The 57671-nt window shown below is 42.6% G+C and carries 47 protein-coding genes, 2 tRNA genes and 1 pseudogene (1 of these 50 running past the window's edge); 20 read left to right on the top strand and 30 right to left on the bottom strand.

Features of this window, described 5'->3' with window-relative positions:
- On the bottom strand, positions 1-1057 hold the 5' portion of the coding sequence (locus AC55NX_RS14205; protein ID WP_496996341.1) for a pectate lyase family protein. The gene continues 476 nt to the left of window position 1, outside the view; 1057 of the gene's 1533 nt are visible here — the first part of the coding sequence; its start codon is at positions 1055-1057; its stop codon lies beyond the left edge, outside the window.
- 553 nt (positions 1058-1610) lie between these two features.
- Between AC55NX_RS14205 and AC55NX_RS14200 the strand changes: the two genes are divergently transcribed.
- The 6 genes and pseudogenes from AC55NX_RS14200 to AC55NX_RS14175 form a co-directional block, all read left to right on the top strand.
- Positions 1611-3284 carry a rhamnogalacturonan lyase B N-terminal domain-containing protein gene (locus tag AC55NX_RS14200; RefSeq protein WP_496996340.1) on the top strand — a complete coding sequence of 558 codons (1674 nt, stop codon included), beginning with the start codon at positions 1611-1613 and terminating at the stop codon, positions 3282-3284.
- 660 nt (positions 3285-3944) lie between these two features.
- Positions 3945-4985 (top strand): porin, encoded by a 1041-nt coding sequence (locus tag AC55NX_RS14195; RefSeq protein WP_496996339.1) that lies wholly within the window; start codon positions 3945-3947, stop codon positions 4983-4985.
- A 132-nt stretch (positions 4986-5117) separates the two neighbouring features.
- A complete protein-coding gene (locus tag AC55NX_RS14190; RefSeq protein WP_496996338.1) occupies positions 5118-5828 on the top strand; it encodes a DUF2057 family protein in 711 nt (236 codons plus the stop codon).
- 142 nt (positions 5829-5970) lie between these two features.
- Positions 5971-6420 (top strand): Zn(2+)-responsive transcriptional regulator, encoded by a 450-nt coding sequence (gene zntR / locus AC55NX_RS14185; RefSeq protein WP_496996337.1) that lies wholly within the window; start codon positions 5971-5973, stop codon positions 6418-6420.
- Positions 6398-7531 (top strand): SO_0444 family Cu/Zn efflux transporter, encoded by a 1134-nt coding sequence (locus tag AC55NX_RS14180; protein WP_496996336.1) that lies wholly within the window; start codon positions 6398-6400, stop codon positions 7529-7531. The genes zntR and AC55NX_RS14180 overlap by 23 nt, the downstream gene beginning before the upstream one ends.
- 204 nt (positions 7532-7735) lie before the next feature.
- Positions 7736-8923, top strand: a pseudogene (locus AC55NX_RS14175) (MFS transporter); the annotation flags it as partial.
- Between the two features lie 59 nt (positions 8924-8982).
- On the opposite strand, the gene AC55NX_RS14170 reads toward AC55NX_RS14175, so the two are convergent.
- Together AC55NX_RS14170 and sohB are read right to left on the bottom strand one after the other, a co-directional pair.
- Positions 8983-10041 (bottom strand): GlxA family transcriptional regulator, encoded by a 1059-nt coding sequence (locus tag AC55NX_RS14170; protein WP_496996335.1) that lies wholly within the window; start codon positions 10039-10041, stop codon positions 8983-8985.
- 79 nt (positions 10042-10120) lie between these two features.
- A complete protein-coding gene (sohB, locus tag AC55NX_RS14165; protein ID WP_496996350.1) occupies positions 10121-11182 on the bottom strand; it encodes a protease SohB in 1062 nt (353 codons plus the stop codon).
- A gap of 75 nt (positions 11183-11257) precedes the next feature.
- On the opposite strand from sohB, the gene AC55NX_RS14160 reads away from it, so the two are divergent.
- Positions 11258-12001 carry a YciK family oxidoreductase gene (locus tag AC55NX_RS14160; RefSeq protein WP_496996334.1) on the top strand — a complete coding sequence of 248 codons (744 nt, stop codon included), beginning with the start codon at positions 11258-11260 and terminating at the stop codon, positions 11999-12001.
- Between the two features lie 110 nt (positions 12002-12111).
- On the opposite strand, the gene AC55NX_RS14155 is transcribed toward AC55NX_RS14160, so the two are convergent.
- Complete coding sequence (locus AC55NX_RS14155) at positions 12112-13056, bottom strand: chemotaxis protein CheV (protein ID WP_496996333.1); 945 nt, start codon at positions 13054-13056, stop codon at positions 12112-12114.
- Positions 13057-13371: 315 nt separating this feature from the next.
- Positions 13372-14589, bottom strand: a complete 1218-nt coding sequence (gene mlc, locus AC55NX_RS14150; RefSeq protein ID WP_496996332.1) for a sugar metabolism global transcriptional regulator Mlc — start codon at positions 14587-14589, stop codon at positions 13372-13374.
- A gap of 263 nt (positions 14590-14852) precedes the next feature.
- Here mlc and pyk point away from each other — a divergent pair, with 263 nt between their 5' ends.
- Complete coding sequence (gene pyk / locus AC55NX_RS14145; protein WP_496996331.1) at positions 14853-16301, top strand: pyruvate kinase; 1449 nt, start codon at positions 14853-14855, stop codon at positions 16299-16301.
- Positions 16302-16357: 56 nt separating this feature from the next.
- Here the strand turns inward: pyk and AC55NX_RS14140 are convergent, their stop codons facing one another.
- Both AC55NX_RS14140 and cydH read right to left on the bottom strand, forming a co-directional pair.
- Positions 16358-17524, bottom strand: a complete 1167-nt coding sequence (locus AC55NX_RS14140) for a patatin-like phospholipase family protein (RefSeq protein ID WP_496996330.1) — start codon at positions 17522-17524, stop codon at positions 16358-16360.
- A gap of 16 nt (positions 17525-17540) precedes the next feature.
- Positions 17541-17630 (bottom strand): cytochrome bd-I oxidase subunit CydH, encoded by a 90-nt coding sequence (cydH, locus tag AC55NX_RS14135; protein WP_157371890.1) that lies wholly within the window; start codon positions 17628-17630, stop codon positions 17541-17543.
- 714 nt (positions 17631-18344) lie between these two features.
- Between cydH and AC55NX_RS14130 the strand changes: the two genes are divergently transcribed.
- Entirely contained in the window at positions 18345-19805 is a 1461-nt protein-coding gene (locus AC55NX_RS14130; protein WP_496996329.1) for a sodium-dependent transporter, read from the top strand.
- Between the two features lies 1 nt (position 19806).
- Positions 19807-19905 (top strand): MetS family NSS transporter small subunit, encoded by a 99-nt coding sequence (locus tag AC55NX_RS14125; RefSeq protein ID WP_021019547.1) that lies wholly within the window; start codon positions 19807-19809, stop codon positions 19903-19905.
- 138 nt (positions 19906-20043) lie between these two features.
- Here AC55NX_RS14125 and AC55NX_RS14120 read toward each other — a convergent pair whose 3' ends face one another.
- From AC55NX_RS14120 to yceD, 15 genes are all read right to left on the bottom strand, one after another.
- Positions 20044-20469, bottom strand: coding sequence for a hypothetical protein (locus AC55NX_RS14120; protein ID WP_496996328.1), 426 nt, complete (start codon positions 20467-20469; stop codon positions 20044-20046).
- Between the two features lie 314 nt (positions 20470-20783).
- Positions 20784-22217: a PTS glucose transporter subunit IIBC gene (gene ptsG / locus AC55NX_RS14115; RefSeq protein ID WP_496996327.1), complete on the bottom strand. Its 1434-nt coding sequence runs from the start codon at positions 22215-22217 to the stop codon at positions 20784-20786.
- A gap of 452 nt (positions 22218-22669) precedes the next feature.
- On the bottom strand, positions 22670-23437 hold the full coding sequence (locus tag AC55NX_RS14110) for a TatD family hydrolase (RefSeq protein ID WP_496996326.1): 768 nt from the start codon (positions 23435-23437) through the stop codon (positions 22670-22672).
- Positions 23410-24387, bottom strand: coding sequence for a DNA polymerase III subunit delta' (gene holB, locus AC55NX_RS14105; protein ID WP_496996325.1), 978 nt, complete (start codon positions 24385-24387; stop codon positions 23410-23412). Before holB ends, AC55NX_RS14110 begins: the two co-directional genes overlap by 28 nt.
- Before the next feature lie 12 nt (positions 24388-24399).
- Positions 24400-25029 (bottom strand): dTMP kinase, encoded by a 630-nt coding sequence (tmk, locus tag AC55NX_RS14100; protein WP_496996324.1) that lies wholly within the window; start codon positions 25027-25029, stop codon positions 24400-24402.
- Complete coding sequence (gene mltG / locus AC55NX_RS14095; protein WP_496996323.1) at positions 25026-26045, bottom strand: endolytic transglycosylase MltG; 1020 nt, start codon at positions 26043-26045, stop codon at positions 25026-25028. Before mltG ends, tmk begins: the two co-directional genes overlap by 4 nt.
- Positions 26039-26845, bottom strand: coding sequence for an aminodeoxychorismate lyase (gene pabC / locus AC55NX_RS14090; RefSeq protein WP_496996322.1), 807 nt, complete (start codon positions 26843-26845; stop codon positions 26039-26041). Before pabC ends, mltG begins: the two co-directional genes overlap by 7 nt.
- A gap of 76 nt (positions 26846-26921) precedes the next feature.
- Positions 26922-28166 carry a beta-ketoacyl-ACP synthase II gene (gene fabF / locus AC55NX_RS14085; protein ID WP_496996321.1) on the bottom strand — a complete coding sequence of 415 codons (1245 nt, stop codon included), beginning with the start codon at positions 28164-28166 and terminating at the stop codon, positions 26922-26924.
- 93 nt (positions 28167-28259) lie between these two features.
- The gene (gene acpP, locus AC55NX_RS14080) at positions 28260-28493 is read right to left on the bottom strand and encodes an acyl carrier protein (RefSeq protein WP_038180604.1); all 234 of its coding nucleotides are present in this window, start codon (positions 28491-28493) and stop codon (positions 28260-28262) included.
- A gap of 231 nt (positions 28494-28724) precedes the next feature.
- Positions 28725-29459 carry a 3-oxoacyl-ACP reductase FabG gene (gene fabG, locus AC55NX_RS14075; RefSeq protein ID WP_059121149.1) on the bottom strand — a complete coding sequence of 245 codons (735 nt, stop codon included), beginning with the start codon at positions 29457-29459 and terminating at the stop codon, positions 28725-28727.
- Positions 29460-29482: 23 nt separating this feature from the next.
- Positions 29483-30412 (bottom strand): ACP S-malonyltransferase, encoded by a 930-nt coding sequence (gene fabD, locus AC55NX_RS14070; protein ID WP_496996320.1) that lies wholly within the window; start codon positions 30410-30412, stop codon positions 29483-29485.
- 72 nt (positions 30413-30484) lie between these two features.
- Complete coding sequence (locus tag AC55NX_RS14065; RefSeq protein ID WP_496996319.1) at positions 30485-31435, bottom strand: beta-ketoacyl-ACP synthase III; 951 nt, start codon at positions 31433-31435, stop codon at positions 30485-30487.
- Positions 31436-31440: 5 nt separating this feature from the next.
- The gene (gene plsX, locus AC55NX_RS14060; RefSeq protein WP_059121152.1) at positions 31441-32466 is read right to left on the bottom strand and encodes a phosphate acyltransferase PlsX; all 1026 of its coding nucleotides are present in this window, start codon (positions 32464-32466) and stop codon (positions 31441-31443) included.
- Between the two features lie 9 nt (positions 32467-32475).
- A complete protein-coding gene (gene rpmF / locus AC55NX_RS14055; RefSeq protein WP_021019534.1) occupies positions 32476-32646 on the bottom strand; it encodes a 50S ribosomal protein L32 in 171 nt (56 codons plus the stop codon).
- A 40-nt stretch (positions 32647-32686) separates the two neighbouring features.
- Positions 32687-33208: a 23S rRNA accumulation protein YceD gene (gene yceD, locus AC55NX_RS14050; RefSeq protein ID WP_077334437.1), complete on the bottom strand. Its 522-nt coding sequence runs from the start codon at positions 33206-33208 to the stop codon at positions 32687-32689.
- A 151-nt stretch (positions 33209-33359) separates the two neighbouring features.
- Here yceD and AC55NX_RS14045 point away from each other — a divergent pair, with 151 nt between their 5' ends.
- Positions 33360-33941 carry a Maf family protein gene (locus AC55NX_RS14045; RefSeq protein ID WP_496996318.1) on the top strand — a complete coding sequence of 194 codons (582 nt, stop codon included), beginning with the start codon at positions 33360-33362 and terminating at the stop codon, positions 33939-33941.
- On the opposite strand, the gene rluC is transcribed toward AC55NX_RS14045, so the two are convergent.
- Positions 33936-34880 carry a 23S rRNA pseudouridine(955/2504/2580) synthase RluC gene (rluC, locus tag AC55NX_RS14040; protein WP_496996317.1) on the bottom strand — a complete coding sequence of 315 codons (945 nt, stop codon included), beginning with the start codon at positions 34878-34880 and terminating at the stop codon, positions 33936-33938. The genes AC55NX_RS14045 and rluC overlap by 6 nt on opposite strands.
- 665 nt (positions 34881-35545) lie before the next feature.
- Here rluC and rne point away from each other — a divergent pair.
- Both rne and AC55NX_RS14030 read left to right on the top strand, forming a co-directional pair.
- On the top strand, positions 35546-38686 hold the full coding sequence (rne, locus tag AC55NX_RS14035) for a ribonuclease E (RefSeq protein WP_496996316.1): 3141 nt from the start codon (positions 35546-35548) through the stop codon (positions 38684-38686).
- Positions 38687-39043: 357 nt separating this feature from the next.
- Positions 39044-40603 carry a SulP family inorganic anion transporter gene (locus tag AC55NX_RS14030; protein WP_496996315.1) on the top strand — a complete coding sequence of 520 codons (1560 nt, stop codon included), beginning with the start codon at positions 39044-39046 and terminating at the stop codon, positions 40601-40603.
- Positions 40604-40964: 361 nt separating this feature from the next.
- Here AC55NX_RS14030 and adhE read toward each other — a convergent pair whose 3' ends face one another.
- Complete coding sequence (gene adhE, locus AC55NX_RS14025) at positions 40965-43676, bottom strand: bifunctional acetaldehyde-CoA/alcohol dehydrogenase (protein WP_059121159.1); 2712 nt, start codon at positions 43674-43676, stop codon at positions 40965-40967.
- A 743-nt stretch (positions 43677-44419) separates the two neighbouring features.
- On the opposite strand from adhE, the gene AC55NX_RS14020 reads away from it, so the two are divergent.
- Complete coding sequence (locus AC55NX_RS14020; protein WP_496996314.1) at positions 44420-45265, top strand: ion transporter; 846 nt, start codon at positions 44420-44422, stop codon at positions 45263-45265.
- A 129-nt stretch (positions 45266-45394) separates the two neighbouring features.
- Here the strand turns inward: AC55NX_RS14020 and asd are convergent, their stop codons facing one another.
- Complete coding sequence (gene asd, locus AC55NX_RS14015; protein ID WP_496996313.1) at positions 45395-46507, bottom strand: aspartate-semialdehyde dehydrogenase; 1113 nt, start codon at positions 46505-46507, stop codon at positions 45395-45397.
- Positions 46508-46724: 217 nt separating this feature from the next.
- Positions 46725-47729, bottom strand: a complete 1005-nt coding sequence (gene yejK / locus AC55NX_RS14010) for a nucleoid-associated protein YejK (RefSeq protein ID WP_496996312.1) — start codon at positions 47727-47729, stop codon at positions 46725-46727.
- An 84-nt stretch (positions 47730-47813) separates the two neighbouring features.
- Here yejK and AC55NX_RS14005 point away from each other — a divergent pair, with 84 nt between their 5' ends.
- The 6 genes from AC55NX_RS14005 to AC55NX_RS13980 all read left to right on the top strand — a co-directional run bounded on the left by AC55NX_RS14005 (position 47814) and on the right by AC55NX_RS13980 (position 53878).
- Positions 47814-48038 carry a YejL family protein gene (locus AC55NX_RS14005; protein ID WP_021019522.1) on the top strand — a complete coding sequence of 75 codons (225 nt, stop codon included), beginning with the start codon at positions 47814-47816 and terminating at the stop codon, positions 48036-48038.
- A gap of 26 nt (positions 48039-48064) precedes the next feature.
- Complete coding sequence (locus AC55NX_RS14000; RefSeq protein WP_496996311.1) at positions 48065-49867, top strand: DUF3413 domain-containing protein; 1803 nt, start codon at positions 48065-48067, stop codon at positions 49865-49867.
- 51 nt (positions 49868-49918) lie between these two features.
- Positions 49919-49995 (top strand) — tRNA-Pro (locus AC55NX_RS13995).
- 169 nt (positions 49996-50164) lie between these two features.
- Positions 50165-50255, top strand: a tRNA-Ser gene (locus AC55NX_RS13990).
- A 316-nt stretch (positions 50256-50571) separates the two neighbouring features.
- On the top strand, positions 50572-52317 hold the full coding sequence (locus AC55NX_RS13985) for a DUF262 domain-containing protein (protein WP_496996310.1): 1746 nt from the start codon (positions 50572-50574) through the stop codon (positions 52315-52317).
- A gap of 310 nt (positions 52318-52627) precedes the next feature.
- The gene (locus AC55NX_RS13980) at positions 52628-53878 is read left to right on the top strand and encodes a hypothetical protein (RefSeq protein WP_496996309.1); all 1251 of its coding nucleotides are present in this window, start codon (positions 52628-52630) and stop codon (positions 53876-53878) included.
- 62 nt (positions 53879-53940) lie between these two features.
- On the opposite strand, the gene AC55NX_RS13975 is transcribed toward AC55NX_RS13980, so the two are convergent.
- The 4 genes from AC55NX_RS13975 to AC55NX_RS13960 all read right to left on the bottom strand — a co-directional run.
- On the bottom strand, positions 53941-54441 hold the full coding sequence (locus tag AC55NX_RS13975; protein ID WP_496996308.1) for a hypothetical protein: 501 nt from the start codon (positions 54439-54441) through the stop codon (positions 53941-53943).
- Positions 54442-54454: 13 nt separating this feature from the next.
- Positions 54455-54970: a hypothetical protein gene (locus AC55NX_RS13970; protein WP_496996307.1), complete on the bottom strand. Its 516-nt coding sequence runs from the start codon at positions 54968-54970 to the stop codon at positions 54455-54457.
- A 591-nt stretch (positions 54971-55561) separates the two neighbouring features.
- Positions 55562-56881 carry a tyrosine-type recombinase/integrase gene (locus AC55NX_RS13965; protein WP_496996306.1) on the bottom strand — a complete coding sequence of 440 codons (1320 nt, stop codon included), beginning with the start codon at positions 56879-56881 and terminating at the stop codon, positions 55562-55564.
- Between the two features lie 467 nt (positions 56882-57348).
- A partial coding sequence (locus AC55NX_RS13960; protein ID WP_496996305.1) for a DUF2956 family protein occupies positions 57349-57671 on the bottom strand: 323 nt, incomplete at its 5' end.

Raw genomic sequence — 57671 nt, 5'->3', positions numbered from 1 at the left:
ATACAGCCAGATCTTTATTGGCACCCGCGGTTGCCATTACAATCGCAGGGACACAGCTTGCCTGATCAAGCTGATACTGATAAGAGATGTTAATCGATGTGGTTGAAACCGGGTTCGGGCCGGCCGGATGAAGTTTGCTGCCATCATTGGACCAACTCACGTTATCCCAGATATTGCCACTTACATCCCAAAATCCCATATCATCGGTATAGAAAGTACCGAGCGGATCTTTAGAATCTTTTACATAATTATTTTCTGCTTTGATCTTGCCACCGATTCTTGGATTCATCCCTGAAGAAATTAAGCCATCATAGTAATTGTTATAAGAATGTGCCGTGGCATGACGTAACAATGGTGTCCGTGAATTAATGTTCTCATAATAGTTATGGTGGAAAGTCACTGGCCCGTTGTTGTTATCACTGTCACTCGAGCCCACCAGCCCGCCCCGACCCGAGTTTTTCAGGATACTATAAGAGACTGTGACGTACTTCGTATTATTTTTCATATCCACCAAAGCGTCATAGCCATCACTTTCACCACCACTCGCTTCTAATGTGACATGATCAACCCAGACGTTTGAGACATCTTTCTCCATACCGATAGCATCACCGCCATTCGACGTCGGAGAACCGGATTTTTTCACATTCCTGACATGTACATTCCGGATGATGATGTTGGATGAAGAGCGGATATGAATACCCAACTCATCGAAGAGCGCACCTTGACCGACCCCAATCAGAGTAACATTACTGATATCTTTCAGTTCAATTTTATCTGCTGCGGTATTACAACTATTACCGGAAACTTTTGAAGTATTACCATGATTGATGGTCCCCTCAACCTGAATAATAATCGGTGTATCGTTTGAGGCTCGGTTACATAACGCTTCATGAATTTGCGTACCGGTTGTTGCACGAACGACTTGTCCACCTTCGCCACCAGTTGTACCACCATTCTCGGTGTGAAACCCATTGGCAAATGAAGGTGAAGCGATCCATGCCAGCGAGGATATCAGTGAAGCGATTATGGTGTGTTTAAATTGTTTATCGGTCATCATGTCCTTCCTTATCTATGTCATTAAAATATTGATGATCTTTCTCGCCTGTCATTCACGGCAGAAACAGGCCTTATCGCAGATAGATTAATTATTTTTCAATTACTTTTATTTCTGAAAGCCTTCTTTTTTGGATGAATGTCATGCTTTATAAAAGCATGTCTCTATCAATATCTCTCTTGATATGATTCAGCCAAAACAAGCACCAATATATATCAAAACAATATTACTTTTAAAATGAAACATTGTTTCTTTTTTGATCTAGGTTGAAAAATAACCTTTATTTATTAGAAATTATTTTTGTTGAAGAGGTTCACACCACCTCATTTTTTCTCTGTTAAACTTACGAAAAACCCCGTTGTTAATCCTATATTTTTTAGTAATTGGCAATCAATAATAATATCAATGTAGTCATTTGATAAATCGGATAATTTCTATAATGATTCAGGGAATTAGTATCTCTATAGATTCGCTATAAACTGAAAGTAGAATAAAAACACCCAGAACAGGTTCAACCTGTTTATTGACCAACCTAACAACGTCACTAGGAAATAATATGAAAAAAATCAAAAAGATATATATAATAATGTGGGCATTAGCTACCTGCATTTCCAGCTTCAGTGCACAGGCTGCCTTCCAGTTATTAACCTCTCAGGATTTTTATACAGTCGATACCAATGCTGGTGTAGTATTCAGCATACGCAGAGTTGATCATGGTGTCAGTACGCAATCACCCGGTGATCTTGCTTCACTAAAAATTAATGGTGTCGAGTATCAAAATCAGCGTCGAGGATCTCAGATTAATTCTGGATTTGATTGGTTATATAACAATACATCCAATGTACAGGTTTATGCTCAAAATTATCAAAACCAATATATAAAAATTACGGTTCAGGCTGGTAATCTTACCCATTATTATATGGCCAGAAATGGTTATCCATATATCTACATGGCAACTTATTTTTCATCTGAACCTAATATTCATGGTCATGTACGTTATATTTTAAGACTACAACGTAACCAGCTCCCTTATGGACCGGAGCCTTCAGATATTTCTCAAACAGTATCCACTGTTGAGTCCAGTGATATTTTCGCACTCTCCAATGGGGAGACTCGTTCGAAACATTACTCTAACATGCGGCTGAAAGACTGGAATGCTATTGGCGCACGAGGATCAAACGTTGGTGTCTGGATTGTCAGAGATAATCAAGAAGGCGGCTCTGGAGGCCCGTTCTATCGCAGCCTGCTGAATCAGGGCACAGCAACCGATCAAGAAATTACTTATATCGTCAACTATGCCGAAGCCCAGACAGAAGCATTCCGTACCGGTGTGTTGAATCATTACACACTAGTTGTCAATAGCGGCCAACAGCCTCCTGCCGATGATGATATTAACCTCTCTTGGTTCTCGCAAATGGGATTGAAAGGCTATGTTGCTGCATCAGACAGAGGCCGGGTTGCAGGCGTTGGCATCACCGGACGAGACACCAACTATGAATATACCGTTGGTTTTGCCAACAATCGTGCGCAATATTGGGCAACGGCAAACCCGGCAAGTGGTTACTTCAGCCGGGACAATATGTTACCGGGCACCTACACGATGACCACTTATAAAAATGAGTTAGCCGTCGACACGCAGACGGTAACCGTTCATTCCGGCCAGACGACAGTTTTAAACTCCTATCAAATCACCGGTGATCCAAGTCATGACAGAGCCATCTGGCGTATCGGTGATTGGGATGGTAGCCCGCAAGAGTTTCTCAATGGCGATAAATTAACCATTATGCACCCTTCAGATGTCAGAATGGCAAATTGGGATCCATCTAACTTTATTGTCGGTAACACACCTGCCAGCGCTTTTCCTGCCTATATGTGGAAGGATATCAACAATGACCATATCATTTATTTCCGTCTCAACGACTCACAACGCGCGAAAGCCCACCGGATCCGGATTGGGATTACCGTGGCCTATGCAGGAGGTCGTCCCAAAATTTCGGTAAATAACTGGACATCTTCCAATCCGCCATCGCCGTCTCAACCTAAAACTCGTACTTTAACTGTCGGGACGTATCGGGGAAACAACACAACCTATACATTTGATATTCCCGCCAGCGCTTGGGCCAGTGGAAGTGACTGGAATCGCCTGATCGTTACAGCTATCAGTGGCTCAGGCCTGAGTGGTTATCTGTCTGCGGGTTATAGTATCGATAGTATTGATTTACTTGATTAATACAACCAATGAAGTCAGTGAACACTCAAGATTAACATTAAGCACTTAATAACGGTCCCCTACATTGCACAGGGGACTGATGTCAAGTCGCTTAGGCACCTGAACTCAGTCCCCTTTTTGATGTCTAAATCAAAATCTAAACTCACATTTCTCTCCTCATTAACCTTAGCTTTACGCCATGTCGATAACATCTCAGACGTGTTTATTTACATTTTGTTTAAATTTTACACATTCTATAACTTGATCTTGATCACATAAATGAATATTTGACATACATTTTCAGCAGAAGAAAACCGTTACAGATTATATGACTATATTGAATGTTAAATTCAATATAGATAACTATGTTAACTATAAAATAACAAATATATACCAATATATTTAAAATTAAATAACATAATTAATTCTGTCATCAGAACATCATTTATATGTAAAAATCCCTCAAGTTTACGTTCAATATAAAAATAAGATATTGTTTTTTAAAAACAAAAAAATAAGGATAGACAAAAAGTTATACTACTTGACACATATATTTACCTTTTGCAATCTGACGACTTCAATTATTGACTCGTGTCACTAATCGTAGATACACATAATAAGTGGATATACAGGGAGCTAGGAAAGGGCTCTTAATTTTAAATAAAAAGGTAATGGACTATTATGAAAAAAACGCTCATAGCGCTCGCAGTGCTTTCAGTTGCAAATGTGGTTAATGCCGCTGAAATTCTCAAGACAGACTCCGCATCGGTAGATTTTTATGGCCAACTCCGCGAAGAATTGAAACAGGTGGATTGGGCAGGAAAAAGTGAAGATGCAAACACCACACTCTCTTCAGGTTCATCCCGGGCCGGGGTCAATTCTATTTACACCATCAACGATGATCTTGACGTGCTGGCAACCGTTGAATTTGGTATCGGACAAAGCAACAGCGGCACCAGTCGTAAACACTACATCGGTTTTGCATCCAAGGAATGGGGCACAGTGACCGTTGGTAAACAGAGTATTCTGAGTGATGATGTCTGGGGCGTTGAAAACGACTGGATTGGTTTAGGTTATAGTATGCTTCCTGAGATGGATGGTTATGACATGAACTGGCTTCAGAATGCGATGATCAAGTATACGCTGGAAGGCTCTGCGGGTTGGTTCAAAGCGGCTTATTCATACAAAAACGGTAATGATGACCCGACTACAGCCGAAATCTTTGCCGGAACCACTTTCGGTAATATCGAATTATACGGTGGTGTCGGTTATCAGGAAGATAAAACCACATCAACAGATACCAAAGATATTACCATTACCAGCGACGGTACAACGCATACTGTTGAATCCAAAATCACCACAGTCAATAGCAAAGAGCTGAAGCATGGTATGCTTACCGTGAATTATAAAGGTGATGGCTGGAACTTAGGCACCACCTACTGGCATGCAGAAGTAGACGATAATGTGAAGAACACCAAACTCACTTCGGATTCTGTCGCCCTCGCCGGTTCTTATAGCTTCACTAAAACACTATCTCTCTACGGTGGTTATGAATACATCAAAGACCTTCAGGAAGAAGGAAATGACTTCAACGGGGTGTATTCCGGTCTGTTGTATAGTTATGCAAGTTGGACCAAACTCTATGCTGAAACCGGGGTTAACGACTCTGATAAAATCGGTAATGACAGCTACTGGGGTGTCGGTGTTCGCATCTACTGGTAATCCATAAAATAGCTGGTCACAGTCGTCTGCCTTCGGCTGTGACCAGATTGATTGACATCATCTTTTTGTATCAACTTCCCTTTATCCCTACAATCTATGTCTTTCGTGACCCGTTTGACTCAAGGAATAAAAATGAAAATCGCATTGCCTTTACTCTTCACACTTTCACTGGGGATGATTCCATACACTGTTACGGCTAAAACTGTCTTAAATATTCCAACCAATGTTGATGTACTTGCTATCAATGCACAACCGCCTGAAAAAGTAAGCGGCTTATTCCCTTCAGATCAGGAAGAATTAGACGATGGTATCAATCAAATTGTATTCAAATACTCCCCCGCATTTGAAATCGGCAAAGATATCAGACATGCCTATAGTCAGGTGATTATCGCTAAATTTAAAGCGTCAGATACTCAACTTCATTTTAAACTCCCGTCTTATCGCAGCTTGACGCAAGCCCGGCAAGAAATAGACCATCTACAATGGGCCCTCGTTGATGCACAGGGTAATAATGTTGTCATTGCAGAAGATACTTTACAGAAAAATGGCCTTCAGGTTGGTCGTGATTATGTGCAAGAAGCGCAACATTACAATACTGGTTCAGGGATTGCCGCTATTCATATCAGCGCAACATCCGATACTCAGAATATAACCGCAACATCGCCACAACCTGCCACTCCTGCCAAACAACATGCGATCTCAACAACGAAAGTACTGACCGCATCAACACCGGTGGTTACCCCAACAGACTCACCCAACCTTTCTCAGCTCAAACGCTGGTATCAAAAATCAAGTGAACAGGAACGAAAAGCGTTTCGTAAATGGATTATCGATCAGGAATAACCGTGCTGAGTCTCTGTCATGGCAAGATTAAAAAAGTACATGACCTGAGCTAAAAATATAAAATTGTAAAAAAATACTTGACCCTGTACTCAGCTACAGGGTTTAAACTCATACCATGTTATCCGAAGAAGAGAGCGTGGAGATGAGGACACTCAAACGGGGAGAGCTGGCAAAAGAAACCGGTGTCTCTCCGGAAACCATTCGCTATTACGAGCGGCAAGGTCTGTTACAAGCTAACAGAGATGACAACGGATATCGACGTTTTGATCCCATCTGTATTGACCGACTTAAATTTATTCAACGCGCCCAGCGTGTTGGTTTAAGCCTAAAAGAAATTGGCGAATTGTTAGCACTGGAAATTGCCCGGGGCGAGCACACGTGTGAAGAAGTCAAAGCCATTACTCAGGCAAAGCAGCAAGAAATCCAACAGAAAATCAGCGAATTACAACATATGTACAACGCCCTGACGGTACTCAATAATCGTTGTTGCGGTGGCTCTCATTCAGCAGAGCATTGCACTATTCTGACCGCATTAGCGGACACCGAATCATCCTCAGAGGAGCTCGCTCATGAACACCATAGCACGCATTAGTCAGGCTTTTGTCGATCTGTGGCTGGATGCTGCATTCTGGCTCCTGTTGGGCTTGGTGATCGCCGGACTGCTGCATACATTTATCAAAAGTGACAAGTTGGGTGATCACTTAAAAGGACACGGGTTTTGGCCGGTGATGAAAGCCGCCATTTTAGGCATTCCCCTCCCCTTATGTTCATGCGGGGTGATTCCCGCTGCAGTCGGTCTTCGTCGGGCCGGCGCGTCCAAAGGAGCCACGACGGCGTTTCTCATCTCCACACCGGAAACCGGCGTTGACTCAATTGCTATCTCTTATGCGCTACTTGGTCCATTTATGACCATTATCCGCCCGATCGCTGCCGTCTGTTCGTCGATTGTTGCCGCGCTGTTGGTTTTATCAGGAGAAAAATCTGCTTCCCGGTCAGAAACACGCACCGCACCGCAACCGGCCACCTGTAGGTCTTCTGGTATGCAAGGAAGTGATGGTGGCTGTTGCTGTCACAGCCAACCAAAACACACCGCAGACCGTCAAGCACATTCGAACTCAATATGGCGCAGAATCTGGCAAGGTCAGGTGTATGCGTTTACTGACTTGTTAGGTGATCTCTCCCTCTGGCTTTTAGCGGGCCTTATCATATCTGCCGGTGTCGTAGCACTAGTCCCTTACGATGCATTGGCCGAAGTCAGCCGGGGGGGCTGGGCGATGGTGATCATGGCTTTGATTGGCGTTCCCATGTACATCTGCGCATCCGCTTCTACTCCGTTAGCTGCCGGACTGTTAATGGCAGGAGTTTCACCCGGTGCAGTGCTGGTCTTTTTGCTGGCCGGTCCGGCGACAAACGTTGCTACGTTAGGTATTGTGCGTCGTGAAATGGGCTGGCATGCACTAGGAAGCTATTTAATTGGTGTGATTGGTGTGGCAATTGGCTTTGGCTATCTCACCAACGCGTTAGTCGATCTCTGGCATATTGATATTCAAAGTGAATTAGGGAGTAGTGACAGTCTCATGCCGTTTTGGCTAAGTGGACTATCAGCACTCTTTTTGATGCTGTTGGTCGGTAACGATCTCCTGATGCGAACCTACCAACGACTATTCAAAAAAGCGCCGGCTCATAGCCACAGTCACCACTAGCACGCTAACGAATCCGTTCTGAAACTGGGTCTGCCGACACAATGCAGATCCAGTTCACTCAAACCGAAAAATCATCAGTGATTGTCCGCGATATCACACCTGCAAAGCGATTGATATTTATCGTTCTCCATGCTCTGAATAACCCGCAACAAGACTCACTACAAAAACGATCCGAATCCCGTCTATATAACCTTTGCGATTCAGATGAGTGCACAAATGTGCCGGAGTTATGGCGTATTTTCAACGGATTCCATTGTTCAGATACCCGATAATGAGGGTATGACCGTCGTATTGGATGTATTTGGCAAAGGAGTTTGCATTTTGACTTTCACACGAACTCAACTTCAGCTAATGATTGTGGCTGGCATCTGTATTACCTTTCTGGCATCCACGATCAAAAGTAGCTATCAAATCTATTTTATACCACTGACAGAGTTCCTTTCGATCACCCGGGGTGAACTATCCGTCTCCGGTGCACTATTCGGGCTGTCTGTTGGCGTCATGTCACCGCTTGTCGGATGGGTCTGTGACCGATATGGCGCACTGCTCACTATATTGAGTGGCGCACTCATGGCATCGGCGATTTTTCTGCTGCTCACAATTACCGACAATTATGCTGCTTTTTTAGTGCTCTACGGCATCATGTCGGCCTATGCTCTAACCGCCATGACCTACATTCCATTGGGTATCTTTATTGATCAGATATTCAGCCAACAACACAAAGGAATGGCCTTTGCAGCGATTTCAAACGGTACAGCAATCGGGTTTATCTTACTCTCACCGGTTTTAGTCTGGTTGAGCGGATTTGTGTCATGGTCAATGCTCTGCACGGCAATCGGGTTGATTTTTCTCGGTTGCGTCGTACCCTTGATTATCCTGCTCCATCGTCAAATGACTCAATCCGCCGCCTTTCCACAGCAACAGTCCTTCGGTCAGGTGACACCACGGCAGGTACTCCAAAATATGTATACACCGACTTTCATCTGTCTGGCGGTCTCTTTTGCCGGCTGCGGTGCATCAATGGGATTTATCGATGTCCATCTCGTTCCATTGATTCAACAGCAGTTCACTGCGTTCTCGACTTATCAGGAAGTCACGGCCTCAACCCTGAGTTTACTTGGGATCGCCGAGTTATGCGGTGCAGTTATCGTCGGCTGGCGACTGAGGCGCTCATCACCAGTGAGCTTGTTAATCCAACTTTATCTGCTGCGTGGTGGTTCACTGTTACTCATCTATGATACACAATCGAAATTCACCTATCTGCTCTTCGCGCTGGTGTTTGGGCTAACCTATATGGGAACGGTTATCATTACCTCATTGATGTGTTTGAATTACTTCGGAGCACAACTGAAGGGACGTTTGTTTGGCTTATTGTTCACCGCCCACCAGCTCAGCGTATTTATCACCGTTTCAGCCGGGGGATTACTGTATGATGTCTTCCATCACTATCGCTATCTTATCTTGCTGTTAGTTTTGCTGTGTGGCCTCGCGGCCTTTGCTGCGACTTTCTTATCCCGGGAAGTCTTGTCCCGGGAAGGCTCACAAGATGCCGTCGACGATAAGCGGGAAGAAATTTGACTGGGTAATGAAGTAAACCGTTTTTTCCACACGGTACGTAACGAAACCGGATTGGGAAACCCAGACAAATAAGCGGCCTGTTCAACGCCCATACCATTATCGATCAATATTTTGGCTTCTTGCAGCCGGGCTTCGGCAATATAATCACGCAATGTTGCTTCCGTGTGGGTTTTAAACGTCCGTTGCAGATGACGAGGCGATACCCGGAAATGCTGACATAACTCGCTGATCGTCAAAGGCTGCCGATAGTTGTCCAGAATGTAATCCTGAACGGCATGGATCAGCGGGCTGATATGGTTACGATGTTTAAAGTGCACCGAAATTTGTGGATCATGTGCCATTCTGCGCCGATGAACAACCAGTTCCCTTGCGACATCCACCGCAGTTTTGACTGAAGTCAGCCGTTCAATCAGATACAAGGTGGTATCAATCCCTGCGGTCACGCCGGCACTGGTGATCAAGTTGTCGTGGTGAACAAAAATTCGATCCGCCAGTACCTGTGTCCCGGGGAACTGATTGGCCAGCACCTGCACCAGATCATGATGCGTGGTCACATTCTTGCCTTGAGTGAGTCCCGCTTTCGCGAGTAAGAAAGTGCCCGTGCAGATACCCACAACATAAGTATCTGGTTGAATCGCTTGTTTCAGCCAGCCGATACTTTGCTGCGCGATGGTATCGGTATAGATATCTTGCGAATATTTTGAACCACAGACAAAAATGACGGCACGTTCGGGAAGTTGCTCCGGTGGGGCAGCAATGTGAGTCAACGCAAGCCCCTGATGACTGACCATGTGTTCAGAAAAACCAATGAAGTGCGTCTCAAACTGAGCCGTTAGCTGGTCTGCTTGATTGATTGCCTGAACCGGGCCGGCAAGATCCAGTAAATGAATTTGCGAGTTGATCAAGAAATAAATTTGATACGGACTTACCATATTCACTTCAACCTCGTTGACCCTATCCACATGGTAATGCTATCGGTGCCCCATACAAATGATGGGGCATGATAGGTTCTCAAACGATCGGACGTTGTCCCCGACTAATCAATTTGAGTAACACACGATCAGCAGCTTCAGCCGCCATTCCCGGGAGTTTTTCAGTCAGTTTTTTCTTTTGCACATAATGGACAGATAAAACCTTCTTCTGCTGGCAAGCTTCAGTCACCAAATCATCCGATGTGCGAATATCATCAATCAAGCCTAAATCTTTCGCTTGCGTCCCAAACCAGTGCTCGCCCGTTGATACTTTATCGACATCAAGTGATGCACGATGCTCGCGGATGAAATGCTTGAACAGCCCATGCGTTTCTTCCAGTTCCTGTTTGAATTTATCGCGCGCTTTGTCGGTATTCTCACCAAACATCGTTAAGGTGCGTTTGAATTCACCGGCGGTCAACTGTTCAAACTCAATATGATTCTTTTTCAATAATTTATTGAAATTCGGCAACTGAGCAATAACACCGATTGATCCCACAATCGCGAAAGGTGCGGCAACCAGTTTATCCGCAATACATGCCATCATGTATCCACCGCTTGCAGCTACTTTATCGACAGCAATTGTGAGGGGCAATCCGGCGGACTTCAGACGATCAAGCTGTGAAGCAGCAAGACCATAGCCATGAACCATCCCACCACCGGATTCAAGTCGCAGCAGTACTTCATCTCCGGATTGCGCAACCGCCAGGATAGCTGAGATTTCTTCACGCAGAGAAGTCACTTCTTTAGCATCAATACTACCGTGAAAATCAAGCACAAACAGATGTGGTTCTCGCTGGGATTCCAGCGTCCCTTCTTTCGCTGCTTTTTTGATCTCTTTTTCAGCAGATTTATGCTTGGCTTTCTCTTTTTTCTTCTCTGCTTTATCACGCGCTTTCAGATAAGCGTTATCATGCAGGTAAGATTCTAAATGATGGGTGGTCTGTTTATATTTTTCTGTCAGGTCGATAATTTCCAACTCGCCTTTAGCACCGTGACTCTTTCCACTGACCGATTTGACAATCACAAGTATGACGATAAGCGCAACAACCAACGTCGCAATCTTGGCCAGAAACAGGCCATAATCCAATAAAAAATCCAATGTTCTCATCCTCTCCTTTACGAATTGGTGTATTGTAACCATCTTAAACAACAAAGCATAACAAAAGGAGGCTAGATGAATTATTCTGTTGCACCAAACACACTCAAAAACCGTGTGATTCTGGTTACAGGTGCCGGTGACGGCATTGGCAAGCAGGCAGCAATCAGTTTTGCTCAACATGGCGCAACGGTCGTTTTACTCGGCCGCACGGTCAAAAAACTGGAACAAACCTATGATGAGATTGTGGCACTCGAAGCACCGGAGCCGACCATCATATCGATAGATTTACAAGAGGCGACACAACAGGATTATCGTGAATTGATGCAGACAATTGAACATCAATTTGGTCGTTTGGACGGTGTCCTGCATAACGCCGGTTTACTGGGAACGCTTTGCCCGCTTGAGCAAATCGAACTCGCTACTTATGACGCTGTCATGCAAGTCAACGTCCGAGCTCAACTGATGATGACTCAGGCGCTATTACCGCTATTACGTCAGTCTGACGATGCGCGAATTGTCTTTACCAGCTCAACGGTCGGACATCAGGGACGCGCTCTGTGGGGAACCTATTCAATCTCCAAATTCGCCACAGAAGGGATGATGCAGATCCTGGCGGATGAACTCCGTGAGACCAATATTCGCGTCAATGCGATTAACCCGGGCGGTACACGAACAGGGATGCGTGCTGAAGCATTCCCTTCAGAAGATCCGAACACGTTAAAAACACCGCAAGATATTATGCCGCTATACCTTTATCTGATGGCCCCCGAAGGTCAGGCAGTTCACGGTGAGTGTATCGCAGCGCAGTCAAAAGACTAACGCAGTATTCAATCGGTCTGCCGATTGTACAACACAGGTATCTGTTTGATACGAAACCGGGTCATCAGCTTGATGACCCGGTTCTTTATCAACACTTTATTGTCCAATGATCAGGATAAGACTTCACGTAACCGGTCTTGTGCGACTTGGACTAACATATCCGGCTGAAACTTCGATATAAAACGGTCACAGCCAACTTTTTTCACCATTGCTTCGTTAAAACTACCGCTCAATGATGTGTTCAGGGTAATGTGCAAATCTTTCATCCGCTCATCATTACGAATTTCATAGGTGAGTTTATAACCGTCCATTTCTGGCATCTCAGCATCGGTGATCATAAATAAGATCTCTTGGCTGACATTTTTACCATCATCGCACCATCTACGGAGCAAATTATACGCTTCTAATCCATCCCGGCACTCGATGATTTCCAAGCCCAGCTGAGATAATGTACCTTTGATCTGATTTCTGGCGGTTGCCGAGTCATCGACAATCAATACTTTGCGCCCCATCATTTCCGGCATTAAATTCTCGTCCAAGACTTCGGCTGAAATTGAAACATCATAATGAACGATTTCTGCCAAGACCTTCTCGACATCGATGATTTCAACAATGTGCGCCTGATCCTGTTCTTTCACCTGAGTGATTGCCGTCAAGTAATTTGCTCTTCCCGCAGTCCGGGGCGGAGGCTGAATCTCTGTCCAAGCGGTATTGATGATATTGCGCACTTGTCCGACTAAAAAGCCCTGAACCGACCGATTATATTCCGTAATGATCAAGTTCTGTTCTTCCAACTCAGTTTGAGAAGCAGGAAAACCAATCGCTCTTCTCAAATCGATGACAGGAACCGGCTCTCCGCGCAAAGAAGCGACACCTGTGATATGCGGGTGTGCTCCGGGCATTTTGGTCAAAATCGGAACTTTGATCACTTCTTTGACTTTAAACACATTAATCGCAAAAATCTGTCGACTGTTCAATCTGAAAAGGAGCAGTTCAAGGCGATTCTCTCCGACGAGATTCGTGCGCTGGTCAACCGTATTTAAAACACCTGACATACGAGATTCCACCAATTAAAAACTGTTAATAGTATATACCTAAACGCTTTCGGGTGCTGTGTAATATACCCGCTTCAGCACCCTGTACTTCGTATTTATCGATACGAAACTTTCACTTTTCCGTCTCTGCATAAATGGTTTGGACTGATGCAAACCCAGGTCAAACAACAGAGAGGCCTGAGTGGGCTGGAAAGTCGTCAAAATGCCTGAATATAACTGTGAAACATATTAAGCGATAAAGCTAGGAGAATACATCAGAAAATAGACAATGGTAGGGAAACTCGTGGTGATCTTACCTCTGACCTGTCACCCGGCTTAACGATCAACAATGGTCATCAATAATGAACCATCATATAAAGCTTGTTTGATGAGTGCGGCTCCGGGCATCGTTGACTGTTTATAAAAACGGGATTCCACGATTTTGACCTGCTCCCGGTAAGCCGGATTACATTGGCTCTCGATATATTTGAGCATCGGTGGGTAAACAATTGCTTTAGCCTGATTAATCACCCCACCAATAAGCACCTTCTCCGGATTAAACATATTAATCACGATCGCAATGGCCTGACCGAGATGTCTGCCCAGTCGATCCATAATATCACACGATAATGGATCTCCTTGGGCCGCTGCGATACAAATATCCTCAATTGATATTTCCGTCAGACGACTCAACGATGATTGCTCACCATTGGCAATTCTTGACATAGCTTGCTCCCGCAAAGCCTTCGAACTCGTCACTGTTTCCAGACAACCACGATTGCCACAATGACAAGGCAGACCCAGAGGATCAATCTGAATGTGCCCCAGATCACCGATGTTGCCATGTTTGCCCTGTAATACACGCCCATTGACAATCACACCCGCATTCAAACCATTGTGAATAGAAATTAAGACCGAGTTGTCATCATCCTGAGAGTGACCGAATAGCTTTTCGGCCAGTGCCCAAGCCCGGGTATCGTTGGCAATAAAAACCGGTAACCCTGTTACCTGATAGATCTCAGCCCCTAACGCAAGATTATCGACATTGTAATGGGGCATTTGCAGGACAACCCCATTGTCTGCATCGACCAAGCCCGGTAGTGTCACGGCAATCGCGGTCACTCGCTCAAGTTGCTGGGTGTAGGTCAGAAAGAATTCTTCAATCTCGTGGAACAACCGGGCCAGTAAGTCATCCTGGTCAACTTCATGAATATCGATTTTCGTATCGATCAGCACATCACCACTTAATTCATGGAGTGCAATCGTCAGATATCCCCGTCCCAAACGAATCGAAAGGAATTGCCACCCCTCATTTCTGGTTTGAAGACCGACCGCAGGACGGCCGCGGCTAATAGCTTCTTGAACGGTTGTTTCATGGACAAGATGAGCATCGATGAGCTCACGCGTGATCTTGGTGATACTTGCCGGAGCAAGTTCACTCTCTTTAGACAGATCAATACGTGAAATAGGACCTTTTTGATCAATCAGTTTGTAAACACGACCAGCATTAATTTGCTTGATGTGATCAATATGGCCGGGCTGAGCCGTATACATGATGTGCTCCAGAAATCAACAACCTGCTAATTTTTTTACTTTGCAAAGTAATTGTGAAGCAATTTGATATGTGAGCGTGACAGGCATCACGCACGATCAGTCAAGTTTGTGTTGGGAGTCAAATGTTCACTCATCCGAAGCAGGCTGAACTCACGATACTTTTTTTACAAAAATGTTAAATTTTTAACCATTCACCCAGCGCTTTGAGCGTTCTCAAGTATACTTACACTGCTCACTCTATGATTTTCAGTCAGGAGTAAATCATGCCAAGAAAAATACAACGAAGAACTAAAATTGTAACAACCCTCGGCCCCGCAACTGATCGCGATAATAATCTTGAAGCGCTGATCAGAGCGGGGGCTAATGTGGTCCGCCTGAATTTTTCGCACGGAACAGCGGACGATCATCGCCTTCGGGCCAGAAAAGTCCGTGAAATTGCAGCCAGACTTGGACACAACGTGGCGATACTGGGGGATCTTCAAGGACCGAAGATTCGTGTATCTACTTTTACTCATGGCAAGATCACGCTGAATGTCGGTGATCGATTTACACTGGATGCGGAGATGCCCCCCGGAACCGGCCATCAAGAAGCTGTCGGAATTGATTACAAAAATCTCCCCAATGATGTTCAACGAAACGATATTCTGCTGCTGGATGACGGACGGGTTCAGCTGCAAGTCATTATGGTTGAAGGACAAAAAATCCATACAACCGTCACGGTCGGTGGGCCTCTATCCAATAACAAAGGGATCAACCGTCAGGGCGGCGGTCTTTCTGCTCAGGCACTCACCGAAAAAGATAAGCAGGATATTCTGCTGGCGGCAGAACTTGACGTGGAATACCTCGCCGTTTCGTTTCCCAGAAATGGTGAAGATATACAATATGCACGACGTCTGGCCCGGGATGCAGGACTAGAAGCTAAGATCGTCGCCAAAGTTGAGCGTGCAGAAACAGTCTCAAACCAAGCCAATATTGATGACATCATTATGGCATCTGACGTCATCATGGTCGCCCGTGGCGATTTAGGGGTCGAAATCGGAGATCCGGCATTAGTCGGTGTACAGAAGAAATTGATTTACCGGGCAAAGGCACTGAATCGCGTTGTGATTACGGCGACCCAAATGATGGAGTCGATGATTGAAAACCCGATGCCAACCCGGGCGGAAGTGATGGATGTCGCCAACGCAGTCATCGATGGTACTGATGCAGTGATGTTATCCGGAGAAACGGCAGCAGGGAGATATCCTGTCGAAACGGTAAAAGCGATGGCCGAAGTCTGCATTGGCGCAGAAAGTGTGATGGAAGTGAAAACTCAGAGTTATCGGCTGGAGAGCACATTTGTCACGGCAGAAGAGACCGTCGCCATGTCGACAATTTATGCAGCAAACCATATGGATGGTATTCAAGCAATTGTGACCATGACCGAGTCAGGCAGAACAGCGTTAATGACTTCACGTCTCAACTCAGAACTACCCATCTTTGCCCTGTCGAATAATGAAAAAGCGTTAAACCGCTGTGCGTTGTATCGCGGGGTGATTCCTTGGTATTTTGAGAGTCATCAGGAATCAGCCTATGAGATCGCACTCGAAGCTCTTTCAGTTCTCAAAGAGAAAAAGCAGCTGGCATTTGGCGATATTGTGATTATCACTCAGGGTGACGTGATGGGTGTCGAAGGGACAACAAACTGTATGCGAGTTCTCCCCGTTTTTTAGTTAAATACAATTGAGTTTTAGAAAATTGAGTTTTAGAAAAAACGCCCACTGGGCTGCTATGATTCCAGCAGCCCTGATTTTGAGGCTTTCAGCGGTTGGCCGCTCAAAGCCCGGGCGTCCTCCCAACTACGAATAAAGTTATAACCCGCTTGTAGCCCTTGCTCATAATCCCATAATAAATCGCTTTTTCTGCTCAGCAACGTGTTGGAACGGAGTGGCTGCTCCGGGGCAATCTGAATCACGAACACATCATCTGGAGGACGTTTTAAAAACTCAAGGGTCAAGGCATATGTCTGGTAATGAACCATCAGCATATCGGTCAGGCGTGTATCCACCGAACCACCAATTAAATGACTCATTCGATACAGTTGATCCGAGCCAAATAACCAGCGCCCGCCATTCAACATTTCTTCCTGAGGAACCAGAGACATTTTCTGACGTACGTAGTTACGCCAGTCTTGACGCCACTGTGTAACTTTCTGCTGCCACTGATTTTGCAGATAACTGAACGACTGACGCAGCCATACTTCACTCGGTTTCGGCGGCAAGTTAGCAGATTGTAACCCGGCTTTGTTATTGATGACCGATTCAGTCCGAATGACAGCGATAAACCGAGCACCCTGCCGCCACGCTTCTTGGACAGGAATCGATGCCGAAATACCTCCGTCAACATATGATTCACCATTAATATTGATTGGATGATGGCATAGCGTCGGAATAGCACATGAAGCTAACAGCACCTCTCTCCAGTTTGAGTGAACCATCGGCAAGTAATGATCGATCAACGTCTCTGAACTGGTAACGGCCGCATATGCCTTTCTGTCTCCTAAGACCTGACGTCCCATATCCAAATCAAGCCGATACGGATACTCAACGATGCGCTCAAGAGCCCATGACAAATCGACGTACTGCTTTTTCCTGATATAGGCAAAAAGATTAAAGAATGAAGAATCCGTGGTTAAGTCGGTAATAAACGCTTTGCCAAGCCCATGCTGACGACAAAGAAATGCACAAAGGTTTAACGCCCCCGCTGACGTACCGTAATAGACATCAAACGGGTCAAAGTTAGAAAGGTTAAAGGCATCCAGAACACCGGCAGTAAAAATGCCTCGCTGACCGCCACCTTGAGCAACCAAAGCATTTTTCCCACCAATGAACCGAGATAAACGGTCACAATCATCGATGACCTGCTGTTCAGAAATTACACCAACATTTTTTCCCATAGGCGGCTGTTGTAATCTAGTTAGCAATGGCAATCAACCCAGAACCAATCAATACCGCAAAAATAATGCCTGTAATTATCACAGCATATTTCAGATCAACATCCATACACACCTCCAGTATTTCGGATCATCTGACCCTATTCATAAAAAAGAAGAGATACCATACTGATTACGACTTCAGCATCTATATCTATCTAATAAGATGGCAATTACTGTCAATTCCTTCATCATACTTATGAAAAGAATATCACAAATATTGCTCGAATAAATGTATCCTCTTAACACCAAAAAAGTCTATGACTTTGATTGCAAATGATGACATTGCGATAAACACTGCTACAGATTTGCTTCTCTAACGAGTAATACACTAGTTCTTGAATAGAAATCAGACAGAGCACCAATGATATTAATATAGATTAAAAAACTACACTTACCACCAAAAAGCAGGCGTATCACTCATATTAATACAAATAATAATGTAATTAACCCATTCAAATAGATATATATAAAATATACATCTGCAACACAAAACACCCATTACATTTACAATCTATTGCCTTTCTATTTATAAATCTGTAATCTCGATAGCTATGCACAGATGAACATCTCATTTGTTGCGTACACACATCACAACATACAGAATAATATTCTGAGATATCGCTTAGAAATAAAAATATAATTCTAAATATTAGTGATTATAAGTTAAAAAAATAAGTCAAGGGAGTCATTCACCCTACCTATGTTTTAACTAACTATAATTTAACTATTAACGATAGGGTGAAACTTCATCACTCAGAAAGCATTACCAAAGGAGTATCAAATGAAGCGAGAACAATGGGGCTCTCGTGCCGGTTTTATCTTAGCTGCGGTCGGATCCGCTATCGGCTTAGGTAATATCTGGCGCTTTCCGTATATGGCCTACGAAAATGGAGGTGGCGCATTTTTTATCCCTTACCTTTTCGCCATGCTCACGGCTGGTATCCCATTCATGATTCTAGAATTCAGCATGGGACAGAAACACCGCGGTTCAGCACCAAAGACAATTTCTCAGATCCATTCAAAATTTGAGTGGCTTGGCTGGTTCCAAGTTGGGGTAGCTGCTGTTATCGGTGTTTATTATGTTGCCGTCATCGGCTGGGCTATCTCCTATTTCGGTCTTTCGTTCACTCAAGGTTGGGGAACAGAAACCAATACTTTTTTCTTCAGCAATTATCTAGGACTTGGTGAGAACACACCGACAAACTTAGGTGGTATCCGCTGGAATATTGCATTGACCGTCGCACTTGCGTGGGGCATCACCTACATTGCGATTGTGAATGGTGTGAAATCAGGGATTGAACGTGCTTCAAAAGTTATGATGCCGATTCTATTCATTATGGTACTGGTGCTCATCGGGCGGATGTCCATGCTTCCCGGTGCATTAGATGGCATGAACTACATGTTCAAACCAGACTTCAGTAAGATATGGGATGTTAAAGTTTGGGCAGCCGCATACGGTCAGATATTCTTTACCCTGAGTATTGGTTTTGCCATTATGCTGGCTTATTCGAGTTACCTGCCGGAAAAATCAGATATCACCAACAATGCATTTATGACGGTGCTGATTAACTGTGGCTTTTCGATTCTCGCAGGTATCATGATTTTTTCAGTGTTAGGTTACATGGCCCAAGAGCAAGGGAAAGCGCTCACTGATGTCGTCTCATCGGGTGTCGGGCTGGCGTTCGTTACCCTTCCCGCTGCAATTAACTTATTGCCGGCACCATACATTTTCGGCCCATTAATGTTCTTTGCACTCGTCGTTGCCGGTTTGAGTTCTCATATATCGATAATGGAAGCCGTAACATCAGCCATCATTGATAAAACCAAATGGCGTCGTAACAAGGCCGCAAGTATTGTCATCGGTATTAGCTTTATTGTTTCAATGGCTTTCGTCACTGATGGCGGTATCTTACTGCTCGATCTTGTCGATCACTTTGCAAACAATATCGGCATCATGACCGGCTGTTTTGTCGAGATTGTGATGATGACCTGGTTGTTCAAGGTGTCAGATATCCGTAAGTATGCAAATTCCAAATCTGACTTTTCCATCGGTGTCTGGTTTGATATTTGTCTGCGCTTTATCACACCAGTCATATTAGCGATGATTCTTGCGACCAAACTTCACACGTTATTGACTGAAGGTTATGGCGGCTATGACCTAACCATCGGCTGGGTTCTGATTATTGCCCTGTTCGTTGTCGGTATTTCAATTAACCTGAAAAGTCGTTCTCAGGAGGTATAACATGGATATCAGTGCAATCATTATGATGGTTATTGGCCTAGGCATTACATGGGGCGGTGCATTTATCTGTATGAAGAAAGCAATGCGTCAATCTGACTAATTACCAGTCAAGTTACGCGCAATGATTAAGGCCGATAGACTTCCATCTATCGGCTTTTTTAGATGATTAACTAGACAACTCATTGAAAGTTCCCCAGTGATTTGCCACTTTTTGGCAACATTCAGTTCATGAAATGCTCTAAAATTGATAGCTCACACCCGCCGCTGCACCGAGCTGAAGCTCTACATCATCATGTAAGTCAAGTTCAGGATGGACCTGTCCATAAACATGAATGCGATTTTTATATGTCCAGTCCACTCCGAGAGGTAATCTGACACCAAAGTCATTGTCATGGTCACCCCACTCCGTCCAGCCTCCGGCCCCCACATACCAATCCACAGGAATATTAGGCTGATCAAATTGCCCCTTCTTAAACAAGTAGTCAGCACTTATACCATCATTGCCAGCGGAGATACGATACTGGTCATTCAGCTCCAACACTGCACTTAACCCCTGATCGACACCAAGCCCGACAGCAACCTGAGGAGATGATGTAACTGATGATGCAGCATAAGCAAATGATGACAACGTCAAGGCACCGATAGCAATAGTCATTATTCTCATCGCACGACTCTCTTATAAACATGAAGAAATAAAAATCACTTTACTAACTTAACAGTCATTAATGTCATGAATGAGTCAATGTAAAACAAAGATATTCAAAAATTCGATTCATCAATCGTGGGAATATACCCGGTCTTCAAGAGATGGTTTCGACAAATATCACCGAGTCTACGGGAGCAGTGGCGGTCTTCTTTAGTATCTAGATTCTAAATAGAAATCAGTTATCACATTTTCAGTCAGCTTAGCAATGCCGACCATCAAAAAAGGGAGCCGAAGCTCCCTTTCTGTCACGAAATGAAATACATCAAACCATATCAGTTATGGCTGCGCATCCATTCGTCCATTTCAGTTCTCAGTACATCAGAACGAGTACCGAAGATAGCCTGAACACCACCTTGAACAACAACAACACCGGCAGCGCCCAGAGATTTCAGCTTGTCTTGGTCAACAGCATCAGTGTTATCAACAGAAACACGTAAACGAGTGATACATGCATCTAAGTTTGTGATATTCGCTTTACCGCCGAATGCAGCAACAAGTGCAGATGCCATTTCTGAATCACCGGTAACCACATCGTCCATCAATGTTTCGTCTTCACGGCCTGGTGTTTTGATATCCAGAGCACGGATGACAACGGTGAATACAACATAGTAAATCACAGCATAAACAAGACCGACACCAACAAGCAGTAACATTTTCTGTGCATGTGCAGATTGCACGACAAAGTCGATGAAACCATTTGAGAATGTATGACCGTGAACTATACCCAAATAGTTAGTGATGACATATGCCAGACCAGCAAGCAGCGCATGGATTCCATAAAGTAATGGTGAAACAAACAGGAATGAGAACTCGATTGGTTCAGTAATACCAGTCAGGAATGAAGTCAATGCAGCTGATGCCATGATACCCATGATTTTTGCACGGTTTTCAGGTTTAGCACAACGCGCAATTGCAAAAGCAGCAGCAGGCAGACCAAACATTTTAAACAGATAACCACCAGCAAGCTGACCAAAACCATTACCCACAGCACGAGAGGCGTCATCAGCAGTCAGGAAGCAAGTCATGATACCATGAACGACTTGACCCGCATTGTTTGTACATGTACCGGCTTCATAGAAGAATGGTACGTTCCAAATGTGGTGCAGACCAAAAGGAATAAGAGAACGTTCAACTACGCCGTAAATACCAAATGCCAACACAGGGTTCTGTTGCGCAGCCCAATCAGAGAATGCAGCGATAGCAGAGCCAATCGGTGGCCAGATAAAGGAAAGCACGACACCAAGGATAATCGACAGGAAGCCTGTGATAATTGGCACAGCACGTTTACCGGCAAAGAAACCTAGATAATCTGGTAATTGAATCTTGAAGAAACGGTTAAATGCCCATGCGGCAAGACCACCCGAGAGGATCCCACCGAGAACCCCTGTATCGATGGAGTCAACCCCCATCACAGTTGCCATGACTTTCAATGTCGCAACCATGATACCGTAACCAACGATAGCGGAAAGTCCGGAAACCCCATCATTATTTGTAAAACCTAATGAAACACCGACAGCAAATAGCAATGCCATCTGTCCGAATACCGAACCACCTGCCTGCTCCATCAGATGAGAAACGACTTCTGGTAACCAGCTGAAATTAGCGGCACCAACACCAAGTAATATACCTGCAACCGGTAAAACTGATACGGGTAGCATCAGTGATTTACCAACTTTTTGCAGTTCCGCAAAAAGGCTCTTAGACATATTTTATGCTCCTGAGTAAGTTATTAGAATTTAATTAAACGAGAACTTCATGGCCACCCCCGTCGCCATTCCCCAAGTTCTCGTGGAAAGTTAACCACGTAGGCATTATATTTTCCGGCTCTAAATATATATTGACGTCTCTCAAACTTTCCAGAAAGTTAACAACTTTAGTTTCAAAGTAATATATAGATCACAATCATAGCAAGCACTATGAAATGGATTACAACATACGTAAGCTATTGATATAAAATAAATAAATCACCATAGAATCTAATTTTTCATCGAAAATAAATGACACCTTTATGTTAATTATCATTACAAATTAACCTTTTTTCGATTTATGTCGATTAAATCAGCGAAATAACCAACTAAAAATCTATTTTTTTGAGTAGCAAATTAATTTGTTGCCCTAAAATAGTGCATAGTAATATTTTTAACAACAAACATTTTTTCTAAAGAAAAAAAAGATCCAAGAAATTCTTTGTTGTTTGATGTGCAACTTCACTCACAGGTATCTCTTTTAATTGCGCAATACACTTTGCCACTTCAGTAACAAAAGCAGGCTGATTCTCTTGTCCTCGATGAGGGACAGGAGCCAAATAAGGAGAGTCTGTTTCAATCAACAGACGATCTAAAGGCAGGTCTTTTACGACGGATTTCAATTCCATCGCCTGACGGAAAGTAACAATCCCGGAAATTGAAATATAAAAACCAAGTTCCATAGCGGCCTGAGCAAATGCCATATCTTCTGTGAAACAGTGAATCACACCACGACATTGGTCCGCTTTTCCTTGACGCAATAATGCCAGCGTATCCTCTCTTGCGTTACGGGTATGAATAATCAAAGGCTTATTCAACGCAACAGCAGCTTCAATCTGCTGCATGAACCTCAGCTTCTGTAACTCAGCCGTCTCCGGACGATAGTGATAGTCAAGCCCAGTCTCCCCGATTGCAATAACTTTGGCATGACTGGCATATTCATAAAAAGTATCGAGTGCAAAATCACTTTCAACATCCAACGGATGGACACCACAGGAAGCATGAACCCAGTCGAATGGTTCGATCATTTTTAGCATTTGGGGAAAGGATGCCAGCGTCACACCCACAGATAGGATTTGCTCAACCTGAGCATTACGCGCTTTATTTAAAACATCGTGGATATCCTGATGTAACTCATCGTAATTGAGTTTATCTAAATGACAGTGGGAGTCGACAAACATGGGGCTCCTTTAAATTTTGATAACCAGTCAAAAACCAGTAGTTCTGAGTTTAAACCACGGTGTACTTCCAGACGATGCAGTAACGTGATCAATTCTCGGTATTGTTGATAAAGCATACTATAAGAAAGACATTGCGCAACTTCTTCACTTTTCGGCAGCACAATTTTATCTTGTGTCTGAAAATGAAACTTCTGCGCATCAGTCAGCAAATACCATAGCCAAGTTAATCTCGTAAGCGGAGAAGTTTGGATCTCATCAACCAATGCATGTATAAATTGTAATGGCGAATGCAGAAAGTGACAGAATAATTCAACCAATCGCAAATACTTTTCATGCTCCTGTGACTGAATAAACTGGAGTGCTCGGATCGGCGCATAATCATTCAGTTTAATCATGTACGGTGCGATATCCTGCCCCGTTTCTTTTGCTAACCATTCAGCGACAACGGTATGGGCCGGCTCAGACACATGTAACTGACGGCATCGGCTTAAAATGGTTGGTAGCACACGATCAATACAATCCGTAACAAGCATAAAGCAGCAGTGGCTTGGCGGCTCTTCCAATGTTTTTAGTAAGGCATTTGCCGCTGATTCATTCATAAGATAAGCAGGTTGAATTACAATCACCCGATAGCCGCCAAACTGAGAAGACTCCTGGGCCAACTGATTAATCTGTCGAACCACATCGACGGTAATTGATTTCCCTTCCTGTTCCGGCTTCACCCAGTGAAAGTCAGGATGACTTTGAGAATCCATCAACTGACAACTATGACAATAGCCACATAGTTCTGAACCATGAGCACATAACAGAGAACGGGCAGCGGCTTCGATAAAAGTAGCTTCTCCCATCCCCTCTTTTACGACCAGCAATGTCGCCGGCGAGACAGAGTTATGTGCCAGTGTCTGACACCATTGTTGCCAGATTTGTTGAAACCAAGGGTATAGTGACATTTGCATAAGTCCCTATTGAACAGATAACCAATTCATTAGTACACGCCGTATATCTTTCTGCACCAGCTCTAACGGTTGCTCCGCAGAAATTACCTGAATTCGTTCATCATGATTTGCTAACTGTAAATATCGAGCGCGCGTCCGCTCGAAAAAACTCAAATCCATTTTTTCAATGCGATCAAGTTCTCCGCGACCTCTCGCCCGCTCCAGCCCAATGTCAGGATTGATATCAAGATAGAGCGTGAAATCTGGTTCAAACTGCCCCAGAACAGATTCTTTTAACGTTTGAATCATCTTAGGATCAATTTGCCGTCCGCCGCCCTGATAAGCCTGGGAAGACAAATCATGCCGATCACCAATCACCCACTGTCCAGCGTTGAGAGCCGGTTTGATGACCCCTTCAACGAGCTGTACCCTGGCTGCATAGATCAGCAGTAATTCGGTCATATCATAGATAACCTCACCCTCATGTTCTTCCTTGACGAGGCTACGTAATTTCTCCGCAATCGGCGTTCCCCCCGGCTCTCGTGTTTTTACGACAGAAGAAACGCCGAAATCTTTCAGAGTATCCACCACGGTTTGGATTGCTGTGCTTTTCCCGGCACCTTCTAACCCTTCCACTACAATAAATTTCGCTTTCATTTCTTAGTTCTTAATTGTTTCAAATAACGTTTTACCGCAGCATTGTGTTCCGCCAATGATTGAGAAAAAACATGGCCGCCATTTCCACTTGCGACAAAATAAAGATAATCACTGGCTTGAGGGTTTAGCGCAGCATGAATTGATGCCTTTCCCACCATTGCAATCGGGGTCGGTGGCAAACCGTGAATCACATAAGTATTGTAAGGTGTGGGCGTGAGTAAATCTTTTTTCCGGATATTACCGTCATAGCGTGATCCCATACCGTAAATGACCGTTGGATCGGTCTGCAACCTCATTTTTTTATTGAGTCGGTTAATAAAGACCGAGGCAATCAGCTGCCTTTCATCTTTAATAGCTGTCTCTTTTTCAATAATAGAAGCTAATGTTAATGCTTCGTAGGGGGAACGCAAAGGTAAACCACTCTGCCGAGTGTCCCAAGCGTGCTGCAGTACTGACTTCAGCTTCTGATTCGCCCGTTTCAAAATTTCTATATCACTGGTACCGGCCGTATAGTGATAGGTCTCAGCAAGGAATAATCCTTCTAATTTTGATTCGTCTATCGACAACCGTTTCGCGATTTCGGCTTCTGGCATCGATTGAATTTCATGCTTCAGATAAGACTCTGCGGCCAACTTCTGCAAAATATCTTGAAAACGGCTGCCTTCGATCAGAGTAATCGTAAATTGATATTCGTCTCCGGTGGTAAACCGTTGCAGTACATTGTGTAACAATTCACCGGAATGCACCTGATAGGTGCCGACCTTAATTTTAGCCAGTGCCGGATAGAATCGATGCATCAAATGAGCCGCGATAGAAGAATGTAACCAAGATTTATCTTCAAAAGATTTTAGAACTGAGCGCAATGACTCACCCTGACGAATCGTCACAAATTGCTGTTCCGTCGGCAATTGAAGTGGCTGAGTGAGGTAAGTATCTACTTTTTGATAAAGAACGATCACACTTCCAATCACGACCAACGCAACGAGGCAACATCCAAATAATATTTTCTTTAACACTGATTCACTCTCTTTTGTAAATCTCGCACCTGCTCTCCCAGTACAAAGCACGCTGATTGAATCTGAATAACAGGGGCAATCCCCAGAATTGAATTCGTCATAAAAATTTCATCTGCACCAAGCAGATCATCCAGAGAAAAATGGCTGATATTCACCGTGATTCCCAGCTGAGTCGCGATATCGAGTACCACACGTCTCATCACTCCGGCAACACCTGCCAAGGTTAAGTCTGGTGTATGGAGCACATTATCCCGAAACCAGAATAAATTTGCCATGGTCGTCTCAATCACCTGACTGTGCAAATCCAACGCAACCGCATCCACATAACCGGATGTCTCAGCTTCAGCTTTGAGTAACACTTGTTCTAAACGATTATTATGTTTATGTCCGGCCAACAATGGGTTATGCCCGAGGCGCTGCTGGCAGATGCCTAACCGGACACCATCAGAAATAAATGCATCATAATGTTTCGGGTAATCAAATGACTGGACCGTGACCCTCGGTGAGGACATGACGTCGGGACTATATCCTCGTCCCCCACTCCCACGGCTTATATGGACTTTGATGCCCGCTTTGGGCGCTGCCACAATAACCTGACTAATCCAGCGCGACACTTTATCCCAATCCGGATACGGAATCTGTAATATGGTCAGACAAGCTTCCATTCTTTGCTGATGATACAACCAGTGCTGCATCTGTCCGTCGATGGTCAGAATCGTCGAAAAACAACCATCGCCATATTGAAAAGATCGGTCATCAGCAGGTATAGATGAAACTGGCATCCCGTCAATCAAAATCATATCTGCATCCTACAAAAAGAAAACGGCTTAATGCTATGCATCAAGCCGTATCAATACAAGTGGATAAAATGACAACTTACACTTTTTTAAAGATTAAAGTGCCGTTGGTTCCACCAAACCCGAAAGAGTTACAAATCGCATATTCCATATTGACAACCCGACGCGCCGTGTGCGGTACGAGGTCAATATCCAAGTCATCTTCCGGGTCATCCAAGTTAATAGTCGGAGGGACGATTTGATCAACAAGCGACATCACGGTGATAATGGCTTCAACAGAACCTGCTGCACCTAGAAGATGTCCGGTCATTGATTTTGTCGATGATACAAGTACCTGCTTCGCACCTTCTTCACCCAACGCACGTTTCACACCTTTTAATTCAGCCAGGTCACCGGCTGGTGTCGAAGTTCCATGAGCGTTGATATAACCGACTTGAGTTCCGGTAATTCCGGCATCACGCATTGCTGCTTCCATAGCCAGTGCACCACCAGAACCATCCGCGCTTGGCGAGGTCATGTGGTAAGCGTCACCAGACATGCCAAAACCAACCAATTCTGCATAAATTTTTGCACCGCGAGCTTTCGCGTGTTCATATTCTTCAAGCACCATGATACCGGCACCATCACCGAGAACGAATCCATCACGCCCTTTGTCCCATGGACGAGAGGCTTTCTCAGGTTCATCGTTGCGCGTTGACAGTGCTTTCGCCGCGCCAAACCCGGCAATACCGAGCGGTGTTGAAGCTTTTTCTGCACCACCGGCAACCATTGCATCAGCATCGCCATACGCGATCATACGAGCTGCGTGGCCGATGTTGTGCAAACCTGTTGTACAGGCAGTGGAGATAGCAATATTTGGTCCGCGCAATCCGCGCATAATTGATAAATTTCCGGCAACCATATTCACAATTGTCGAAGGCACGAAGAAAGGACTGACTTTACGTGGACCTTTATCAACCAGAACCTGATGACCAGCCTCAATCAGATCTAAACCACCAATACCAGAACCGATCGCAACACCAACCCGTGCTGCATTTTCTTCGTTTATCACAAGACCTGAGTCGTCTAATGCTTGTATACCCGCGGCTATACCATATTGGATAAATAAATCCATTTTTCGGGCATCTTTTTTAGACATATAGTCTTCACAGTTAAAGTTTTTCACTAATCCTGCAAAACGAGTTGAAAAGCCTTCAGTATCAAAGTGATCAATGTTAACAATGCCACTCTGTCCTGCAAGCAAAGCTTTCCAAGATGATTCTACTGTGTTGCCTACTGGTGATAACATCCCCATACCAGTAACAACGACACGACGCTTGGACACAATCATATTCTCCGGAATTGAAAAAGTTCTATAGAAGAGATGAGACGAGTTAATTAAAACTCAGGCGGCCAGATAGCCGCCTGGAGAGATAGATTACTGAGCGCTTTTAACGTAATCGATCGCAGCTTGAACAGTTGTGATCTTCTCAGCTTCTTCGTCAGGAATCTCAGTGTCGAATTCCTCTTCAAGAGCCATAACCAGCTCAACTGTATCCAGGGAATCAGCACCTAGATCTTCAACGAAAGAAGCTTCGTTTTTAACTTCTGCTTCGTCTACACCTAGCTGTTCAACAATGATTTTCTTTACGCGTTCTTCGATGTTGCTCATTTTTCTTTTCCTTTACAGATTTCGCTTAATGCGATGTCCCGTAGTTTATTAGAACTAGGGAAAGTTGCAAGAGGGTCATCGCTGGTCAAACCACAATTTTTACGATTTTAACCGAAGTTCAGACCATTTTTGATATAAATCATGCATAAATACTAAACACTGATGGTGATAATGCTTATAAACATCGATAATTGCATTTTATCCACTTTTACAAACACGTTCACCACTGGCTTAGATCATGTACATGCCACCATTGACATGTAACGTTTCTCCACTGATATACGCTGCTTCTTCAGAAGCTAAAAACGCAACAGCCGCTGCAATTTCACGAGGAGAGCCTAATCTTCCTGCGGGAACTTGAGCGAGTGTAGCAGCTCTTTGCTCATCATTCATAGCGTTTGTCATATCAGTTTCGATAAAACCAGGTGCAACAGTATTGACTGTAATACCACGAGAAGCAACTTCTCTAGCCATCGATTTACTAAAGCCAATTACACCGGCTTTCGCAGCAGAATAGTTTGCTTGTCCCGCATTCCCCATGGTTCCCACAACAGAACCCACGTTGACAATACGACCACAACGCTTCTTCATCATGCCACGTAAAACAGCCTTTGAAAGACGATAGATAGAAGTCAGGTTGGTGTCCATGATTTCTAGCCATTCTTCATCTTTCATACGCATCAGTAAGTTATCACGAGTAATACCGGCATTGTTCACGAGGATATCGATTACGCCGAACTCCTCACCGATAGCCTTCAGAACCGACTCGATAGAGTCAAGATCTGTAACATTCAGCTTGAAGCCTTTGCCCTTTCCACCCAAATACTCACTGATTGCAGCGGCACCATTTTCACTGGTTGCAGTACCGATAACCGTAGCACCACGTTCTACAAGAAGTTCAGCAATAGAACGACCGATACCTCGGCTGGCCCCTGTAACCAATGCAATCTTACCGTCTAGATTCATGAAATTACTCATGTTTCTTTTCCCTATGATGACTGAACTGAATTCAATGAAGCAGTATCGTTTACTGCCTCTGCAGTCAGTGTTTTAACAATTCGTTTTGTCAGGCCCGTCAGAACTTTTCCCGGCCCCATTTCAAATAGTTTTTCAACTCCCTGATCATGCATCTTTTGTACGGTCTCCGTCCAACGGACAGGATTATACAATTGACGGACAAGCGCATCTTTGATCTTTTCCGGATCTGTTTCAGCAATTACATCAACGTTGTTAATCACTGGAATTTCAGGTGAATTGAATGTAATCGCTTTCAATGTTTCTGCAAGTTTGTCCGCTGCTGGCTTCATCAAAGCACAGTGAGACGGTACAGATACTGGCAATGGCAGTGCACGCTTCGCGCCGGCTTCTTTACAGAGTTCCCCAGCACGTTGAACGGCATCTTTTTCACCGGCAATGACAACTTGGCCCGGAGAGTTGAAGTTTACCGGAGATACGACCTGCCCATTTGCGGCCGCAATACATGCATTCGCAATGCTATCATCGTCGAGACCGATGATAGCAGACATCGCACCACTGCCGACAGGAACAGCTTCCTGCATCAATTGGCCACGCAATTCAACTAATTTGATCGCTTGTTTAAAATCAATGACACCGGCACAAACCAAAGCTGAATACTCACCAAGACTATGCCCGGCCAGTATTTCCGGCATCTCTAATCCCAAAGATTGCCATACTCGCCAGATTGCAACCGAAGACGCAAGCAGTGCAGGTTGAGTCCGAAAAGTTTGATTCAGATCTTCCGCAGGCCCATTTTGGACCAGTGACCATAGATCATATCCCAAGGCATCTGATGCTTCTGCAAACGTCTGTTGAACCACATCATATTGTTCACCCAGTTCAGCAAGCATTCCAACCGTTTGCGAGCCTTGACCGGGAAACACGATAGCAAATTTGCTCATTTTTCATTCCTCTCGCCAAACAATCCCCGCCACAGAGCATCATCACTCCATGATATGGATTGTTTTTCAGTATTAAAATACGACTAGTGCAGAGCCCCACGTAAAGCCACCACCAAAAGCTTCCAGCAACAGTGTCTGACCACGTTGGATACGACCATCCCGAACAGCTTCATCTAAAGCAGTGGGTACAGATGCCGCTGATGTGTTGCCATGTCTGTCTAAAGTGACAACAACCTGCTTCATAGACATGGAAAGCTTTCGTGCCGTTGCGGAGATAATTCTCAGATTCGCTTGATGAGGAACCAGCCAATCCAATTCCGTTTTATCCATTTGATTTGCCGCCAATGTATCTTTGACGAGCTGTGACAACTGAGTAACAGCAACTTTAAAGACTTCATTTCCAGCCATATGGACCCATTTATCAGAATCACCGCCCGATTGTGGCGTTTCCAAAGATAACAGCGGGCCATACTCACCATCAGAATAAATATGAGTCGATAGAATTCCGGGGGTTTCACTGCGACCAAGCACAACAGCACCAGCACCATCACCAAAAAGAATAATGGTTGAACGATCAGTCGGATCACAGGTTTTTGACAACACATCAGAACCGATCACAAGAATGTTTTTACACATACCTGATTTGATATGTTGATCGGCGACCGACAGAGCATACATAAACCCTGAACATGCTGCCGCTATATCAAAAGCCGGGCATCCTTTGATACCAAGCTGAGCCTGAACCTGACAAGCTGATGAAGGAAATGAGTGACTGCCACTGGTCGTTGCAACGATAATCATATCGATATCATCTTTAGAAACAGCAGACATTTCCAGCGCTTTTACCGCTGCCAAATAAGCCATATCGGCTACCGTTTCATCTTCTGCAGCAACACGCCGTTCTTTGATACCCGTGCGTGTAACAATCCACTCATCGCTCGTATCTACCATTTTCTCTAAATCTGCGTTAGTCCGCACCTGAGATGGCAGGTAGCTGCCTGTACCTAATATTTTGCTATACATGAAGACTAATAATGCCTCTCGAGTAAAACTGCTTCTAATCGTTCGCTAATACGACTGGGTACTTGCTCTTTAATTTCGTGTACCGCTTCTCCTATCGCATTGGCAAAAGCGGATATATCAGCACTACCATGGCTTTTCACCACGATGCCACGCAATCCTAACAAACTTGCTCCGTTATAGTGGTCGGGGTTCAGGTTTTTTAACCCAATAAATAGCTCAGAAAACAATTTTCTTGCGATCCAACCCTTTATTGATGAACCAAACATTTTATTTTTTAGCTGATCAATAAACAGCTGGGCCGTACCCTCACAGCTTTTCAAACAGACATTACCCACAAAGCCATCACAAACCACAACATCGGTCAGATCATTGAATATCTGATTGCCTTCAACATTGCCGATAAATTGAATTGACTGTGTTTGTCTTAACATATCAGCGCAGCGTCTGACAAAATCATTGCCTTTAATTTCTTCTTCACCGACATTTAAAACAGCCACTCGAGCCTTATGGCCCAGATGAACTTCAGCCAAAGCACTCCCCATTACAGCAAACTGAAATAAAGAATCGGCATCACAGGAAACATTTGCTCCCAAATCCAGCATCCACAGCCGTTTTCCGGATACAGTCGGAAGCGCAGAAATCAATGCGGGTCGATCAATGCCGGGAAGCAACTTCAAACGAAAACGTGAAAGAGCCATCAGCGCGCCAGTATTCCCTGCACTGACACATGCATCGGCAACTTGCTCTGTCACCAAGTCAATCGCCATTCCCATTGAACTATGCATAAAGCGGCGCAGTGCAAGAGAAGGTTTTTCTGAATTAGAAATGACTTGATCACTATGAACAATGCTCACACGTGAGCTGTCAGAGTAACCTAACTGAGACAATTGAAAGGTGATTGCGTTCCGATCACCGACCAAAATCACTTTTAGCGCTGGGAAACGCGACAGTGCCTGCACGGCGGCAGGCACTGTAACGCGAGGTCCGAAGTCCCCGCCCATTGCATCAAGTGCAACGGTATAATACTGCAAAGGTCAACCTTACTTGTTGATTACCTTTTTGCCACGGTAGTAACCATCTGCAGTTACATTGTGACGCAGGTGAGTTTCACCTGAGGTTGCATCTACAGACAAAGCAGCTGTAGTCAACGCATCATGTGAACGACGCATACCACGCTTAGAACGTGTTTTACGGTTTTGTTGTACGGCCATGGACCCTACTCCTATGTTAATGAATGCTTAGCGATAAAAACTAGCGCTTCAAGCTCTTTAATACGTCAAATGGATTGGGTTTATCTTCCGGAACTTCATCAGGAATGTCACCAAATACCATATTGTCTGAATCAACACGACAGTCTGATGGATCATGCATCGCAACTTGGGGTAAACCAATGATGAACTCGTCTTCAACCAACTGAATCAGGTCTACTTCACCGTACTCATTCCGATCTACCAAATCGTATGATGCCGGTGCATCTTCACTTTTCTTCCCTAAATTCGGGGTATAAGTGAAATCCACATCGCAACGATGTGGGAAAACCTCATTACAGCGTTGACACTGCAAATCAACTTCGATGCTAGCTTTACCAGAGATAACAACGAGTCGCTGTTCATCAAACCCAAATGACAATGAGACATCAGCGTCACATTTTACGCCTTCGACTGCTTCCTCTAAGCGCTTAAAAAGACCGACCTGAATAATACCATCATAGTCGAGTCGTTTCTGAGCTGCTTTTACGGGATCAACCGTTCGCGGGATTTTTACCTTTTGCATAGGGCGCGAATATTATCTTCCAAATCAAATTTAGTCAAAGAAAAAGGGAAAAAAGTTAGCTTTTTTTCGCCATTCCGATCCACTTACGGTGATCTCCGTAGCATTATCATATATTCTCGCCATAACACCAAAGAATTCATCAAATATAGATATGAGCCATTATCAACTTGTTTTAGCTTCCACCTCAAAATATCGGCGCCAATTGTTGGAGAAAATAGCCATCCCCTTTATCTCTATCGCACCTGAATGTGATGAAACACCATTTGCGGATGAATCCCCCCAAGCGCTGGTTCAACGTTTAGCACAACAAAAAGCGCAAAGTTGCCCTCAGAAACAACCGAGCCTGATCATTGGTTCAGATCAAGTGTGTGTCGTGCAAGAGCAAATCGTCGGCAAACCACATACTAAAGAACAGGCAGTGCAGCAGTTGATGGCACAATCGGGAGACAAAATCACCTTTTATACCGGCCTTGCACTATACAACAATGTCACTCGGACAACTCAATGTATCGTTGACCAATTCCATGTGCACTTCCGGCAATTAACCCGCAGTCAAATTGAACGTTACATTGAAATCGAACAACCGCTTGACTGTGTCGGTAGTTTCAAAAGCGAGGGATTGGGTATTGCTTTATTTAAACGTTTAGAAGGCGACGATCCCAACGCACTGGTAGGATTGCCCTTGATCAAACTCATCGACTTACTCGAATTGGAAGGGATGACGGTGCTATGAACGCAATTGTGCCAACACATGCTCAAGCTTCTTCTCCATCGGTGCCACAATCTCCATCATCTCACCACTCGTCGGATGAATAAAACAGATCTGTGCAGCATGTAAAAAGAGTCGATCCAGTCCTAATTTCCCGGTATATGCATCAAAGCGTGGATCGCCATAACGGTCATCCCAAGCAATCGGATGGCCTGCATATTGGGTATGTACCCGGATCTGATGAGTCCGCCCCGTCACTGGACTTGCCTGAATTAATGTTGCCTGAGAGAATACTTCAATAACTTTAAAACGAGTTTCCGAAGCCTTCCCTTGCGGATTGACCCGGACAATACTATTGACTTCATTTTTTAACAGTGGCGCATTTATTTTGCGACATTTGACATCCCAAGTCCCCATAACAAGCGCGTTGTAATGCTTCTGAACTGATTTTTCCCGAAACTGAGCTTGTAAATGACGAAGAGCCGAACGCTTTTTCGCCACCAAAAGGATTCCGGAAGTGTCTCTGTCAATCCGATGAACCAATTCCAGAAAACGGGCCTGCGGCCGAAGTGCCCGCAACGCTTCTATCGCACCAAATTTTAATCCACTTCCACCATGAACGGCCGTACCGGAAGGTTTATTGAGTACTAACAGCGCATCATCTTCAAATAAAATACACTGTTCCAATTCCGCTACTTTTCCCAGTTTGGTACTCAATGGTTCTTGCGTCGTGTCACTCTGCGGTAATGTTACGGGCGGAATCCGGATAACATCTCCGGGTTGTAATTTATATTCAGGCTTGATCCGTTTCTTGTTCACACGTACTTCGCCCTTGCGCAGAATGCGATAAACCACACTCTTCGGAATATCTTTCAGTTTATTACGCAGGAAGTTATCAATTCGCTGGCCGGCCATATCTTCATCAATATTGACAAACTGGACTTGTGTTCTGATTTCACTCATTTGCTTATGGTTTATACAAAATTGTTTATAAGAAAGAAAAAGGCGTTGCTGATACAGGCGATCTGCTCACCTAGCGCTTCATCACTGGGCATAAAGTATACAGAGATAGCAATATTGGCTTAAACGCGCGCATCATACTATCTTGATGTTCGATATCATAGTGATAAATATTTTGCTATTCCCGCCCTCTCGTGCCTTAATCTCGAACAAACTATGCCAAAGCAGCCAATTCATAAATCATCTCAGCCTTCGGAGTCCATTTTTTTAGGTTTATTTTTTATAAAGCAGATTGCTGAAATACGTTGCCACTGCTATAGTTCATAGCTGCAATAGACACACTGGCGATGTTTTAACTCATGACGCCGTGTTTCGAGCAATTTTGGGTAGAAACTTACGGTTCTTTGTATGCTGCAAATGGCGTAAGACAGACATAACCGTGACTTCTTATTGTTCTACTCATCGTCATTCATGTTGAGTATCTACCGCACACTGCGGCTCATCACTGGTGAAATAATCAGCGGGTGAGGACTGAAGTGCCTTTTTGAGCGTCCCTTCCAGCCGAGAGGCTGCAAAAAAAAGCCATGGGATCAGGCACCGTGAAGATGAAATGCAAGCAATAAGAACAACAAATAATCAAAACAAAAGAAATACAACGAGATTTTTAAATGAAAAGAATGTTAATTAACGCAACTCAAAAAGAAGAGTTGCGTGTCGCGCTGGTCGACGGTCAGCGACTTTTCGATCTGGATATAGAAAGTCCCGGATACGAATCAAAGAAAGCAAATATTTACAAAGGAAAAATCACCAGAGTTGAGCCTAGTCTGGAAGCAGCATTTGTTGATTATGGTGCTGAAAGACACGGTTTCCTTCCTCTCAAAGAAGTTGCGAAAGAATATTTCCCAGCCGGATACACGTATCAAGGACGTCCAAGCATTAAGGAAGTTCTGAACGAAGGCCAGGAAGTGATCGTTCAAATTGAGAAAGAAGAACGTGGTAGTAAAGGTGCTGCCCTCACAACATTTGTCTCTCTGGCCGGTAGTTATTTGGTTCTGATGCCGAATAATCCTCGTGCCGGTGGCATTTCCCGTCGTATCGAAGGCACAGAAAGAACGGAGCTGAAAGAAGCCCTCAGTACACTTGAACTTCCCCAAGGCATGGGGCTGATTGTCCGCACCGCTGGGGTGGGTAAAAGTGCTGAAGAGTTAGAATGGGATTTAAACGTTTTGCTCACTCACTGGAGTGCGATCAAACAGGCTTCCGACTCTATCCCTGCACCGTTTCTGATCCATCAGGAAAGTAATGTTATTGCACGCGCAATTCGCGATTATCTACGTCGTGACATTGGCGAAATCCTGATCGATAGCAATACGATTTACGAACGTGCACTAGAGCATATTCGGCTTGTTCGTCCCGATTTTGTCAATCGGGTTAAGAAGTACGAAGGCGAAGTTCCGCTATTCAGTCACTATCAAATCGAAAGCCAAATCGAGTCAGCATTCCAGCGAGAGGTACGATTACCTTCCGGTGGCTCGATAGTGATCGACCCGACAGAAGCACTCACTTCTATCGATATCAACTCTGCTCGTGCAACCAAGGGTGGTGATATCGAAGAAACGGCGCTGAATACCAACCTGGAAGCAGCCGAAGAAATCGCCCGCCAACTTCGTTTACGAGATTTAGGTGGCCTTGTGGTCATCGACTTTATCGATATGACGCCCGTTCGTCATCAACGTGAAGTTGAAAACAAACTCCGAGAAGCGGTTCGTGTTGACCGTGCCCGGGTTCAGATTGGCCGTATTTCCAGATTTGGCTTACTTGAAATGTCCCGGCAACGTCTGAGTCCTTCTCTGGCAGAGGCAAGTCATCATATTTGTCCGCGCTGTTCTGGAACAGGAGTTGTTCGTGATAACGAATCTTTGGCGCTGTCTGTACTGCGATTGATCGAAGAAGAAGCTCTGAAAGATAATACGTCAGAGGTCCTTGCTGTTGTACCTGTTCCGATTGCATCTTATTTACTGAATGAAAAACGCCGCTCGATCAATCACATTGAGCGGATTCAAGATGTCAAAATCACTATCGTGCCGAACTCTGATATGGAAACCCCTCACTTTGAGGTCATCCGAGTCAGAGAGGGTGAAGAACAGGAAATGCTGTCTTACCTCGTGCCTAAACGTTTGGAAAGCATTCGTGAGGTTGAAGGTAAGGATGTTGTCGAAACTGAAACGAAACAGCGACGCATTGAAGAGCCGGTATTAAAAGGGTTTGCTGCACCGACAACCTCAGCGCCTCAACCGAAAGCGCCACAAGAGCCGCAAGCACAGGCCGTACAGAAAACTGAATCGAAAGAGCCTGCACAGCCAGGGCTGTTCAGTCGATTGATGAAAGGCTTGGCGAGTCTGTTCTCTGGTTCGGAACCGACCCAACCAGAAAAATCAGTGGCCGATACCAAAACATCAGAACAGGAACAACGCTCAGAGAATAGAAAACCTCGCCGTTCTCGTGAGCGCAACAATGAGCAACGCCGACGCCCGCGTCAGCAAGTTCAGGATAGCAACAAGCCAAAATCAGATAAAGCGCCGGACTCAGCAGAAGTAAAACAACAACCTTCTGATGAGAAGAAACCGGCGAAGTCCCAATCTCGCAAACCAAAGCAGCAGGATAAGCGCGGAAATCAAGATAAAAATTCTGCTACGAAGTTAGCCGAGGAAGGACAAAAGATTGCTCAGGATGCACAATCTGAAGCGAAGAAAGAACCACGGGATATACAAGAGAAAGCCGTGGTCGCGAAAGAGCGTCGTCAACGCCGTAAACTAACCAAACAAATTCGTCTTCAGTCTTCTCAATCGGCTGGCGAAACTTTGGTAAGTGATGTGAGCGTGTCTGAACATGATGCGATGAATCCAGAAGTGGCGCCTGTAGCAGTGATCGATGAGCAATCATCACCTGTACAGTCATCATTGGAAGAGACTCAACAGAATCAGTCCTCGAATCATAATGATGCGAATGAAAACGCGAATACCGAAGAGCCGAAACAGCGTCGGAGTCGCCGTTCACCTCGCCATTTACGTGCAAATGGACAGCGTCGTCGCAGAGGAAGAGAGCGCAGACCAAACCCATTCCGCTTACGGAAAGGAGGCGTTGCGTCTCCGGAAATGGCAATGGGTAAAGTGATGCCAAGCTACGGTCTGATGAAAAAGTCCACACCTCAAGCCATTCAGTCCGAGCAATCACCGGCTCAGCCAGAAGCTCAGGAACAACTCAGCGGTGTTGCATTCCCTGAAATGGCAATGGGTAAGGTGATTATTCGTTCAGCGAACGCATCTACAACACCGGAGATTACAACGTCAGAGAATGCGCCGAAAGTGGCACCGGATATCACCGCTCCTGAAACCGTTGATATGGTGACTCAAGAAATTGACCAACCTTCAAGTGAAAACGATAAGGTTGTCGCGGTAGAAATCACGAGTGATCAACAGCCAACCCCTGTGCCAGTCGAAGCGGAAATCACTGATGAGGTAACCGCTGAACCAGCAGAGCAGCAAGTGGCTCAAGACAGTCCTCGTGAAATACCAGAACCAACTCAGGAAAGCGAGCAACCTGTACAGCTAGCACCAGAAAGCGTCATAGCGGTGAAAGGCCATGCATTTTCGCCAATGACAAAAGCTCCCGGAAGTGGCGAACTGGTACAAGTGCTTCTTGAAGCTGCACCTTTACGAGAGCAACGCTATCCACTAAAAGGCGCTGGTAGTCATGCTGCAACCAATCATGCAAGTTCAGCAATGGCAAAACCACTACAGCTATCCTGAATAATTTTTGCGTAAATTTTAGTCTTCAAAGAGCTGCTAAATGCAGCTCTTTTTTTATGAGATCACTAAAGTAAAGACCGAAGTAAATACCGTGATAACAGACCGAGAAACCTGTCAGTAATAGGACATCGACCAATCACCAACATACCGAACAGTTGACCTTAATCACACTTTTCTGTAGCATTCGCCAACTTATGCCCAAGTAAAGCCCAGACAGGAATATCTTTCAGTCATGAGGGCGCTTGCGGTCCATGAACCCGAAATACTTAGTTCATATTGCTTGGTTAGAATACTTAGATCAAACCTATAGAGCTATATCGGTTTTTGTTCAGCCACTAACAGAAAACAATCATACTCATGCTTGAATTCCCAAATCAATCAACATATTCAATTAAAAACGATGTCCTTTCCGGACTGACCGTCGCACTGGCACTGGTCCCTGAGGCTGTTGCTTTTGCATTTGTTGCAGGTGTTGACCCGATGGTCGGTCTTTATGCCGCATTCATTGTCGGTCTAATTACTGCTATTTTTGGCGGCCGCCCAGGGATGATTTCAGGTGCTACTGGAGCAATGGCTGTCGTGATGGTTAGTCTGGTCTCCGAACACGGCATCTCTTATCTGTTTGCCGCTATTCTATTGGCAGGTATTCTTCAAATCAGTGCAGGTTTATTCAAACTCGGAAAATTTATCCGGATTGTACCCCACCCGGTCATGATCGGCTTTGTCAACGGGCTTGCTATTGTCATTTTCCTTGCCCAGTTAGGGCAGTTTAAAGTGCCATCTCTGGATGGCGTGATGACTTGGCTACCCTATGATCAGATGTTACTCATGTTAGGACTGGTCGCTTTAACCATGGCGATTATCTTTTTCCTGCCGAAGCTAACGACTGCAATTCCCTCCTCTCTGGCTGCCATCATTGTGGTCACTTTGCTAGTTCAGGGGTTGGGGTTAGAAACCCGTACTGTAGTTGATTTTCTACGTACCATGTCTGGGAATGATACGGCCACGCTTGCCGGTACTCTCCCTTCATTCTCCGTACCAGATGTGCCTTTTACATTCGAAACGCTGAAAATCATTCTTCCCTATTCTGTCATCTTAGCGGCCGTCGGATTAATTGAGTCTTTGCTGACACTGACCGTACTTGATGAAATGACCAATAGCCGTGGTCAGTCAAACCGCGAATGTATGGGACAAGGGCTTGCAAACATCACCTGTTCATTCTTTGGTGCAATGGGCGGCTGTGCAATGATTGGTCAATCGATGATTAACGTAAACTCCGGTGGCAGAGGACGTCTGTCCGGTATCGTTGCTGCGGTGATGTTACTGTGCTTTATTTTATTTACGTCAGCACTCATTGAGATGATTCCATTAGCTGCGCTGGTCGGTGTCATGTTTATGGTGGTGATCGGAACATTTGAATGGGCAACCTTTAAACTTGCCAGAAAAGTACCCAAGAAAGATTTCTTCGTGATTGTGCTCGTAACTATTGTCACCGTATTTACCGATTTAGCGATTGCCGTTGCCGTGGGTGTGATTACATCTGCACTGATGTTTGCATGGGATCATGCAAAACACATTTATGCAACCAGCCATGCAAACGAAGACGGTTCCAAAGAGTATAAGATCCATGGCCCTATTTTCTTTGGCTCTGTGGCGAATTTTCTGGAGCTGTTTGATGCTCACCAAGATCCAGAACACGTGATTGTTGACTTTGCTCAGTCGCGCGTGACCGACCACTCGGCAATTGATGCAATTGAAACACTTGCAGAGCGTTACGCGGCCGTTGGCAAAACCCTTCACTTACGTCACCTGAGTCAGGATTGTCGTAAGCTGCTTCATAAAGCCAGTAGCTTGATAGAAACAAATGTGAAGGAAGATCCAACTTACAAGGTTGCAACCGACGTGCTCGCCGGATAAGACCAGCGACACGTCTAAATACTGACCATTAAACAGCCGTCGTTTCATGACAGAAATGACGGCTTTTTCTTATCTATCAGAAACACCAGACCTTCATTCTCTTGGATAAGCACCGTTCAACTTGCGGTGAGCTAACTAAATCAATGTCTGTGACTCTCTCGCTCGTGATGCTGTTAACTTGATAGGCGATTACTTTCAACTTCAGTGATTTTAACGCACACCCGATACTTGTGATCGATGTCGAAAGCTAAAAAATACCGGATGACCTGAATGCCGATCGCATCAAGAATTAATCTTGTGCATAAAAAATGCCCCAACCAAAGGCTGGGGCATCTTCGTATTTTATGCAGAATAAATGCAATTAAGCTTCAGATTTCTCTTTTTTAGCTGACCGTTTCTTTGGAGCTTCAGCAGCCGCTTCTTGATCCGCTTTTTTCTTGATAACGGTTGTCCCTTCAACAGTCTCACCTTCAACATAAGCACGACCGTAGTAAGAAGACAGTAACACCTCTTTCAACTCACTGATTAGCGGATAACGAGGGTTTGCACCGGTACACTGGTCATCAAATGCCTGCACAGACAGCTCATCAAGTTTAGCAAGGAAGTCAGCTTCATTGACACCTGCTGCCTGAATAGACAGTGGGATATCCAGATTATGCTTCAGCTCTTCCAACCAACCCAATAAACGCTCAATTTTCTGCGCTGTACGGTCACCCGGTTGAGAAAGCTCCAAGTGATCAGCAATCTCAGCATAACGACGACGAGCCTGAGGACGGTCATATTGAGAGAATGCAGTTTGTTTAGTTGGGTTATCATTCGCGTTGTAACGCACAACGTTGGCAATTAATAGCGCATTCGCTAAACCGTGAGGCACATGGAACTCAGCACCGATTTTATGCGCCATTGAGTGACATACACCCAAGAATGCATTGGCAAATGCAATCCCAGCAATAGTTGCTGCGTTATGCACTTTCTCACGAGCAATCGGATCATTTGCACCATTGGCATAGCTGGATGGCAGATACTCTTTCAACATTTTCAGCGCCTGTAGTGCCTGACCATCTGAATATTCGTTAGCCAGTACAGAAACATAAGCTTCTAATGCGTGAGTCACTGCATCATAACCACCAAACGCAGTCAGAGACTTCGGCATGTTCATCACCAGGTTTGCATCAATGATGGCCATATTTGGCGTCAGTTCGTAGTCAGCCAGTGGGTATTTCGCACCGGTTTTATCATCGGTAACGACCGCAAATGGTGTAACTTCAGAACCTGTACCAGAGGTTGTAGTAATACAAACCAGTTCAGCTTTCTGACCCATTTTAGGGAATTTATAGATACGTTTACGAATATCCATAAAGCGCATTGCCAACTCTTCGAAATGCGTTTCAGGATGCTCATACATCACCCACATGATTTTCGCAGCATCCATTGGAGAACCACCACCAAGTGCCAGAATCACATCAGGCTGATAGCTCGCCATTTGTGCAGCACCTTTTTCCACAACAGACAGTGTCGGATCGGCTTCAACATCAAAGAACGTCTGAACTTCCATGCCTTGAGCTTTCAATAGACTCACAACATCGTCAGCATAGCCATTGTTGAACAAGAAGCGGTCTGTCACCAAGAATGCACGTTTTTTACCTTCAAGGTCGCCCAGTGCGATAGGCAGGCTACCACGACGGAAGTAGATAGACTTCGGTAATTTATGCCACAACATGTTTTCAGCTCGCTTAGCAACAATTTTCTTGTTGATCAAATGTTTAGGACCGACGTTTTCTGAGATAGAGTTACCGCCCCAAGAACCACAACCCAGTGTCAGAGACGGTGCAACATTAAAGTTGTACAGGTCACCGATACCACCGTGGGTGGTTGGGATGTTGACCAGAATACGTGCAGTTTTCAACCGGTCACCGAAGTAACGGATCCGATCTTTGTTCACATCCTGATTGGTATACAAACCAGATGTATGACCGATACCACCGATTTCTACCATTTTCACCGCTTGGTCTACCGCGTTTTCAAAAGAACTGGCACGGAACATACCCAATGTTGGCGATAATTTTTCATGAGCGAACTCATCATCGTAAGAAACTTCACCAATGCCTTCACCAACAAGGATCTTGGTATCAGCCGGAACACTCACACCAGCCATTTCAGCAATAGCTGTTGCTGGCTGACCCACGATTTTAGCATTCAGAGCACCATCAATAAGCAGCACTTTACGGACTTTATCTGCATCAGATTTGCTCAGTACATGAGCTTTGTGTGTTGCAAAACGTTCTTTGACTTCATCATAAACTTCATCCATAACGATGACCGCTTGCTCAGAAGCACACACAACACCGTTATCAAACGTTTTTGACATCAGAACAGAAGCGACGGCACGCTTGATATCTGCTGTTTCATCAATCACAACAGGAACGTTACCGGCACCAACACCGATTGCTGGTTTACCAGAAGAATAAGCGGCCTTAACCATGCCCGGTCCACCCGTTGCAAGAATCAGGGCAATCCCTTCATGCTTCATCAGTGCATTCGATAGCTCAACAGAAGGTTGATCAATCCAGCCGATAATGTCTTTTGGTGCACCCGCAGCAACAGCGGCTTCAAGCACAAGCTTGGCAGCATCATTGGTTGAATTCTTCGCACGTGGGTGTGGAGAGAAGATAATACCATTACGTGTTTTCAGAGAGATCAGAGATTTGAAGATCGCAGTTGAAGTTGGGTTCGTTGTTGGGACGATACCACAGATAATGCCGACTGGTTCTGCAATCGTCATGGTGCCCATGTTTTCGTCTTCTTCCAATACACCACAAGTTTTCTCATCTTTGTACTTGTTATAAATGTACTCTGATGCAAAGTGGTTTTTGATCACTTTGTCTTCGACAATCCCCATGCCAGACTCTTCTACCGCTTGTTGTGCCAGAGGAATACGGGCTTGGTTTGCTGCCAGTGATGCCGCGCGGAAAATTTTATCTACCTGCTCCTGAGAGTAAGTAGCAAACTCTGCTTGTGCAGCTTGCACACGAGCAACAAGAGCATTAAGTTCCGCCATATTTGTTACAGGCATAGTGAATCTCCTAAAATTAAAAAAATGTTAAAAACTTTTTATTAAGACTGTCACCCGGTCTAAACGGCCAAAATCCAGTTTTTCTTCAGAAACAAGCTTAGTAAATAGCTTTCATCTCTGAGTATAATCTTTCAGTATTTGAAAACATTGACCCAGATCAGTTCTAAAAAACAATTCCTTCACTTGTCGAAATATTACCCGAAAAACACATAACCATATGAATTTGAATATAAAATGAATAAAGAGACCGGTTTCATAAAGAAATATCATCAAGACATAAAATAAAAAAACTACAATTTTATGTAATAAATTTTCATGGCAAAACAACATAGAAAGACCTAATCCGTTGTTTTCGTGCTACTAGTCATTATATAAGCCATGGATGAGAACACCATTTTTAAACTATCTTTTTTACAATATCCCTACATATAAGCCACAAACCCGTCAGCATATCTGAACTCTTAATCTGAGTTGAACCAATGCAAAAGGTTCCATTTCGATAATTTCTCGTCCCCACCGCAAAAATTATCGAAAAGATGACATCTTATTCATATCACGGGATAATCGTTCATCGGATGCTAAATTAACGAGTGGTGTCATATATTGCAGGATTGTCAACAGACTGAACTGATTCGCAGATACATCGGCCATCAAAGCGGCCATGACGGATTACAGACATGACCGCTAAACAGCCACACCTCAACAGACAAGACATATAGTGCAGAACTACCAATAGGAAGGCTATGACTGAATCGTCGATAAAAACAAATCTCTATGTCATTATTTTCGGAACGCATACACGGGCAGGTAAAGTGTTTGACCTCTGTCTGATTGCGACAATTGTGAGTTCCTTATTGGTTTTGATTCTGGAGTCAATTCCGGAAATCAATGCGCAATGGCACCAACAACTCCGTTACTTTGAGTACGGTTTCACTTTGCTATTCACCGTGGAATACCTCGTCCGGCTCTATTGCTCACCTCATCCCAAAGCCTATGCGAAAAGTTTTTACGGGATTGTCGATTTACTCGCTATCCTACCCACTTACCTCTCGTTACTCTTTCCTACCATTTCATTTATGGCTGTGGTCCGACTGATTCGAGTGATGAGAATTTTCAGAATTCTCAAGCTGGTTCGTTATCTGCAAGATTCCAATATTCTGATGCGCTCACTCCTCATGGCCCGTCGGAAAATTTTCATCTTCTTCAGTTCCGTTTTAATACTGGTGACGATTTTCGGGGTGCTGATTTATGTAATTGAGGGGCCGGAACATGGATTCTCAAGTATTCCAAAGTGTATCTATTGGGCTATCGTCACAATTACAACAGTCGGATATGGTGATCTGGTGCCTCAGACGCCGCTTGGTCAGGGACTCGCTTCACTCACCATGCTATTGGGTTACTCAATTATCGCCGTTCCGACAGGCATTATTACCGCAGAACTGAGTAAAGAAATGAATATTCATCGCCAATTGGTCAAATGCCCGAACTGCTCTCGAACCGGGCATGATAGTGACGCGCTTTTTTGTAAACACTGCGGCAGCCAGTTAGCCGACCCGGATAAACGTGTTGTTTCAGGAAAGACACCATAGTTGTTCAAAGAAAAAGATTGCTCAGAGAAAAAAGGCGACTCGATAAAAAAGATTATTCCGATAAAAAAAGAGTGCACAACGTGCACTCTTTCTCAATATGACAACAAGACGTAATGATGATTACAATCTCTATTTTTCGTTCAGAATGATGCGTAAAGTACGACGCAATGGCTCTGCTGCGCCCCACAGTAGCTGATCACCGACAGTAAATGCATTGAGGAAGTCATCCCCCATCGACATTTTACGTAAACGACCCACAGGAACAGATAACGTCCCTGTCACTTTGGTCGGCGTCAGTTCCTGAGCAGTGATATCGCGATCATTTGGAATCACTTTCACCCAATCATTATGAGAGGCGATAATCTCTTCGATTTCGTCCATTGGCACGTTTTGCTTTAATTTAATCGTCAGCGCCTGCGAATGGCAACGCATTGCACCGATACGCACGCAAGTGCCGTCAATCGGGATCGGAGAACCTTGCAGATTGAGAATTTTGTTTGCTTCAGCGCCGGCTTTCCATTCTTCTTTACTCTGTCCGTTGTCACGTTTTACATCAATCCATGGGATCAATGAACCGGCCAGAGGTGCACCGAAGTTATCACGCGGGAAAGAACTTGAACGCATCGTTTCCACGACCTTGCGGTCAATATCAAGGATAGAACTAGCCGGATTAGCCAGCTCAGAGCTGACACAATCGTTAATCACGCCCATCTGAGAAATCAGCTCACGCATATTCTGCGCCCCGGCACCGGATGCAGCCTGATAGGTCATGGCACTCATCCACTCGACCAGACCTTTCTCAAACAGTCCGCCTAAGCCCATCAGCATCAGGCTCACGGTACAGTTTCCACCGACGTAGGTCTTGGTTCCGGCATGAATTGACTGTTGGATCTGTTTCAAGTTGACCGGATCAAGCGTAATGATAGAATCTTCAGCCATCCGTAATGTCGATGCTGCATCAATCCAGTAACCCTTCCAACCGGCATTTCTGAGCTGCGGATAAACTTTCTCGGTGTATCCACCGCCCTGACATGTAATGATGGCATCCAACTGTTTTAAGCTTTCAACATCATAAGCATCCTGCAGTAACCCGGCATCTTTCCCGTAATCAGGGGCCGCGATACCAACTTGTGAAGTGCTGTAAAATACAGGTTCGATATGATTGAAGTCACCTTCTTCAACCATCCGCTGCATCAGTACAGAACCGACCATACCACGCCACCCGACTAAACCTACTCTCATTGCACAAACTCTCCATGTGTTTCTGATTCAAATCTAATCCAACATCTATAAGCGGTTCAGAAAAAAATCTCAAGTTCAATTTGGAATTACCCATAAGTTTTTCAACTTAATTGCCAGCGACAGCACCACTTTCTTCGTATAAAAAATCAATAATATCAGATAAGTAAAACAAGACAGCACCCAAACCAAGGTGCTTCATATTTTTTAAGTGAGTATATCAACGATTATTTTTTGTCAGCTGATCACGTAAGTTAGGCGGTGTGCCTTTGATAGTCAGCGTATCCGATTCAGGATCATAAAAGACTCGCTCACCCAGTAACAAACTATCGAAGCTCAGATTTAACCCACCACCGGAACCTACATATTTTGTCAGCTTGCGCACTGTTGACCGATCAGCCGGGAAACTCTCTTCCAGCTCATAACCGTGACTTTGGGCGTAATCCCATAAAGTCGTTCCGTTAGTATCATCCGGCAACTCTTTCGATAAATCCTTCAACTGGACTTCATCGCCTGATTTAATCTGTTCATTACAGTAGTCGTAGACCTGCTTTTTGTAAGTAATTGTTTCATCTTTTTCAAACTGCGCATCACTACAAAAATCGTCCACGGCTTGCATCAATACTAAATTTTGCTGTTTTGAATCCAGCCCAACATCAGCCTGCAGAAAGTCGAGAAAAAAGTCAGCAACTTTGCGCCCGACCCGCCCCTTAATATAAGTCAGGTAACGATTAGAATCCGGATCAGACTGATACAGCGAGAGATCGATGCGTGCTGCAATATCCATTTGTCGGATATCGAGATAATCCGTCGCACTGATATCTAATCCTTCCGTAATTTTCAGGCTCTGTTTCATGGGTAAGAGCCCAATGAATAGGTATTGTGTAGCCAGTGACTGATACTCAGCCATCACCAGGATTCCTTCGTCAGCAAAAGGGTATTTCATCAGTTCATTTTTGAGTTTTCTGACACTGGACTGTGAGAAATCATAAAAATTTAAGCTTCCACTTTTAAGCTCACGCAACCAATTTTGGAACTCACTGTCTGATTGAAAACAGCCAAACCCTTTAGAAGGCTTTGCACTAAAAACACGGTGCAATTCAGCCACCAGATTTTCCGTTGAAGCATTGTTTTCTAAAGACTGGGAGCGATAGTTAACAACCAGTTCATCCGATTCATTTTTCAGTAACTGGTGTAGTATTACATTGGAGAGATCAAGACTCATAGCGAATTTATCATCGTTGTAGTTTCAGTTGACAGGTATAGTAGGTTATCATAAGCCGTTTTTACTATCATCGTTAGAGTCTATATGCCCATTACATCAAAATATAGTGATCAACAAATTGAAACGATCCTGACTGAAATTGCTGCCGTTTTTGATAAACATGATGCGTCTCCGGATCTGGTTCTGATGATCGCCGGAAATATCGCAACGAATGTTTTGAATCAAAACGTTGCTGAGAGTCAAAGAAAAGCCATTGCTGAGAAATTCGCTCAAGCATTGATATCTTCAATCGACAGTACGATTCACTAACAAAGAACGGATAAAACGAAAAGAACATGGTAGAGAGTGAAAACACCTACGGAGAGCGGGTATCCCGCTTAGTTGGCTGGGGACACTGGTTTGCGTTTTTTAACATTATCGCAGCCATGCTGATCGGTACACGTTACATATCCCAGTCCCCATGGCCAGAAACATTGTTGGGACAATTTTATTTGGCTGTTTCATGGGTCGGGCATTTTGGTTTTCTCGTTTTTGCGCTCTACCTGTTGGTGCTGTTTCCACTGACTTTCCTTGTCCCCTCCCGCAAGTTATTCAGGTTTCTTGCCGTCTGTTTTGCAACGGTCGGACTCACCGTCCTGCTGATCGACACGCAGTTGTATTTCAAACTCAATCTCCATTTAACCCCTGTGGTCTGGGAAGTGCTTTTTAGCGATAATTCCAAAACGACAACCAATGACCTTCAGCATTTGTTTGTGTTGTTACCGCTGATTTTTGCCATGGAGATCGGTTTATCCGAATGGGTATGGAGAAAGCAGAGACGCTTGTCGCATAAGCACATTGGCCGGCCGCTGGCGACGATTTTCTTTATCAGTTTTATTACCAGTCACCTGATCTATGTTTGGTCTGATGCTTCTTTGTATACACCGGTCACCAGCCAAAAATCGAATTTCCCACTGTCCTATCCGATGACGGCAAAATCGTTTATGGAAAGACATGGGCTGTTTAACCGGGACGAATATCTCAAGCGCCTGCACGAGACACAGACCCACAAATCCGTACTGGTGAACTATCCGTTAGAGCCAATCAAATTTGACCGCCGGATTAACCCACTCAATATTCTGGTCGTGAGCGTCAACAACTTACGAGCCGATATGCTCAGCAAAAAATATATGCCGCTGACGACAACTTTTGCCAAAGAGAATCTGAACTTCAGCAATCATTACAGTTCCAGTAATGACATGTTCGGTATTTTCGGACTATTCTATGGCCTGCCCAGCAGCTATGCATCGAGTATAAAGGTCCAAGGCACACTGCCGGTTCTGCTCGATACACTCGAAGAGCAGAAATATCATTTCGGTCTCTTCAGCGGTAATAACTTCAGCGATCCGCTCTATGCAGAAACTGTGTTCAGAGGGCTACCGTTAAACCACACCTCATTTACCAAAGACGCCAGCCGAGATGAACAAACCATTGACGCGTGGTCAAAATGGGTCACCAATCAGTCAGGCCGTTGGTTCAGCTATTTAGAGCTGACTACCGTGCAAGAGTTTGATGCACCGGACAATTCATTCGGTAAATCGACACAAGATAAACTCAAAAATAATTATGAACTGTCGGTTGAAGCGGCAGACCATGAGCTGGGACAACTGATTAAGAAAGCCTATGAGATGGGATTAATGGACTCAACGATTGTGGTCATTACCTCCAATCACGGCACTGAGTTTAATGAGACCAACACTAATAGTTGGGGCTCGAATACCAACTACAGTCAGTATCAGCTTAAAGTGCCGATGATTATCCATTGGCCGGGCAAAGTAGCGGCCGAATATCCCCAGCGCACCAGTCACCTCGATTTTTCAGTGACACTGTTGCAAGATTTACTCGGTGTCTCTTCAAATCCGAATGATTACAGTAGTGGTCAGAACTTGTTTGACGAAAACAAAAGACGTTGGATTTTAGCCGGAGATGCCCGAGAATTAGCTCTAGTGACCAATAAGCAAACAACAGTCATTGATAAGTTTGGTAATTTCAAAGTATTTGATAACAATTACCATCGATTGCCAGATACCAATCCAACGCTACCAGTGCTCATGCAAGGGTTGACCGAACTGAAACGGTTCTACAGCAAAGACAATTAAATCAACCTATTGCTTGACTCGTTTTATGAAAGGCGTTAGATTACACCCCATCGGACTGTAGCGCAGCTTGGTAGCGCACCGTCATGGGGTGTCGGGGGTCGGAGGTTCAAATCCTCTCAGTCCGACCATACACCTAAAGGGAAGTTTTCTTATGAAGACTTCCCTTTTTCTATTCAGTTAAGTATAAGAAAATTGCCTTCACTGATAAAATTTTAACCAAAGTCGCATAATACTGATAAAAATCAATTTGAAGACTTTACAAGTAAAGTAATCATGGTTATGATTTTTGCACTTAATGGAGAGATGGCTGAGTGGTTGAAAGCACCGGTCTTGAAAACCGGCGATGGTTAATAGCTATCCTAGGGTTCAAATCCCTATCTCTCCGCCACATTAATGCTTGAAAGGTAAGGCTTTTTTAGTCTTACCTTTTTTGCTTTTTGGCGTTTATAACTTTCAATTTTTAGCTAAAAATGTAGTTGTTAGCGTTAGTTAGTTTTAGCATTTTCCAGAACTCATATCAAGAAATCCCCTCTATGCGTTTCTAAGCGTTTTTTGAAAGTGTTTGAGCATTGGCTCAAATGCTTAAAGAAAGTTGCTTAGAATGGCATCTACACGCTCTTTATTCTTAAATCTTATAGAGTTTTCATTTGTCCAATTTGAATGGTATAAGTTGTATATATAAAGTAATTAAAACAGAGGCTTATATGGACAATGGTGAAAAGAAACTTTCAAGTCTTTTTGATGGAAGAACAATCTTCAACATCCCCGAGTATCAAAGGGCTTATGCGTGGGGTAACTCACAACTACAAGACTTTGTTGAAGATATTGAAAATCAAAAGATAGATAGAAGTTACTTTCTTGGCACAGTGTTATTTGAAGAAAAGGGGCAAGAAAAAAACTATAAATTAATAGATATAGTCGATGGTCAACAAAGAATTACGACTATTATCATTTTTATGACTGTACTTATTGAACTATTAAGAAATCATACAAATGATGAAGATGAATTAGATGATATAGATCTTTTGTTTGAAACTTACGTTAAATATAAAAGCCAATTTAAGTTAAGAGCTTTAGATGAAGATAATGATTTTTTTCATAGCTATATATTAAGCGACAACTGTGGGAAAGATTATATTAGAACACCTGCACAAAGAAGATTATATAAAGCTAAAACGTTTTTTCATGACTATCTATCTGACAAGTCAAAAGAACAACTCTTAATTATTAAAAATAAGGTAGATGAAAACTCAAGAGTCTTGGTATATTCTGTTCAAGACACTGCTGAAGCTACATTAATATTTGAAACAACTAATGATCGAGGTAAAGGTTTAACTAACCTTGAGAAAATAAAAAGTTTTTTAATGTATAAAAGTTATATTTCATCAGAAGAAACACCAGAAGATTTACTTAATTCTATTCGCTCACGATTTAGCGATATATATAAAGAATATGAAAAATATGAGTCTAAAATTGCTGAGGATTCAATTTTACAATATCACTTTATAGCACATAACAAATGGAATGCCAAAGAATATCAACAATATGTATCTAAAGTCAAATCAACGATCAATAAATTCATAGTAAATAAAAACAATGACAAAGCTTTACACTTTATTGATAAATACTCAGTAGAATTAAAAGAAAGTTTTTTAACAGTTCACGATATTCTCAAGTCAAAAATTCCTGAGCTTAGAGATATTTTTATTCTATCTAGAACTGGTAATTTCTGGCCTTTATTAATTAAGACATATAAATTAGATAAGACAGAGAACAAAAGTAACTTTATAAATATAGTTAAATTACTAGAAAAATATAGCTTCCGAGTTTATGCTGTAAATCAAAATAGAGGTAATACTGGACAGTCAAAACTATATTCATTTGCTAGAGATTTTGATGGTGATTATCAGGAACTTGAAAATAAACTAAAAGATATTATCCGCTCCTATAGTAGCGACAAAATGTTTATCTCAAATATGTCTGATGAATGGATTTATGATTGGATGGCAACAAGGGATCTGTCATACTTTTTCTGGAAATATGAAAATCACCTAAGAACGACAAAACAACCTAAGTCATCTCCAATGTCAGAGGATGAGTTTATTACTAAAGATTCTAAATTTAAATTATCAATTGAACATATCGCAAGTCAAACACCAAATAAATTAATTGTAAAAGATTCTAAAATACTTCCAGAAGTAGATGAAGAATTTGAAGAAGAGTTTCTACATTGCTTAGGCAATTTGACTATTGATCCACAGAGTTCTAATTCTAGTAAAGGTAATAAAATCTTTGAATCTAAGAATGAAAAATATTTCATACGAGCACCATTTAAAACACAAAATGAACTAGATAGTTTTGTTATTGATAATAAATGGTCTAGAGAATCAATTTCTGTTAGAAAACAGAAATTGATTGATTTCGCCTTAAGTTATTGGAATATTGATTAATTAAAATTAATTATATAGAGAAGAAATGTTAAATAAATCTTCTCTATATAATACCCACTCTTTGATCATTTAATCAACTCTATTAAAATATTTCTTCTATACATATATGTGAGCAAAGCGAGAATGAACAAAGTGAATGGGTGAGGCAGTGCCGAACGGGTCTGGGGTGTCCCCAGCCGTCGGAGACCTCACACACTGCGCAGCGGTGTTTTAGTGAGCTAAAACACCCCTCGATTTTCAATCTCGAATTGTTTGCTCTTGAAATACCTTAAAAATATGTTTTATTGAATATATAGATTGAGGTAAAAATATGAGTGGAAAAAAATATGTAGCTAATAATACTAAATATTACAATGATAGTAATATGTCCGAAATAGCCCATGTAATACGTTCTATGTTAAAAAATAAGAACGCATTTGAAGACTTAACAAAAAACAATTTTGGTTTTACTTTTGATAATGAAGATCTTAATTTAGTTCAAAATTATCAATTGAAATTAGCTGAAGCAAAAAAACAAAATCCAAGTGCTATTCAAAAAAAATCAAATACTTTTATAGATTCTGTTCTAGTTTTTGATCATCAATTAATGTTTGATTTATTAAATAGTGAAGATGAAAAAAAACAAGTAGAACAATCTATAAAAGATTATATGTTGGATTTTAAAGATAAATACGGGTTTGAGCCAATCGGTTTTCAATTTCATCTAGATGAAGGAACTTTCTTCACTGAAAAACAATTTAATGAATTAGAAGATGAAGAATTGAAAAAAAGACTCGTTAAAACAAAAAATGAAGATGGAGAAGAAGGATATTTAAAGCAAAATATGCACGCCCAAGCAATTTTCTTAAATTTCAACAAAGAAACAGGAACAACCTGTTTAAGAAAAATGAGAAAAAAAGACTGGTCCGACTGTCAAGATTTACTTCATAAGCATTTTGAAAAATATGGTTTTGACCGTGGAGAACCTAAACAACATCAAAGTAAATATCATAAAAATAAAGATGAATATTTAAAAAAATTACAAGTTGAAATAGAAAAAAATGAAGAACTAAAAAAAGATTTTGATAAATTAAAATATGAATATTCAGATATATTAGATGAAATAATAATAGAAGGAACAGAAAGAGAACTTATTGATAAAGAATTGGAAAATTATAATAATTTGCAAGTTTTAGCCAAAACATCACTTAAAGCCTTGTTTAGCAACACTCCTTTTAAAAATATAGTTAAATACATAGAAAAAAAAGAACAAAAAGTATTTAAGTATATCAAGAAAAAAGGATCTGAACTTTTGGAGTTGTTAGATATAAAACCAAGCGATTTTTTACCAAAACCCAAGCAAAAATTAGAGGTTGAAGAAAATCAACCAGAACCGCAGCCAGAGGCTGCTCAAAGTCCTGAACCTGAGCCAGAACCGGAAGTATTGACAGTTTTGGAACAGATCGAGGCGAAGAGGGAAGAAACAAAAGAAAGACTTGAAACAATGAGCATCGAAGAGAAAAAAGCCGAAGTAAAAAAACAAAATCAAAAACGCAAATATGGTAAAAGGGCAAAGAATTAAATTGCGGCGAAAAAAATATTGAATAGTCTTTTTTATTCAATATTTCTTTTTTGTCTATTCTTTTAATATTCTTCAATATCATCAATTTCATATTCAATCACTTCAAGACTATCTTTTATTTCTTCTATTTCCTCAATGCTTGAAGAAATAAAACAAATTAAATCAAGATCTAATAAGTGATAAGGTTCATCAATGTTAAAATTGATTTTACTTAATTTTTCCTTAAATTCTTGTACATAATGATCCATTTTTTCAAAATCAGCATCTGGTGTTATATTGGTAAAACAAAAATCACCGCTAGAAACACCATAAAAACTTTTTCTGTCTAGGAAAAAATCAGGATTTGTATAAATAAAGCTTTGATATTGAATTTTTTCATTACTAAACTGTATAAATGCTAATTTTTTAGAATGAAAATCTTTAAAATCATTAAAATAATCCTCTTTATATAAATGAAAATCTTTCTCTTCAAACTTATCTTTTAAAATATATTTAAGAACATTTTTAAAAGCTTTTTCAGCATCATTTTTATATTTATAGTAAGTTATATATATGCCATTCATTATTTTTCTCCTATTACTTTGTTGTTATTTCTTTTGAATATTTTCTTTTTATTTGTGATGATTGCTCATCAAAATTAAGATACATTGTCGCTTTAAATTTCGCTTTCCAAAGATTCTTATCCCCTTGTGTCCACACAAAAAAAGCATTTATAGCATAGACATTCATATTTCCATTTTTGAAAATCTCAATAAAATTTCTTTTTTCAAGGGTTTTTATATGTTTTGAAAGTGTTTGTCGTGATAATTTAAATAGTTTTTCAAGTGTTGCCATTGATATACAAATAGCATTTGTGTTATCCATTTCTGATATTAGAAACTCTAATATTGAATTAGCTAAAGGCTCTTCTCTTGCTAACAAAACTTTATTTTTGTAATTTTCTCTATTAAACGCATAAAATAACGCTGATTTTTGAGATGCTGTATATTCGCTTGTTTCTTCATTAACTTTCAAATCTACCAAGCATTCTTGACCGTCTTCCCTTGTTGTTGTGTATTTTGTATTTGATTTAATATTTAATTCATCAGTCATAATTTATTCCTTTTTATTAATTTGTTTAGTTGTATATTAATTAATAAAACATAAATAAATTATTTGTCAACACGTAAACCAATATTTACTTTAATGTCAAATCAACATTAATTTAAAAAATTAGCTAAAAATAAGGATTTTTTATAAATAATATTGGTAGGGGTTTACATTGATTTTTGGCGTAGTTAAGCGAAAAAACCGATTTTTTTGTTATACCCCCTTTACATTAATGGTAAGTCTAGGCTTTACATAGGTATAAAATAAAACCTTATTTTAAGCCATTTTTTATTTACCTTTATATATGGTCTTATTTATAGGTAATTACGAGTAAAAATTTTTTACGAGTGTTTGAGCGGTAGCGAGTAAAATTTTCCTTGTTCGACTTGTCGAAAAATCGAGGGTTCGGCTCGATTTGAAAATTTGGGTAGGTATTACGTGGGGGGCTGGTCTCCCCTACACCCCCCAATAGCCCAAGGGCTTAACTGTTTAAGATATTTTTAAAGATTTATTAAATTGTCATTCTGGACGATGTTTTTACTATTTCAGCTTTTATATCGCAAAATTAAAAATCTTGCAAAAAACAGCTATTTTTTATTTCAAGCGTTCTAACAATCCAGCTAAATCTTTTCTAGAACTTGCTTTATCATATTTTTGTTCGTTTTGATCGTCATTATATCCAATGAATGATAGTTTATCTTTTAATAGTATTTCTCTAGCTTTTTGAGTCATAACAGATACATGAGAATAATGTTTCTCGATCATTGTTATACTTGTTCCTGCATTTTCAGCGATCAACGCCAGAGGCACATCATTTTCAATTGATCTAGTTATATAGCTATGTCTCAAACTGTAAAGTGTTAGTTCTTTAGCCTTAGGCAATACCTCTGCCTCTTTGAGTTCATCAACCCATTTTTTAAAGATCCTATCATAAGTGGGTTTATCACTAAATTTTGTAGAAAAAATAGTTTCATTTGGTTTTTTATTGATAAGATAAGTTATGACTTTTCTCTTATCCATTCCTCTCAATAAATCGCTGTATTTTTCTTGTGCTGCGTGGTGAATGCAATCCTCTGAAAATAGATCAAAAATAACATTGCGATTATTTTTCTCATAGTTTTTAGTTTTACCATCTCTAATAACACAATATAGATCGCCAAAACTTGTATAATCTAGATCTGACCATTTAATACCCAATGCTTCAAATCCAGCTCTAACACCAGAATGAAATAAAAAAGAACTGTAAAACACTGTCATTTTTTGAGTGTGAATTCCTTTGCCATGAGCTTTTGAAACTTGATTCATAGCATAGACAAAATAACTAGCAAATTCTTGATAAGTAAAATGATCTCTTCTGGTCTGTTTTTGTTTTTCAACTTTGATTTTTTTTAAATCAACGATCTGATCTTTGGTGATTAATTTCTTTTCAAAGGATCGATCAAAAATTTGAGTAAAACAGAATCTTGTTGCAACTAATTGAGTATTCGAAAAAGCGGGTTGTTCTTGAAAGTAGGATCTTACTTGTCCAATATCTAAAGCAGATGGTCGAAGCTTTTCATGATAAAATTCTTTAATTTTTTTAAAGATCCTAATGTGTGTGGCATGTCTTCCATCACGGTTTTTTTCTCTTACTTTGTCTTGTGCTGATTCATATTCTTTTATCAATAGATCGATAATCTTATGAACGGTTAGGCGTTGGTTTGGCTGTTGGATCGGTAAATCACGCTCCAACATCATCTTGTTAAACTGATATTCAGCCTTGGCCTTGGCAATAGCTTCATCAAGATCAGACGTTTTAAGTGAGAATTGGCGTTTTGGGTATCCTTCAAATTTAATATAAACGCTAAAATTTTTGCTCTGTGGTAGTTTTCGGATCGACAATCCGTTGTGGATCTTTATGCTTTTTATGCTCATTTCATAACTCTCAAAGTTGTTAGTTTTATTGTTAGCCGCTAACTACCACATTTAACTAACTGAAAATTATATGAAATATTTGAAATAAAGTCTAACTTGAAAACCGGCGATGGTTAATAGCTATCCTAGGGTTCAAATCCCTATCTCTCCGCCACATTCAAGCCCTTGATTTATCAAGGGCTTTTCTCGTTTTAAGACGATCAAATGTCACCTAATACAAGTAGGTGATACATATGTATTTGATTAAATTGAGCAATAACGTGTTTTATACACGTATTTCCACTCCAGCTACTCTGCAAACTTCTCTGGGTTATCCAAGAGAGATTCGCCTGACCTGCTCCCCTAAATCTAGTCCAGCCTATACTTAGTAATGTTCATCCAACCAAGGAGATGATGAACATAGAAAAGTGTAAATTGGACTAAATAAAGAAGGAGGGAAGCAGCTCACTTATAACAGTGAAGCGAAACTATCTCAAAAAATAGAACAATAGGAAGCCGATCCATGACGCAATTAATAACACCCAAGGTAGTGGTGATACCTTTGTTTCAATCTTGGTTTCTACTAATGTCACTTGCTCATCGTCTTGGCGTCTAGCCTTTGACTTCGCTTCTTGCTTTTTAGCTTTGTCGGCAGCTCTTGCCTTAGCTTTTTGTTGTTTCTTGTAAAGAGCAATACCTTTTTCAATACCTTGAGCGATACGTTGTGTCTCCGCTTTCTTTTGACCAGGAAGCTGTGTAGCTCTAGCGATATCCATCGCCTCTTCCTTCGTTTTTTGTGAGGGTTCTACTG

This window comes from Vibrio rubrogenes (genome assembly GCF_059641415.1).
This window is presented reverse-complemented; position numbering and strand designations above follow the sequence as displayed.

Excerpts from the sequence above, each read along its gene's own strand:
- AC55NX_RS14200 (WP_496996340.1), top strand. The coding sequence starts at position 1,611 with ATGAAAAAAATCAAAAAGATATATATAATAATGTGGGCATTAGCTACC.
- AC55NX_RS14195 (WP_496996339.1), top strand. The coding sequence starts at position 3,945 with ATGAAAAAAACGCTCATAGCGCTCGCAGTGCTTTCAGTTGCAAATGTG.
- AC55NX_RS14190 (WP_496996338.1), top strand. The coding sequence starts at position 5,118 with ATGAAAATCGCATTGCCTTTACTCTTCACACTTTCACTGGGGATGATT.
- zntR (WP_496996337.1), top strand. The coding sequence starts at position 5,971 with ATGAGGACACTCAAACGGGGAGAGCTGGCAAAAGAAACCGGTGTCTCT.
- AC55NX_RS14180 (WP_496996336.1), top strand. The coding sequence starts at position 6,398 with ATGAACACCATAGCACGCATTAGTCAGGCTTTTGTCGATCTGTGGCTG.
- AC55NX_RS14170 (WP_496996335.1), bottom strand. The coding sequence starts at position 10,041 with ATGGTAAGTCCGTATCAAATTTATTTCTTGATCAACTCGCAAATTCAT.
- AC55NX_RS14160 (WP_496996334.1), top strand. The coding sequence starts at position 11,258 with ATGAATTATTCTGTTGCACCAAACACACTCAAAAACCGTGTGATTCTG.
- AC55NX_RS14155 (WP_496996333.1), bottom strand. The coding sequence starts at position 13,056 with ATGTCAGGTGTTTTAAATACGGTTGACCAGCGCACGAATCTCGTCGGA.
- mlc (WP_496996332.1), bottom strand. The coding sequence starts at position 14,589 with ATGTATACGGCTCAGCCCGGCCATATTGATCACATCAAGCAAATTAAT.
- pyk (WP_496996331.1), top strand. The coding sequence starts at position 14,853 with ATGCCAAGAAAAATACAACGAAGAACTAAAATTGTAACAACCCTCGGC.
- AC55NX_RS14140 (WP_496996330.1), bottom strand. The coding sequence starts at position 17,524 with ATGGGAAAAAATGTTGGTGTAATTTCTGAACAGCAGGTCATCGATGAT.
- cydH (WP_157371890.1), bottom strand. The coding sequence starts at position 17,630 with ATGGATGTTGATCTGAAATATGCTGTGATAATTACAGGCATTATTTTT.
- AC55NX_RS14130 (WP_496996329.1), top strand. The coding sequence starts at position 18,345 with ATGAAGCGAGAACAATGGGGCTCTCGTGCCGGTTTTATCTTAGCTGCG.
- AC55NX_RS14125 (WP_021019547.1), top strand. The coding sequence starts at position 19,807 with ATGGATATCAGTGCAATCATTATGATGGTTATTGGCCTAGGCATTACA.
- AC55NX_RS14120 (WP_496996328.1), bottom strand. The coding sequence starts at position 20,469 with ATGAGAATAATGACTATTGCTATCGGTGCCTTGACGTTGTCATCATTT.
- ptsG (WP_496996327.1), bottom strand. The coding sequence starts at position 22,217 with ATGTCTAAGAGCCTTTTTGCGGAACTGCAAAAAGTTGGTAAATCACTG.
- AC55NX_RS14110 (WP_496996326.1), bottom strand. The coding sequence starts at position 23,437 with ATGTTTGTCGACTCCCACTGTCATTTAGATAAACTCAATTACGATGAG.
- holB (WP_496996325.1), bottom strand. The coding sequence starts at position 24,387 with ATGTCACTATACCCTTGGTTTCAACAAATCTGGCAACAATGGTGTCAG.
- tmk (WP_496996324.1), bottom strand. The coding sequence starts at position 25,029 with ATGAAAGCGAAATTTATTGTAGTGGAAGGGTTAGAAGGTGCCGGGAAA.
- pabC (WP_496996322.1), bottom strand. The coding sequence starts at position 26,845 with ATGATTTTGATTGACGGGATGCCAGTTTCATCTATACCTGCTGATGAC.
- acpP (WP_038180604.1), bottom strand. The coding sequence starts at position 28,493 with ATGAGCAACATCGAAGAACGCGTAAAGAAAATCATTGTTGAACAGCTA.
- fabG (WP_059121149.1), bottom strand. The coding sequence starts at position 29,459 with ATGAATCTAGACGGTAAGATTGCATTGGTTACAGGGGCCAGCCGAGGT.
- fabD (WP_496996320.1), bottom strand. The coding sequence starts at position 30,412 with ATGAGCAAATTTGCTATCGTGTTTCCCGGTCAAGGCTCGCAAACGGTT.
- AC55NX_RS14065 (WP_496996319.1), bottom strand. The coding sequence starts at position 31,435 with ATGTATAGCAAAATATTAGGTACAGGCAGCTACCTGCCATCTCAGGTG.
- rpmF (WP_021019534.1), bottom strand. The coding sequence starts at position 32,646 with ATGGCCGTACAACAAAACCGTAAAACACGTTCTAAGCGTGGTATGCGT.
- yceD (WP_077334437.1), bottom strand. The coding sequence starts at position 33,208 with ATGCAAAAGGTAAAAATCCCGCGAACGGTTGATCCCGTAAAAGCAGCT.
- AC55NX_RS14045 (WP_496996318.1), top strand. The coding sequence starts at position 33,360 with ATGAGCCATTATCAACTTGTTTTAGCTTCCACCTCAAAATATCGGCGC.
- rluC (WP_496996317.1), bottom strand. The coding sequence starts at position 34,880 with ATGAGTGAAATCAGAACACAAGTCCAGTTTGTCAATATTGATGAAGAT.
- rne (WP_496996316.1), top strand. The coding sequence starts at position 35,546 with ATGAAAAGAATGTTAATTAACGCAACTCAAAAAGAAGAGTTGCGTGTC.
- AC55NX_RS14030 (WP_496996315.1), top strand. The coding sequence starts at position 39,044 with ATGCTTGAATTCCCAAATCAATCAACATATTCAATTAAAAACGATGTC.
- adhE (WP_059121159.1), bottom strand. The coding sequence starts at position 43,676 with ATGCCTGTAACAAATATGGCGGAACTTAATGCTCTTGTTGCTCGTGTG.
- AC55NX_RS14020 (WP_496996314.1), top strand. The coding sequence starts at position 44,420 with ATGACTGAATCGTCGATAAAAACAAATCTCTATGTCATTATTTTCGGA.
- asd (WP_496996313.1), bottom strand. The coding sequence starts at position 46,507 with ATGAGAGTAGGTTTAGTCGGGTGGCGTGGTATGGTCGGTTCTGTACTG.
- yejK (WP_496996312.1), bottom strand. The coding sequence starts at position 47,729 with ATGAGTCTTGATCTCTCCAATGTAATACTACACCAGTTACTGAAAAAT.
- AC55NX_RS14005 (WP_021019522.1), top strand. The coding sequence starts at position 47,814 with ATGCCCATTACATCAAAATATAGTGATCAACAAATTGAAACGATCCTG.
- AC55NX_RS14000 (WP_496996311.1), top strand. The coding sequence starts at position 48,065 with ATGGTAGAGAGTGAAAACACCTACGGAGAGCGGGTATCCCGCTTAGTT.
- AC55NX_RS13985 (WP_496996310.1), top strand. The coding sequence starts at position 50,572 with ATGGACAATGGTGAAAAGAAACTTTCAAGTCTTTTTGATGGAAGAACA.
- AC55NX_RS13980 (WP_496996309.1), top strand. The coding sequence starts at position 52,628 with ATGAGTGGAAAAAAATATGTAGCTAATAATACTAAATATTACAATGAT.
- AC55NX_RS13975 (WP_496996308.1), bottom strand. The coding sequence starts at position 54,441 with ATGAATGGCATATATATAACTTACTATAAATATAAAAATGATGCTGAA.
- AC55NX_RS13970 (WP_496996307.1), bottom strand. The coding sequence starts at position 54,970 with ATGACTGATGAATTAAATATTAAATCAAATACAAAATACACAACAACA.
- AC55NX_RS13965 (WP_496996306.1), bottom strand. The coding sequence starts at position 56,881 with ATGAGCATAAAAAGCATAAAGATCCACAACGGATTGTCGATCCGAAAA.